Annotated in this window: 50 protein-coding genes (2 of these 50 running past the window's edge); 18 read left to right on the plus strand and 32 right to left on the minus strand. The window is 49.5% G+C overall.

Annotated elements, in window-relative coordinates; genetic code table 11:
- The 10 genes from HP552_RS18020 to HP552_RS18065 form a co-directional block, all read right to left on the minus strand.
- On the minus strand, positions 1–87 hold the beginning of the coding sequence (locus HP552_RS18020; protein WP_175396793.1) for a nitric oxide synthase oxygenase. 1,122 nt of this gene lie to the left of the window's left edge; the window shows 87 of its 1,209 coding nt (coding positions 1–87); its start codon is at positions 85–87; its stop codon lies beyond the left edge, outside the window.
- A 127-nt stretch (positions 88–214) separates the two neighbouring features.
- Positions 215–694, minus strand: a complete 480-nt coding sequence (locus HP552_RS18025) for a Dps family protein (protein ID WP_175396794.1) — start codon at positions 692–694, stop codon at positions 215–217.
- Positions 695–1,037: 343 nt separating this feature from the next.
- The gene (locus HP552_RS18030) at positions 1,038–1,778 is read right to left on the minus strand and encodes an HAD family hydrolase (protein ID WP_175396795.1); all 741 of its coding nucleotides are present in this window, start codon (positions 1,776–1,778) and stop codon (positions 1,038–1,040) included.
- A gap of 135 nt (positions 1,779–1,913) precedes the next feature.
- Complete coding sequence (locus HP552_RS18035; protein ID WP_175396796.1) at positions 1,914–3,659, minus strand: adenine deaminase; 1,746 nt, start codon at positions 3,657–3,659, stop codon at positions 1,914–1,916.
- 100 nt (positions 3,660–3,759) lie between these two features.
- Entirely contained in the window at positions 3,760–4,818 is a 1,059-nt protein-coding gene (locus HP552_RS18040) for an ABC transporter ATP-binding protein (protein WP_175396797.1), read from the minus strand.
- 18 nt (positions 4,819–4,836) lie between these two features.
- Positions 4,837–5,628 (minus strand): ABC transporter permease, encoded by a 792-nt coding sequence (locus HP552_RS18045; protein WP_024632851.1) that lies wholly within the window; start codon positions 5,626–5,628, stop codon positions 4,837–4,839.
- A gap of 4 nt (positions 5,629–5,632) precedes the next feature.
- Positions 5,633–6,454: an ABC transporter permease gene (locus tag HP552_RS18050; protein ID WP_095290986.1), complete on the minus strand. Its 822-nt coding sequence runs from the start codon at positions 6,452–6,454 to the stop codon at positions 5,633–5,635.
- A 259-nt stretch (positions 6,455–6,713) separates the two neighbouring features.
- Positions 6,714–7,652, minus strand: coding sequence for a nucleoside hydrolase (locus HP552_RS18055; protein ID WP_175396798.1), 939 nt, complete (start codon positions 7,650–7,652; stop codon positions 6,714–6,716).
- 102 nt (positions 7,653–7,754) lie between these two features.
- On the minus strand, positions 7,755–8,825 hold the full coding sequence (locus HP552_RS18060; RefSeq protein WP_175397066.1) for an ABC transporter substrate-binding protein: 1,071 nt from the start codon (positions 8,823–8,825) through the stop codon (positions 7,755–7,757).
- 236 nt (positions 8,826–9,061) lie between these two features.
- Positions 9,062–9,406 (minus strand): Na-translocating system protein MpsC family protein, encoded by a 345-nt coding sequence (locus tag HP552_RS18065; protein WP_095290982.1) that lies wholly within the window; start codon positions 9,404–9,406, stop codon positions 9,062–9,064.
- Positions 9,407–9,881: 475 nt separating this feature from the next.
- On the opposite strand from HP552_RS18065, the gene HP552_RS18070 reads away from it, so the two are divergent.
- Together HP552_RS18070 and HP552_RS18075 are read left to right on the plus strand one after the other, a co-directional pair.
- Positions 9,882–10,793, plus strand: a complete 912-nt coding sequence (locus HP552_RS18070) for an MFS transporter (protein WP_175396799.1) — start codon at positions 9,882–9,884, stop codon at positions 10,791–10,793.
- 260 nt (positions 10,794–11,053) lie between these two features.
- Positions 11,054–11,797, plus strand: a complete 744-nt coding sequence (locus HP552_RS18075; protein WP_175396800.1) for a DUF3105 domain-containing protein — start codon at positions 11,054–11,056, stop codon at positions 11,795–11,797.
- 134 nt (positions 11,798–11,931) lie between these two features.
- Here the strand turns inward: HP552_RS18075 and HP552_RS18080 are convergent, their stop codons facing one another.
- A complete protein-coding gene (locus tag HP552_RS18080) occupies positions 11,932–12,885 on the minus strand; it encodes a nucleoside hydrolase (RefSeq protein ID WP_175396801.1) in 954 nt (317 codons plus the stop codon).
- A gap of 233 nt (positions 12,886–13,118) precedes the next feature.
- Positions 13,119–15,350 carry an MMPL family transporter gene (locus tag HP552_RS18085; protein ID WP_175396802.1) on the minus strand — a complete coding sequence of 744 codons (2,232 nt, stop codon included), beginning with the start codon at positions 15,348–15,350 and terminating at the stop codon, positions 13,119–13,121.
- A 174-nt stretch (positions 15,351–15,524) separates the two neighbouring features.
- On the opposite strand from HP552_RS18085, the gene HP552_RS18090 reads away from it, so the two are divergent.
- Positions 15,525–16,148: a TetR/AcrR family transcriptional regulator gene (locus HP552_RS18090; protein WP_175396803.1), complete on the plus strand. Its 624-nt coding sequence runs from the start codon at positions 15,525–15,527 to the stop codon at positions 16,146–16,148.
- Positions 16,149–16,270: 122 nt separating this feature from the next.
- Positions 16,271–16,846, plus strand: a complete 576-nt coding sequence (locus HP552_RS18095; RefSeq protein WP_175396804.1) for a GNAT family N-acetyltransferase — start codon at positions 16,271–16,273, stop codon at positions 16,844–16,846.
- A 59-nt stretch (positions 16,847–16,905) separates the two neighbouring features.
- On the opposite strand, the gene HP552_RS18100 is transcribed toward HP552_RS18095, so the two are convergent.
- Complete coding sequence (locus HP552_RS18100) at positions 16,906–17,802, minus strand: diacylglycerol/lipid kinase family protein (RefSeq protein WP_175396805.1); 897 nt, start codon at positions 17,800–17,802, stop codon at positions 16,906–16,908.
- A gap of 102 nt (positions 17,803–17,904) precedes the next feature.
- The gene (locus tag HP552_RS18105; protein ID WP_175396806.1) at positions 17,905–19,119 is read right to left on the minus strand and encodes a serpin family protein; all 1,215 of its coding nucleotides are present in this window, start codon (positions 19,117–19,119) and stop codon (positions 17,905–17,907) included.
- Between the two features lie 278 nt (positions 19,120–19,397).
- Between HP552_RS18105 and HP552_RS18110 the strand changes: the two genes are divergently transcribed.
- The gene (locus HP552_RS18110) at positions 19,398–20,012 is read left to right on the plus strand and encodes a hypothetical protein (protein ID WP_175396807.1); all 615 of its coding nucleotides are present in this window, start codon (positions 19,398–19,400) and stop codon (positions 20,010–20,012) included.
- Positions 20,013–20,078: 66 nt separating this feature from the next.
- Here the strand turns inward: HP552_RS18110 and HP552_RS18115 are convergent, their stop codons facing one another.
- The 4 genes from HP552_RS18115 to uxaC form a co-directional block, all read right to left on the minus strand.
- Positions 20,079–21,965, minus strand: coding sequence for an ABC transporter ATP-binding protein (locus HP552_RS18115; protein WP_281366081.1), 1,887 nt, complete (start codon positions 21,963–21,965; stop codon positions 20,079–20,081).
- Positions 21,962–23,689, minus strand: coding sequence for an ABC transporter ATP-binding protein (locus HP552_RS18120; RefSeq protein WP_175396808.1), 1,728 nt, complete (start codon positions 23,687–23,689; stop codon positions 21,962–21,964). Before HP552_RS18120 ends, HP552_RS18115 begins: the two co-directional genes overlap by 4 nt.
- Positions 23,686–24,228, minus strand: a complete 543-nt coding sequence (locus tag HP552_RS18125) for a MarR family winged helix-turn-helix transcriptional regulator (protein ID WP_175396809.1) — start codon at positions 24,226–24,228, stop codon at positions 23,686–23,688. Before HP552_RS18125 ends, HP552_RS18120 begins: the two co-directional genes overlap by 4 nt.
- Positions 24,229–24,427: 199 nt before the next feature.
- The gene (gene uxaC, locus HP552_RS18130; RefSeq protein ID WP_175396810.1) at positions 24,428–25,870 is read right to left on the minus strand and encodes a glucuronate isomerase; all 1,443 of its coding nucleotides are present in this window, start codon (positions 25,868–25,870) and stop codon (positions 24,428–24,430) included.
- A gap of 204 nt (positions 25,871–26,074) precedes the next feature.
- On the opposite strand from uxaC, the gene HP552_RS18135 reads away from it, so the two are divergent.
- Complete coding sequence (locus tag HP552_RS18135) at positions 26,075–26,821, plus strand: MBL fold metallo-hydrolase (RefSeq protein WP_175396811.1); 747 nt, start codon at positions 26,075–26,077, stop codon at positions 26,819–26,821.
- A gap of 84 nt (positions 26,822–26,905) precedes the next feature.
- Here HP552_RS18135 and HP552_RS18140 read toward each other — a convergent pair whose 3' ends face one another.
- Both HP552_RS18140 and HP552_RS18145 read right to left on the minus strand, forming a co-directional pair.
- The gene (locus tag HP552_RS18140; protein WP_175396812.1) at positions 26,906–28,378 is read right to left on the minus strand and encodes an alpha-amylase; all 1,473 of its coding nucleotides are present in this window, start codon (positions 28,376–28,378) and stop codon (positions 26,906–26,908) included.
- Between the two features lie 128 nt (positions 28,379–28,506).
- The gene (locus HP552_RS18145; protein WP_175396813.1) at positions 28,507–30,834 is read right to left on the minus strand and encodes an ATP-dependent DNA helicase; all 2,328 of its coding nucleotides are present in this window, start codon (positions 30,832–30,834) and stop codon (positions 28,507–28,509) included.
- Between the two features lie 135 nt (positions 30,835–30,969).
- Between HP552_RS18145 and HP552_RS35410 the strand changes: the two genes are divergently transcribed.
- Together HP552_RS35410 and HP552_RS18155 are read left to right on the plus strand one after the other, a co-directional pair.
- Positions 30,970–31,467: an antibiotic biosynthesis monooxygenase family protein gene (locus HP552_RS35410; RefSeq protein WP_175396814.1), complete on the plus strand. Its 498-nt coding sequence runs from the start codon at positions 30,970–30,972 to the stop codon at positions 31,465–31,467.
- Between the two features lie 159 nt (positions 31,468–31,626).
- Positions 31,627–33,609, plus strand: coding sequence for an LTA synthase family protein (locus HP552_RS18155; protein ID WP_376768965.1), 1,983 nt, complete (start codon positions 31,627–31,629; stop codon positions 33,607–33,609).
- Between the two features lie 129 nt (positions 33,610–33,738).
- Here HP552_RS18155 and HP552_RS18160 read toward each other — a convergent pair whose 3' ends face one another.
- The 4 genes from HP552_RS18160 to cidR form a co-directional block, all read right to left on the minus strand.
- The gene (locus HP552_RS18160) at positions 33,739–34,410 is read right to left on the minus strand and encodes a GNAT family protein (RefSeq protein WP_175396815.1); all 672 of its coding nucleotides are present in this window, start codon (positions 34,408–34,410) and stop codon (positions 33,739–33,741) included.
- A 31-nt stretch (positions 34,411–34,441) separates the two neighbouring features.
- Positions 34,442–35,119, minus strand: a complete 678-nt coding sequence (locus tag HP552_RS18165; protein ID WP_175396816.1) for a GNAT family N-acetyltransferase — start codon at positions 35,117–35,119, stop codon at positions 34,442–34,444.
- 70 nt (positions 35,120–35,189) lie between these two features.
- A complete protein-coding gene (locus HP552_RS18170; RefSeq protein WP_175396817.1) occupies positions 35,190–36,047 on the minus strand; it encodes a carbon-nitrogen hydrolase family protein in 858 nt (285 codons plus the stop codon).
- A 57-nt stretch (positions 36,048–36,104) separates the two neighbouring features.
- The gene (gene cidR / locus HP552_RS18175) at positions 36,105–36,998 is read right to left on the minus strand and encodes a cidABC operon transcriptional activator CidR (RefSeq protein WP_175396818.1); all 894 of its coding nucleotides are present in this window, start codon (positions 36,996–36,998) and stop codon (positions 36,105–36,107) included.
- A 164-nt stretch (positions 36,999–37,162) separates the two neighbouring features.
- Between cidR and HP552_RS18180 the strand changes: the two genes are divergently transcribed.
- The 3 genes from HP552_RS18180 (at position 37,163) to HP552_RS18190 (ending at position 38,835) form a co-directional block, all read left to right on the plus strand.
- Positions 37,163–37,534, plus strand: a complete 372-nt coding sequence (locus HP552_RS18180) for a CidA/LrgA family protein (protein ID WP_175396819.1) — start codon at positions 37,163–37,165, stop codon at positions 37,532–37,534.
- A complete protein-coding gene (locus HP552_RS18185; RefSeq protein ID WP_175396820.1) occupies positions 37,531–38,211 on the plus strand; it encodes a CidB/LrgB family autolysis modulator in 681 nt (226 codons plus the stop codon). The genes HP552_RS18180 and HP552_RS18185 overlap by 4 nt, the downstream gene beginning before the upstream one ends.
- Before the next feature lie 105 nt (positions 38,212–38,316).
- Complete coding sequence (locus HP552_RS18190) at positions 38,317–38,835, plus strand: AbrB/MazE/SpoVT family DNA-binding domain-containing protein (protein ID WP_175396821.1); 519 nt, start codon at positions 38,317–38,319, stop codon at positions 38,833–38,835.
- Positions 38,836–39,065: 230 nt separating this feature from the next.
- Here HP552_RS18190 and HP552_RS18195 read toward each other — a convergent pair whose 3' ends face one another.
- Positions 39,066–39,440 carry a DoxX family protein gene (locus HP552_RS18195; protein WP_175396822.1) on the minus strand — a complete coding sequence of 125 codons (375 nt, stop codon included), beginning with the start codon at positions 39,438–39,440 and terminating at the stop codon, positions 39,066–39,068.
- Between the two features lie 578 nt (positions 39,441–40,018).
- On the opposite strand from HP552_RS18195, the gene HP552_RS18200 reads away from it, so the two are divergent.
- Positions 40,019–40,291 carry a winged helix-turn-helix transcriptional regulator gene (locus HP552_RS18200; protein ID WP_175397069.1) on the plus strand — a complete coding sequence of 91 codons (273 nt, stop codon included), beginning with the start codon at positions 40,019–40,021 and terminating at the stop codon, positions 40,289–40,291.
- A 95-nt stretch (positions 40,292–40,386) separates the two neighbouring features.
- Here the strand turns inward: HP552_RS18200 and HP552_RS18205 are convergent, their stop codons facing one another.
- From HP552_RS18205 to HP552_RS18225, 5 genes are all read right to left on the minus strand, one after another.
- Complete coding sequence (locus tag HP552_RS18205) at positions 40,387–41,391, minus strand: Gfo/Idh/MocA family protein (protein WP_175396823.1); 1,005 nt, start codon at positions 41,389–41,391, stop codon at positions 40,387–40,389.
- Positions 41,392–41,459: 68 nt separating this feature from the next.
- The gene (locus HP552_RS18210) at positions 41,460–43,118 is read right to left on the minus strand and encodes a glycerol-3-phosphate dehydrogenase/oxidase (RefSeq protein ID WP_175396824.1); all 1,659 of its coding nucleotides are present in this window, start codon (positions 43,116–43,118) and stop codon (positions 41,460–41,462) included.
- Between the two features lie 401 nt (positions 43,119–43,519).
- Positions 43,520–45,007 carry a glycerol kinase GlpK gene (gene glpK / locus HP552_RS18215; protein ID WP_175396825.1) on the minus strand — a complete coding sequence of 496 codons (1,488 nt, stop codon included), beginning with the start codon at positions 45,005–45,007 and terminating at the stop codon, positions 43,520–43,522.
- An 81-nt stretch (positions 45,008–45,088) separates the two neighbouring features.
- Positions 45,089–45,667 carry a glycerol-3-phosphate responsive antiterminator gene (locus HP552_RS18220; RefSeq protein ID WP_175396826.1) on the minus strand — a complete coding sequence of 193 codons (579 nt, stop codon included), beginning with the start codon at positions 45,665–45,667 and terminating at the stop codon, positions 45,089–45,091.
- 237 nt (positions 45,668–45,904) lie between these two features.
- Positions 45,905–46,669, minus strand: a complete 765-nt coding sequence (locus HP552_RS18225; RefSeq protein WP_175396827.1) for a GTP cyclohydrolase II — start codon at positions 46,667–46,669, stop codon at positions 45,905–45,907.
- 324 nt (positions 46,670–46,993) lie between these two features.
- Between HP552_RS18225 and HP552_RS18230 the strand changes: the two genes are divergently transcribed.
- From HP552_RS18230 to HP552_RS18255, 6 genes are all read left to right on the plus strand, one after another.
- Positions 46,994–48,268, plus strand: a complete 1,275-nt coding sequence (locus tag HP552_RS18230) for an ABC transporter substrate-binding protein (RefSeq protein WP_175396828.1) — start codon at positions 46,994–46,996, stop codon at positions 48,266–48,268.
- A gap of 44 nt (positions 48,269–48,312) precedes the next feature.
- Positions 48,313–49,263, plus strand: coding sequence for a carbohydrate ABC transporter permease (locus HP552_RS18235; RefSeq protein ID WP_246310947.1), 951 nt, complete (start codon positions 48,313–48,315; stop codon positions 49,261–49,263).
- 21 nt (positions 49,264–49,284) lie between these two features.
- On the plus strand, positions 49,285–50,112 hold the full coding sequence (locus tag HP552_RS18240) for a carbohydrate ABC transporter permease (RefSeq protein ID WP_175396829.1): 828 nt from the start codon (positions 49,285–49,287) through the stop codon (positions 50,110–50,112).
- Positions 50,113–50,389: 277 nt separating this feature from the next.
- Positions 50,390–51,943: a gluconokinase gene (gene gntK / locus HP552_RS18245; RefSeq protein WP_175396830.1), complete on the plus strand. Its 1,554-nt coding sequence runs from the start codon at positions 50,390–50,392 to the stop codon at positions 51,941–51,943.
- 469 nt (positions 51,944–52,412) lie between these two features.
- Positions 52,413–53,228: a hypothetical protein gene (locus tag HP552_RS18250; protein ID WP_175397071.1), complete on the plus strand. Its 816-nt coding sequence runs from the start codon at positions 52,413–52,415 to the stop codon at positions 53,226–53,228.
- Between the two features lie 119 nt (positions 53,229–53,347).
- Positions 53,348–54,307, plus strand: coding sequence for an MraY family glycosyltransferase (locus tag HP552_RS18255; protein WP_175397072.1), 960 nt, complete (start codon positions 53,348–53,350; stop codon positions 54,305–54,307).
- Positions 54,308–54,479: 172 nt separating this feature from the next.
- On the opposite strand, the gene cydC is transcribed toward HP552_RS18255, so the two are convergent.
- The gene (gene cydC / locus HP552_RS18260) at positions 54,480–56,384 is read right to left on the minus strand and encodes a thiol reductant ABC exporter subunit CydC (protein WP_175396831.1); all 1,905 of its coding nucleotides are present in this window, start codon (positions 56,382–56,384) and stop codon (positions 54,480–54,482) included.
- A 1-nt stretch (position 56,385) separates the two neighbouring features.
- A protein-coding gene (cydD, locus tag HP552_RS18265) for a thiol reductant ABC exporter subunit CydD (protein WP_175396832.1) crosses the window boundary here: on the minus strand, positions 56,386–57,671 show its 3' portion. It continues 589 nt past the right edge of the window; 1,286 of the gene's 1,875 nt are visible here — the last part of the coding sequence; the start codon falls outside the window, past its right edge — the gene reads right to left on this strand; its stop codon occupies positions 56,386–56,388.

A 57,671-nucleotide genomic window follows, 5' to 3' on the forward strand; every position in this document is an offset into this window, starting at 1 on the left:
GTCTTCACGCGAATGGCCCAGCTCGTCATAACATGTATATATAAACCGTTCAGCTTCCTCCTGCAATTGTTCCAGGTCTGCCCGCATCGTTCATTCCACCAATCTATACATCTTGAATGCCATCATTATACGGCAAGCACACCGGATTTGTAAGCGAACGGGGACTTTGTTCACGGACTCTACATATCGTTGTAAGGATGCAGGTTAACTTTGCTTATTTGCCCAGAAATGCGTTTAACATCCAGATTTCTTTATCCAGCACTGCTGTGAATCCAATCAGCATATCCTCCGTAGCGTTATCCTCTGCTTCACCTGCTGCATGAATGCCTTCTTTAATGACTTCCACCATCGTGCGCAGATCGGCAACTACAGACTCAACCATACGCTCAGCAGACCATTTTCCCTGTGCCTCTTGAATTGGAGACAAACGCAGCTGTTCAGACATGGTGGCTACCGGACGGCCACCAATCGCAAGCAGGCGTTCTGCGGCTTCATCCATGTTCGCAGTAGCCAGATTGTACAGTTCTTCGAATTTGGCGTGCAGCGTGAAGAAATGTGGTCCTTGAACATACCAGTGGAAATGGTGCAGTTTCGTATACAGTACGGACCAGCCTGCAATCTGGCGGTTCAGAACTTCGTGCAGTGCAGCGGCATGGTTAGCAAAAGTGTTGGTTTTCGTTTGAATTGTGCTCATGGATAATTATCCCCTCTCGAATGTGATATCATTTGATTTTTTAATCATCATATAAGTTAATTTACACTTCTTTAATTTAGACTTAATCTAAATCTTGTTTTAATTATAACACCACCTTTCTACTTTGTGAAGACATGAGCCCATTCAATCCAATGAAGATTCCATGAAGTTAAGCTTCATCTTTGGTCCATCACCAGAACCCGGAGCCATCCAGCTTACACACAGCATTTATACCTTAGATAGGAATAATACACAGCGATCATCCTCACATATCAAAACAAAACAAAAAACAGCCCTTCACCTCAGTGAGATGACAGGACTGAATGAAAGAACGTATGACTCTTTATTTATGAACAAACTCGGATGTAAGAATGCGAGCTACTTCACTATACGTGCGTGCCACATGATGCGGCTGATGATCCGATTCCGGCTTGGCATCACGGTGGTTGAACCAGATGACTTTCCATCCGGCGTTGACTGCACCCACTACATCGTTACGCCACGAATCTCCAATGTAATAGCTGGAACGGGCATCTGTCCCTGTCTGCTTACTTACATGTTCAAACAACCTGGAATCCGGTTTAGCATAACCGATGGTGCCTGAGATGAAGATTTGCTCCTCGGGAACGAGGCCAAACACATCCAGTGCTTCGAGTTTCCGCTTCTGATGTCCTCCCTCACCATTGGTAATGAGCCCTACGGTATGTCCGTCTGCCATAAGCTTTCTCATCAGGTCATATGCACCTTCAAAAGGCTGGATCTGAAACTGTCTGTTCAGATATTGTGCTTGCAGTTCTTCAGCATGACCCTTTAGCAAAGCTATGTCGAACTCCTTCATCGTCAGTTCAAACCTTTGCCGCCGCATCCGTTCCACCGCTTCTGGCTCAGGAACAGCAGAGAGGTCCTCCTGATCAGACAACCAGTCACTATAATAGCGGAAGCGATGGTAAGCCTCTGCATATGGAAAATCATCAGGAAGTCCGAGAACTTCCTGCAAAGCTCCACGGAGCGGCTGCAAGTGGTCGTACAGGGTATCATCTACATCAAAAAATATGGCTTTTGTGTTATTTGTTCTTTCCGTCATTACTGATCTTTCCTCCTAACCATTGCTCCACATACTCCTTCTTAGTATACATGCTAAACTAGAAGCGCCCCATTTCATAGCATACTGCTTGAAATGGGGCACTTCTATAATCACTTTACTGTAATATCTAAATACTCATTGCTGCTCTACAATCAACGGTACAACTTTGCCTGCATTTACATCAATCAGGCCGTGATCCGTAATTTTCAATGCAGGACTCACCGCGAGGGAATGAGTGCTGATGGACATGATCGGGTTATAGTGCACATAACCAAGAGACAGCATTGCTGCCCGCAATTCCTTCACCTGATGAGAAACTACGGCGAGCGGCTCTTCCGTTAAAATGCCTCCCACAGGGAGCTCCAAGTGAGACAGCACCTTGCCATCCTCTACCACACAGAATCCGCCCTGGCTCGAAATAACGGTGTTAGCTGCCAGAATCATATCTTCACGGTTGCGTCCAACGACCAGGAGGTTGTGGTTGTCATGTGAATACGTCGTTGCAATAGCCCCCCGTTTAATCGTATCTCCACCGATCAAACCATGTGCCCGATTGCCATTGACACCATAACGCTCAAAGGTAGCAATCTGTCCGTATCCGCTGTCTTCCCACTGGAGTTCACCATTGGCAGCCTGAACCTGAGCGATATGCTCTTCCACAAAGGTGGACCCATCTTTCACCATCATGACGCGGCAGTTGTATGGTCCTTCATCCGTCTGATTGGCCGTACCCACAACTTTCGGATCGCTCAATTGAATAGCGAAATCTTCTGCTGCCAACTTGTCCAGCTGTACACTCTTATAAAAATGGGACGGGAACTGTCCGGTCATCCGTTCCTGCTTATACGGTTCGTAGTCGTCATAAGCTTTCCGGCCATTTTTATACACCTGGTCAATCGCCAATTTCTCCAGATCGGATAACAGAACATAATCCGCCACTTTACCTGGGGCGATGCTGCCACGGTCGGTCATTTTCATCCGGGATGCAGGGGTAGACGTGGCTGCGTAAATCGCATCTTCGGGACGCATGCCCATGCGAATCGCTTTACGCACAATATGATCCAGATGACCGCGTTCTACAAGTGAATCCGGCATAACATCATCCGTCACAAAGCAGAAATGCTGAGCGACATCATGCTGAATCAGGTACTCCATCACTTCTGGCGTCATCGATTTCTCCTGAATTTCAATAAACATGCCTGCTGCAATTCGAGCCTGTAATCCCTCGATGCTCTGATGTGTATGATCGGAATCCACACCTGCATAGATCAGTCGATGCAGATCGAGTCCTAGCAGTTTTGGTGTATGACCTTCAATGACAAGATCCGGATAATGCTTGCGGATATGCTGCAAAATTTGATTGGTCTTACATTCCGGATCACGGATGACATCCACATAGTTCATGATTTCACCCAAACAGATGATCTCTCCGGTAGCCAGCAGCACATCCATGTCTTCAATCTCGATCGAGCCGCCTGTCGTTTCCATCGGCGTTGCCGGAACGGAGCTCGGGATGGCATAGAACATGTTGACCGTTGTCTCACGACTCGCAGCCATCATCTCCTGCACCCCTTCGAGCCCAAACACATTCGCCATCTCATGCGGTTCCGCTACAATGGACGTTACCCCGCAGCGAATCAGACCATGGGAAAAGGTGGCCGGCGTCACCATCGTACTCTCGATGTGCAGGTGGATATCGATAAGGCCCGGAATCATGTATCTTCCCCGTGCATCGATGACCTCATCTGCCTGAATCAGCTCAGGGCCGCCTGGTCCGACGTACATAAACCTGCCGTCCAGTACAGCGACGTTGTTCAATTCAAACCGTTTATAATAACTGTTATACACATTTACATTCACAATCAGTTGATCTGCACGCATGGGGCATAATCTCCTTCTTCTGAGCACGCTGCATATCCAATCATGCAGCATGCTGCCTTTGCTGCTTCTGCTTCCTGCTGCTATTTACGTTTTATTACTGCTATTCAACGAGGACGAGCTTGTCCTGCGGGAAAATCAGGCTGACGCGCTGCCCGCTGAGGTACGGCGTCTCCATTTCCTGGTTGGCTGTAAAGTCACCGAGTTCTGTCTCAATGACATACTGATAGCTGCGTCCCAGATACGTACTCACCTTCACGATCCCTGGCAGGGCATTTGCCAGATCCGCTGACGTATCCCCACTAACGATTAGATCATCCGGGCGAATCGCACCTTTGCGGGCGCCAGGGCGTGCCGTTCCGGGATGGGCTGTTGCGGTGAACAAACGTCCTCCCGCTTTCAACGAGATCTCATCTCCCGCATCACTGCGCTCAGCAAACTCAATAAAGTTATGGAATCCGATGAATTGGGCTACAAATTCCGTTGCCGGATATTTGAAGATGGTCTCCGGGCGGTCGAGCTGCTCGACAACGCCTTTGTTCATGATCGCTACCTGATCCGAGATGGAGAAACATTCCTCCTGGTCATGGGAGACATAAAGTGTCGTAATTCCCAGCTCCTGCTGAATCCGGCGAATCTCCACCCGCATGTTGAGCCGCAGGTTGGCATCCAGGTTACTGAGCGGTTCGTCAAACAGCAGCAGATCCGGTTCAATCACAAGTGCGCGGGCAATCGCCACACGCTGACGCTGTCCACCGGACAGCTCCTGCGGGAAACGTTTCTCGAAACCGTTCAGGTTCACCACTTCAAGAATACGCATGACGCGTGCCGAGATATCCTTGTCTTTCACCTTGCGCATCCGCAGCCCGAAGGCCACGTTGTCATACACAGACAGATGCGGAAATAACGCATAACTCTGAAATACAAATCCGAAGTTCCGCTTGTTCACTGGAACCTTCGTATAGTCCTTGCCGCCGAACATAAACTTGCCCTGTGTTGCTTCCAGGAATCCGGCGATGAGGCGCAGCGTAGTTGTTTTGCCGCAACCGCTCGGTCCGAGCAGGGAGAGCAGCTTACCTTTTTCCAGCTCCAATTGAAAATCCTTCAGGATCGTCTGGTTATCGTAAGCCACCGATACGCGATCCAATGTCAGCAATGCCATAGCGTTCTGCGCCTCCAATTAACGTTTAGTAAAATATGAAAATCCGCCCATGATCCGTTCGATCACGAACATTAAAAGTCCGGTCAGTACCATCAGCAGCACGGAAATGGCTGCAATGGTTGGGTCAAAATAATTCTCGACATACGTCAGCATTTGAATTGGTAATGTGCTTACCCCTGGTCCGGTCATGAACACGGAGATGTCCACGTTGTTGAACGACTCCAGAAAGGCAATCAGCACAGCCGCCAGAATCCCCGAGCGAATGTTGGGCAGCACGATCTGGAAGAACGTTCTGACACGCCCCGCACCGAGACTCAGCGCAGCTTCTTCCACTGCAAAGTCAAAACTCGACAGACTTGATGCAATGACGCGAATAATAAATGGAAGCATAATAATGGTGTGACCGATCAACAGTCCGAGATACATCGGCAGATGGTAGATTACGATCAGGTATTTCATCAATGTAAAACCGAGCACGATTCCCGGAATGAGTACCGGTGACAGGAACAATGCATTCAGCACGGACTTGCCTTTAAAATCGTAACGACTAAGTGCATACGCAGCCGGAACCCCGAGCAGCAGCGCCAGCAAATTCCCTAGCAGGGAAATGATGATGGACGTCTGGAACGTACGAAGGAAACCGCCTGTGTTGAAAATATTCTCGTACCAGCGGAGGGAGAAGCCCTCCGGCGGAAATTTGAGTACCGTTCCCGGTTCAAACGAAGTGACCGATATGATCAGAAGCGGGCCCAGCAGAAAGATAAAGACCAGCAGACTGAACAGGCCCAGCCCGATATGTTTCTCCCGCATATGTCTACCCCTTCGGATTTAAAGTTTTGGCCATTTTGTTCATGACACCGACCACGACAAATGTAATGACAATCATAATCGCGGCAACGACCGAGGCCAGATACCAGTCGTTGAGGGTCATGGCGTTTTGATACAGGAACGTGGCGATGACGCGCTGCTTGCCTCCAAGGAGCGCTGGCGTCGTATACGCCGTAAGGCTTCCAACAAACACGAGCACGGCTCCGATGACAAGTCCTGGCACAGCCAGCGGGAACACGACCCGGCGGAATGCTGTAATGCGGGATGCACCCAGACTTTGCGCTGCCTTGAGCAGGTCATTGTCGATGTTCTCAAGCACACCAACCAGAGAAATGATCATCAGTGGCAGGAACAAGTGAGTCAGACCGATCATCATGGCTGCCGGCGTGTACAAGATATCCAGCGGCTTGTCCACGATGCCCAAACCAACCAGAGCGTTATTGATCAGCCCTTTACGCCCAAGAATGATCATCCAGCTGAACGAGCGCACGACCGGGCTTGTCAGCAGCGGGAAGATGGCCAATGCCAGCAGAATACCTTTGCGGCGCGGCGCTTTCTGCGAAATATAATAAGCTGTCGGAAATCCGAGCACCACACAGACGAGGGTGGTGACCACGCTGACCTGCAGCGTCGTAAGCAATATTTTCAAAAAGTAAGGGTCTCTGAAAAAATGCATGTATCCTTCAAACGTGAAGGAGTTTTCCTGGAAAAACGTTGATCCGATCGTCAGGACAATCGGAATGATCATAAATGCCGCCAAAAACACAAACCCCGGCAGCAATAGCCAGTAGATTACTGATTTCTTCATCGCGGTACTCCTGACTTTTAAGATGGTTTTATTCACACGTTAAAATCACAACTTTACACTTCGACACTCCGTGCCAGAAGAATCTTCCGATCGCTGTTATCCCCAGATTTTTTTGATCCTTTATTAAAGGGATAAAATCCGGGGATAGCTTATGCTTCCGAAGCAGCTTTCTTTCAGAAAGCTTTTAGGCGAACGCTTCGCTTCTCCAGCTTTCTTCTGTCACTTCGTTCCCGTGTAAACAAGAATTTAACTATCATAGCTACGCATTTAACGCGTTGATAAACAATTCAAGGAATGCTTCGGCGTCTACGGTTTCGCAGACGAGGGTGTTGGGCTGCTGGCCCAAACGGTTTTGAAAGTCGCATACCATCTGGCCATCGCACAGGCGGCTGGCTGTCTCGACATCCACGTAATAGGATTTGCGTCCAACCAGTTCCGGGGCGAGGGCAACGCCAACGGCCAGCGGGTCATGCAGAGCGCAAGCCCGGATGCCATTCATTTGCTCATAACGATTGATATAGATTTCGGTACTTTGAGCCACGTACGAACGCAGTGCAGGATCTGTGAGACGCTCAATTGTTGCTTCATTCAGCAGCGTTTGACGTGTTACATCCAGACCTACTTGTGTAAGCTTCTCAATGCCTGCGTGCAATACAATGCGTGCAGCTTCCGGATCAGCGTACGTATTGTACTCTGCCGTCGGTGTAATATTGCCATGTCCGCGAACAACGCCACCCATAAAGATGACTTCCTTCAATAATGAAGGCAGTTCTGGACACTTCAGCAATGCGAGCGCGAGATTTGTTAGTGGCGCAGTCATAATGAGTGTCAGTTCACCCGGGTACAGTTTGGCTTGCTCCACAATGAACTCCGGTGCAAAGCCCTCTTCCGCCTTTTTGGACACTGCCGGATCAGGCAGTGCTCCGCCCAATCCGTCCTGTCCATGTACCCGATGTTCATAATGCGATTTGCGGGTGAGTGGTCCTGCTGCTCCGGCAATCACCGGGATTTCGGGCGCACCCGCCAGTTCAAGAATTTTGCATGTATTATCGGTTGCCTGCTGGAGCGATACGTTCCCACAGACCGTGGTAATGCCGAGAATGTCCAGCTTCCGGCTTTTGACGGCCAGCAAAATCGCCAGTGCATCATCAATACCCGTGTCTACATCCAGGATGATGCGATTTAACGCTTCACTCATACGTGCTCAACTCCTCTACCCTTAATCGTGCTTGCTGCAAAGTTTATTGCTTCCGAACCTTCGTTTATGCTGTCGTTCTTCTTAAGCTTTATTCCATGATGCTTATTGGGCAATCTCACGGTTCCAACGATCTGTCCATGCTTTCGCTTGTTGATTCACGAACTCCATATCCAGCTTGTTCAGCTTCTCAACCACGTCAGCACCATACGTTACGCCTTCTGCCTCTTCAGCAGTCAGTTCAACCTTGGTGTTTACCGGGGAATCCACTTTGGCTTTGGCAGATTTCGCTTGCACATCCTGGCTCAGCTGCCAGTTGATGAATTCTTCAGCAAGCTCTTTGTTTTTACTGCCCTTCACGACATTGATTGTGTTCATCACGGCATATGCACCTTCGCTAGGTGTAACAAACTTCGCATTAGGTACAGCTGCTTTCAGATCCTTGAAGTACATTTCCATGATCGGTCCGCCTGCAATCTCTTCCTGGGAGAACATGTTCACGTACTCGGACGTTTGGCTGTAGAATTTCACCACATTGCCGCTCAGTTTTTTCAGTTCAGCAAATGCCGCATCTTCATTGAACGTATCATTTCCGGCTACACGGGAAGCTGCATCCACCACCATTGGTCCTGCCGTTGCCGTAATATTCGGGATGGTCAGGTTACCCTCGAATGCCGGGTCCCACAGGTCACTCCAAGAAGTCACTTCTTTGGAAACGAGGTCAGGATTGTAGGCGATACCGAGCTGTCCAACCGTGTAGGCCGGGCCATAATCTTCACCAAGCGGTGCTTTTGCGATATCATAAATGTCATTTACATTTGGAATTTTGGAACGGTCAATTTTCTCAAACAGACCTTCATCAATGCCTTGTTGTGCATAGTAGTCAGACAGGTAGATGACATCGACATTCGACGTGCCCTGACGAATTTTGTTCAGACGTTCAGCGTTATTGCCGACTTCAAGCACGATGTCTACATTATGTTCTTTTTCAAATGGGCCAAATACTTCTTCATTGAAGAAATCTTCGGAGAAGCCCCAAGTGGAGATCACCAGTTTATTTGCTGCTTTTCCCCCACTGCCTGATTCGCCTGTCGCATCATCCGTGCTGCTGCCACACCCTGCAAGTAATACCGATGTCATTGCAACTGCTGCCAAACCGCTAATCCACTTTTTCATCATGATCCTGAATTCCTCCTGAAATGTGTGATGTGTATAAAAAAAACAAAAAGAAAAGCATTCTTGTAAGAACAAGAACACTTTTCTTCGTAAACAAAGGAAAGCGACACCCGCTGCCGGTACATCATTGGTTTCTGCTTCAGAATCAATCCGAAGACAAACGCCATCATATGAAATTGTCAGGGACGATATAAACGGAACGTGCGCATGACCTGTATCGAACCAGTCGATCCACGTTATGCCTGTTCCAGGATGATATTCGTAATGGCCCACTGCGTGGACGCATCATAATCCCGTAATACAGCTTCGATTGGCAAACCCATGTGCTGCTCTAGCTTCTCCCGGAATTTCTTCTTATATAAGACAGACATGCGGAAGTCCACTTCCAGCTTTAAGCCGGGGGCCTCCCCTTCCAGGGCGTCAGAGCGTGGCGAACGACGGTGCTTGGCAAAGAAGGTCACAATATTCTGATCGACGGTCACTCTCAGGAGAGTGGTACCGAAGCCGAATAGTTCCTTCGAAATTTCGTTGTAATACTGGCACATCTTTTTCTTGCTTTCATTACTGTCCAGCAGTTCCATGAATTCACCTTCATCATTTACTACCGTACATTCGACGTGTTAACACGTTTGATTATACATAAATATGCGGTAAGAGGCAACCCAAAAGATATACTTAACATGCAAATAACACATAAAAGCGAACGATAGCCAAAAATACACTGAATTTCATATGCCAATTCTGCCGTAAACAAAACCTCGCTGCCTCAAGACTTCATATAATATTGTGGCTTAGAAATCCATTTTTGATACGCCACCTTACTCGAAGCCCCACCTTTCTCTGCTTACGCCCCGGTATGAATCAGACTGGCTGACCATACGATAGAAGTATATATCAACCATTACAATACTTGTTTCTCGCTTATAAGACCTCTCTAGCATTTGGGAAATAACGGATATTAATTCTACTGGAAACATAGACAAACTTCGGCACCACCCGTTAAAATGAGACAAAATGTCTATGTTACTTTAATTTATGAAATTGGAGGCTCATGCCATGAAATGCCCAGTATGTAATCATGAAAATGGAAATGCGCATTATTGCGAGAGGTGTGGTACAGATCTGACTCAGTCACCCTCTTCTTCTACCACTCCCCGCGACCACGAATCAGCAGCAGCTGCCGAATCGGAATATACGCGTTGGTCCAGTACGCAAGCAGCGCCTTCTACATCCGTTTCTTCCCGTACTCCCTCTGCAACACCGATTGAACAGACATATGACAATTCCGGTCCAAATAACCATTCATCGGATGGAGACAGTAACACGAATCAGTGGAGCAATGTCATGCAAAATGAGAAAATTCAGCAAGCCAAAGAAGTCAGCAAACAGTATTTATCCTATTTTCTTAGCGTACTAGCTCGTCCTTATCAGACCATGAAAACCGTTGGCGAACAACATGCACTGAACGGGTTGATTACGATGGCTCTTATCGCGATTCTGTCGTCTACATACTTTTTAATTACCTTCAGCCGCTTGGATATGGAAGGGGTATTTATAGCCGGGTTTATTCGCCCGCTGTTATTTACCGCCGTCATCCTGATCGTGGCTGTTATCCTGATCTACGCTGTATTGAAAATTGAAAAAGTCACGTTCCGTCCGAAGACGCTCGCAGCCCAATATGGTACGTTACTCGTTCCGGCTGTGCCATCGCTCATTCTGGCGAATCTGTTTATTTTCATCTCTTTCCGTGTCTCCATATTCTTTCTGGTTGTGTCCTATGTCATTCTATTTGCAGGCATGAACACGGTGCTGTTCCAGTATCCGCTCAATCGCATCAAATCAGCCTTCGATAGCATGTATGCTGTACTTATTGCCAACGTTGTTTTGCTCTATATATTGTACCGTTTTCTCACAAGCACCATTATTGGTATTCTGGGCATGATGCTTTCGCCTTTTGGGCGTTTGTAATCAGCATTTCATATTATTAATTTTCATCTCAGAGAGACCCTTCTGCATCGTTCAGAAGGGTCTCTTTTCGTTTCCCAATCCATGATTGCACTGGCATCTTCGATACACTATAATGTGTAGTGCAAACCTTATGTTTGTATTTACGTACCGAGGTATTTCATTTTTTTCCTGAAGACGGGTTCTCATCGCAGTTCAACACTACGTAATGTAGTGAAATAATGCTATTTCCATTTTAAAAAAAGAAAGAAGAGGATCAACCGATGAATCACGATATGAATCACATGCAAATGAACCACGAGGCAGGCACATCCTATCTGTGGCTCATTGTGGGTGCAGTTCTGCTGCTGCTTTCCATTGCAGCTTATATCCTTGCGTCACGCACACAGGGCAAAGTACTGAGTCATATGAAAAAAGATGAACGAGCCACAATCAAAAAGAAAAGTCGATCCATCCGGCTGGCTGCACACTCCTTGCTCGGGGTGTCGATCATTGTCCTTGTTCTTTTCTTCATGCAAGGTGCATTTACCAAGTATAATGTGGCTGATCTTAATGCGAACGCTACGATTGATGTAACAGATGACCCCTACTATGGTGCAGAACACACGGAGGAACCTATTGATTACGAGATGACGATCCCCACTTCAGGGCCTCATAATCCGCATGATATCAAATTTGGTTTTTACACCGATTTCCCGGGTTATCCTTATCTTGTCCACAATCTGGAACATGGAGATATCATCATTTATTACCGTGAGAATGCAAGCGATGACCTGAAAGAGCACCTGAAATATCTCACCAAGTTCCGGGAGGCAGGAGCCGGTATCCTCGCTGTCCCGAACAAGGATATTCCAGAGGGTAGTGAAGTCGTGGTGACCGCCTGGACCAAAACGATGAAGCTGGACCAATTTGATGATGCAAAAGTCGGCACATTTATTAACCAATATATTAACCAAGGACCGGAAAAAATCCCTGCCTCCATTCGCCAGGGCGGCGGCACCATGTAATCACTACCGACCTTACAACCTTTAATTGCATAAAAACATAAAAAGCCGCACGGCGGAAACCAGGGAAAATCCTTGGCTGTCCACCTGCGGCTTTATTGTATTGTAATAACAGTACAACCCTGAAGTTGTCTGAATTAATAGCGCTGCGGAGCAGCTTTTTTACCCAGATCCGTCATATACGTGAAGAACGCCTCTGGATCGGTATCGTATACCAGTTCTACTGGACGTCCGTCAGCTTGCTCTACCGTGCGGCCCTGGCTTGGACCATCCGGAATCACGATGCAATTCACGGTTTTCTTTTTCACGATGTCTTCGCGTCCAACGGAAGCCGTTGTCAGCACGTCCCACAGATAATATGTGGAGTTCGTCTCACTGTAAACCAGTGGCGGGCATCCTGCATAGCAGTTCCCCAGGAAATCAACACCTTCGTAGCGGCGCTCAGCTGCCCAGCGATTACGCACAGCAGGTGTAAGAGGTACTTTGTTTGTACTCTCCAGTGCAACCAGGTCAATCTGAATACCGCTTTCCCATACACGGTAAGCTGCTTCCGGATCCCAGAATACGTTCCATTCCGCTGTGCCGTCATGCTCAGGCTCTTCCACGTTCCCTCTTTCGAACGTACCGCCCATCCATACCAGCTTATCGATTTTCTCTTCGATGTCCGGTGCTTCGTCGAGTGCACGCGCGAGGTCTGTCAGTGGGCCTGTGAACAGAAGCAGCGTTTTGCCTTCCGTGCTGCGCACTTTCTCAATCAGGTGCTGGTGAGCCGGAACGGATGACAATGGGGCTTCCATTTTGCCAGACTCGTTCAGGATAGGTAGTGCATCTACATAAAAGGAGTGCAATCTCCAAGCCGCAGGAAACGGATTTTTACCTCTGGAGTTGGATTTGGATACTTCTACGGAATATGTACCGAAGCGATCAATAATTTTACGGCTGGCATCTGTGGCTGGCTCCAGATATCCATCTGCCGGAATAACCGATACACCTGTAACTTTTACATTGTCCATCTGCAGAAGCATGAACAGCGATACGAGGTCATCCACGCCGCCGTCATGGTTAAAGTACACATTAAGTTGGTTCGTCATTGCTTGCTTTCATCCTTCCCCTGGTTGTCCCTATGATGTTATTCCATCCGTCAGCCCAAGACCAACGTTCCTTCTATTATGTCCCAAAACCCTGTTATACGTAAACCTTCCCCACGGACTCGCCATAAAAATGCGGACAGTGCCGTTGTTCGCACTGTCCGCATCTCTACATCCATGACGCGCTCATTTTGAGCGAAGTCTTGGTTCGGTTCGTCCTGAATCCCCACTATGGATTACATGGAGGATGTTTGCTTCTCGCCCGATTCCTCAGCGATCGGCTTGTATTTGCCAGGCCAGAATGCCCATTTGCCCAATAAGGTGGTGATGGCAGGCACCATGAACGGGCGAACAAGGAACGTATCGAGCAGCACACCTGCTGCCGTAATAATACCGAACTGCACCAATACCTGAATCGGCAGTGTTGCCAGTACGGCAAACGTTCCCGCGAGAATCAGTCCGGCTGAAGTAATGACCGACCCGGTCTCGCCAACACCTTCCTTGATCGCTTGGCGAAGGGGCATCGTTTTACGTTTCTGCCAGATGCTTGAGATCATGAAGATGTTATAGTCCTCACCAAGTGCTACCAGGAATACAAAGGAATACAGTGGAATCGCACCCTGAATAGCATCTGCACCAAGTCCATAATGGATGATGAGCCATCCGAGTCCAAGGGCCGAGAAGTAGGAGAGCACCACGGTGGCAATCAGATATGCCGTTGCGACCACAGAGCGCAGATATAACAAGAGCAGCAGGGTGATCATCCCGATGACAACCGGAATAATGATGCTCGCATCCCGTTCTCCGGTAACTTCAATGTCGTACTGCTCAGCAGTCTGACCATCGATCCAGACATGACTGTCAACACTCGTCACTCCTGCGTCGGTCAATGCCTGTTCAGCCGTTGCACGCAGATCCGGAATATGCTGCATCGCCTCCATGGAGTATGGATTCAGATTGAACTCGACATCATAGGCAGTGATGTTGGCATTCTCTGCACCCTGCTGGGCATCACCCACCTTGCTAACATAATCCAATGCTTCAAGACGCTGCTTCAGATCTGTTTCCTTGCCCTCGGCATCAATAATCACCGTGGCTGGGGCCAATTCGCCCTCGGAGAATTGTTCCCCAATAACGGTAAACCCTTCACGGGAAGGTACATCTTCCGGGAAGGAAGACAGCAGGTCATACGTGAATTTGATCTGACTTGAGAAGGCAGCAAGTCCACCGAGCAGTATCAGCGTAATGGCCAGAACGGTCCATGGCTTGGTGATGACTGTGCGGCCAATCCAGCTTTCCTTGATTTTGCGTGGAGCTGGAGCCGGTTTACCTTTTTTCTTGGCACGCTCCACTTCCATATCGTGCGTACGAGGTACGAACGGGTAGAATGATCCCCGACCGAAAATTGCAAGCAGTGCCGGAACCAGCGTCAAACTGGCAATAAACATGATGAAGATGGACAAACTGAATGGAACGGCAAAACGGTGATACGCACCGTACTCAGCAAGCAGCAATACCAGCAGGGCTGCAACGACGGTGAATCCACTCATGGCGATCGCGCCGGATGATCCGGTTATTGCCTGGAAGAGTGCCTTCTTTTTGTCCGGCTCATGATAGAGAATCTGGCGGAATCTGGAGATCATGAACAGGCAGTAATCCGTTCCTGCTCCGAACAACAATACGGTCATAATGGAGATGGACTGTGCATCAACTGTAATCCAGCCCTGATCCGCCATAAATCCAAGAATCGGACTCGTGACCATGTAGGCGAAACCAACCGCAATAATTGGAATGATTGCCAGTACCGGTGAACGGTAGATCAAGAGCAGCAGTACCAACACAAGCACAACCGTCGCAATCAACAGAGACACGTCGGCCGATGAGAAAAGCCCGCTCGCATCAATAGAGATACCTACAGGTCCGGTGACCCGTGCACTTAATGTATTAGCATCATCAATGGCAGCATCAAACGGGTTGGAGCCAAAAATGTCTTCCGTTTTTTGTTCAACTGCCTCGATGCCTTCCTTGAGCTGCTCCGAATCGGCACCCTCATTGAAGAAGAGCGGCATAACCAGCGTACTTCCATCCTCCGACAGTTGACCCTTCAGCGCCTGTGGCGGCATTTGATACAAAGGTACAACCGCTTGCTGCTGCTCCACTGGATCCTGATCCAGCCGCTCTGTCAGCGCCTGAATCTGTTCGATCTGCTGATCTGTCAGCCCACCGGCTTGACGCCAAACGATTAATGCAGGCAGCCCTTCCCCACCGGGAAATTCTCTTTGGGCAACCGCAGCCGCCTCTACCGATGGTTTGGAATCACTCAGGTCCTGCGCATTATTCGTTTCACGCTCGCCTACGGCTGGCCACACCATACCGAGCACAACCGCAATGATAATCCATACCAACAGCGTAATCCATTTGCTTCGTTTGCCGGCAACCCAGCGACCGTAGCCTGATCCTTCTTGCATCGTCTCTTCATCTCCTGTTCTGTTTCTATGAAGCCCTATTGTATATGAATTGTAGAAATGAACCACGGGTCATAGTATAATCGAGTTAATTATATATACCGGAAGGTTAATTATGCAATACTAATTTTATGAACACTTTATGCCAAGATAATTTTATGTAAAGAGGTATGCCGCATGAATAAAAAAACAACGCCACCCCGCTCGCCGGGAAGACCCAAAACAGGTGCCGATCAAACATCGGTCCAGTCCAAAATACTGATGACTGCTTCGCAGTTATTTATGGAATATGGTTATGAACCCGTCTCTCTCCAGCAGATTGCTTCGCAATGCCATGTGACCAAAGCATCCATCTATTACCACTTCTCCAGCAAACCGGAGCTGTTCACTGTTGCCATTACGCGAATGATGGCCATGGGCATGCAGCAGACTGCGCTTCGACTGGAGGAGCCGGGTACATTGCAGCAGCGACTGGAGAATGTTGCAGCAGCAAAAATGCAGCAGTCCCACGTGGATACCGAGACCATGATGCGTGAAGCGGAGACCTACCTGAATGCCGATCAGCTCACCCAGATCCGTGAAGCCGAGATGCGAATCTTTGATGTTCTCGCTGCACACTTCAAGCAGGAGATGGATAGCGGTTATCTGCGACCCGCCAATTCCATGCTGCTCGCTCATGCGTTTACGTCCCTGCTTATGCTGGCCAATCGTGAAGATGTACGCACTATGCATGGAAGCATTGAAGAGCTGGCTCATGAGCTGGTTGCTTTGTTTTTGGATGGAGCTGTTCAGAAAAAGTGAAGTGTACAGCATTGGAATATACCCATGTCAGTATCCTTGGTCGATGAATTTACATTCCGTAGAGGCATAGCATATGTTATTTGTGATGTCTACGCATTTAAATCTTTTAGGAGGAATTACTCATGTCCCAACAAACACCAGCCCCACGTGTTCCCCGTCTGCTTCAGACAGAACGGATCTATCTGCGTCCATTTGAGACGACGGATGTGGATGCCTATTTCCCCGGACTGTTTGACGCGGAGATGCGCAGGCTTACTGGAACACAGAACAGTTTTACCCGCACGCAAGTTGGAAAATTTATTGAGAATGCAGGTCAGGATGATTCACGACTCATGCTGCTGATTGCCTTGCAGGACAATGATCAGATTATTGGCGAAGTTGCCCTGATGGACATGCATGCCAAGAATCGAAGTGCTCACGTCCGAATCGGCATCGATCGTGCGGAGCACCAGGGCAAGGGCTATGGCAGCGAAGCGCTGCTGCTGATGCTGGATTACGGTTTTGGCATCTGCAATCTGCACCGAATTGAGCTTGAAGTGTACGCCTTCAACGAGCGGGCCATTCGAGCGTATGAGAAGCTGGGCTTCCAGCGCGAAGGTACACGAAGAGATGCACTGTACTATAACCATCGATATCATGATGCCATTCTGATGAGTATGCTGGAGCATGAGTTCCGGGAAAGACATACCGCAGGATAATTTACAGAGCGAACTCGACAAGATTGAAGTTTAATGTTTGAAAAAAGAAAAAACGGAGACTAATACCCATCCCCGGTCAGAAAAGTCAGATGACCCGCCAGCACCGACAGCTCGGCGGGTGTCTTCATATATAATTCGCCATCCGTATCGGCTGACATAGGTGCATCCGTCCGCAGCTTCAAAGTCGAAGCCTTCAAGTAACTGATACTTTCGTTCTGGGGCTGCCAATCTCCCTCCGGTTTGTGCGAAAGGATCTCTCGCAGCAGAGGGATGCCCGTCTCATGAATAACAAGGACATCGAGCTCGCCGTCCTGAAGCGCATCCGGGGCAAACGGCAGCGAATTGGTTCCCAGAAACCGCCCGTTAGCCGCATAGATCATGACGGCTTCGCCTTCCATTGTTTTGCCATCCGCCTCCATCTCGTAATGAAAAGGCTTGGTATTGTTAATGGTTTGCAAGGTACTGATGAAATAACTGAGCTTGCCCAGCGTACCTTTCAGATTGGAGTTAATATTCTGCGATGTATCACTGATTAATCCGATGCCAAAAAAGTTTGTGAACACCCGGTCATTAGCCCGCCCAATGTCGATGGATACAGCGTGCCCCTCAAGCATCTGGCGTGCCGCGGTCTCCACATCCGGTGATAGTCCGAGAGAACGCGCAAAATCATTACAGGTGCCGCCAGGCAACACCCCGATCAGCGGTGGATTCTGCAAATCAGCCAGTCCATTCACACATTCATGCACCGTACCGTCTCCACCCAAAATAAACACAACATCAAATTGCTCTCCACGTTCCCGGCACAATGCTTCGCCCTCTCCAGATTCATCTGTGCGAACAATGACGAGTTCACGAACGGCAGGCGCAAGTACCCCGGCGGCAGTGCCCACAGCATCCACGCGACTCGCTTTTCCGGCATGGTTGTGATGAATTAACAACGCTTTGTTAAATGTCATCGCTCTCTTCCTCCGTTCCAATGCTTGTTTACCCTATAACCGCTAGGGTTGAAGCAGTAACAGCCTTAAACCTTAAGCCACTTTCAAAATTCGGGCAACAAGTCACTGGGAAGCCTGCTGTTCGGGGTGGTGAATGGCTCCGGCAAAGACCCATGCTCCGGTTGCCCCATCCACCACTGCAACCATGAATGGACGGTTAACCTCCATCTTGACCGGGTCTGTGGGGGGAGCACTCCCAGCCCGCATCTCCACCAATGTTGAGGCAGCCGCTACGGTCCCTTGCTCATTCACTTCCATTACCGCTCGATGAATAACTTGACCGATATATGCTTGCCAGTCTGGTCCCCGCGGGATCATTTTCGTAAAATCGGCATCATACGGGTCAAAGGCCTTTTCCATACCAAGCTGCTGTAAAGCTTTTTTTAGATTGATTCCATACTCGGCGCGAAAACGCGGCAAAGACAAGTCCACCAGCTTAAATTCAGCTTCTTCTTCTTCCAACCTTTTGGGATGTTCCTCCAGCTGTTGCTGGACTTCTTCCAATGTACGATCCTCCCTTGGTAGCACAACAAGCAGATGCATTTGTCCGTTCCCATAGGGCAGCCGAATTGCCTGCCAATCCTCATTTTCCGTGTAATGAAATTGCTTCGACTGTTGCATCATCGGCACAGACACAATGCTTCCATCTGCAAGCAGGAATTCGTCACGTTTTGTATGCTCAGGTTCAAATTCATTCATCCAATTGCCGTTAAATGCTATGGCATTCACTAGAATCATTAGTGTTTCCGGTACAGGCGGTTCCTGCATCATCTGAAGAATCTTGCCACGGGTATGCTGTTCCACCCATTGATTAATTTCGTCTTTGGCCCGTTCCGGTTGTGTGTGTAATGGCGAGATTTCGGCTTCAAATGTCTGCTGTAATGATGCTTTATACACTTCTTCTACCGTAATTCCTTCCTTAATCCACATGGCATTGGCAATCTCGATCTGTATGCCGGCACCTGGATGCGTCAAGAACTGATGCATTGCTGCTTGGGCAGTACTCAGCTGCTCTTTATTCCATTCCGACCAACCCATCACTTCTGCCATTTCTCGCCGTGTTTCTCCATTACTCCCATAGTATGCCATGCCCATCCCCGCTGCGATACTATACGGAGAGATCAGCAGGTTTTCTCCAATCGATGCCTCCTGAGTCCCAAGCTGCCTGATCAGTTGCAGACCCAACCTGTTCATTGCCTGGATCTGTTCCGGATGGATCTCTTTCAGAAGAGCTCTTCGTTCATCAGCAGATAATTCCTGAATCGGTTTGGTTTCCATTCTGCTCTGGTCCTCCTGTTCTGAACAACTTGTAATCAACAGCCAACAAACACAACATAATAACAGGTGTAAACATAACCGGGCATGCATCATAATCCCCCCATATCCGTAATACTAGATAGCGGTCACGGCAAATGGTTATTTCCCTTTTTTTACTAAACGCAAGATTGAGATGAAAGGTTACTCCGCACCCTATATTCCATCCTACTTGAGAAAGCACCATTCAAAACAAGTTAAATCGGTTATATCTATACCATATACGAATGGAGGGATTCCCTATGATTCCGGCAACGTTGGAACAATTGGAGCAAGTTCGCAAGGAATGCCGTACGATGGTCCGCAAAAGAGCTACCGCTTCCGCGGGTACCACTCTCGTCCCTTTACCTGGCACAGACGTACTGGCCGATGTGGGGATGCTTATGCAGCTATTGCCTGCCATTAACAATAAATTTGGATTGTCGCAAAAACAACTCGATGGCATGGACCCCGAGACCAAGTCCATGATTTACGGATTCGTAATGTCCATCGGAAGCAAAGTGATCGGGCGCATGGTAACGAAGGAACTTGTTGTACATGTACTCAAACGGGTCGGGGTACGTGTAGCCACCAAATCCGTTGCCAAGTTCGTCCCGCTTGCAGGCCAAGGTCTCGCCGCAGCTCTCAGTTTCACAGCCATGCGCTATGTGGGGAATAAACATGTCGATGACTGTTATGAGGTTGTGAAACGCATGATCGAACAGCGTGAGCGGATTCCGGGCGAACCCGCGCCTGCTGCGCTTGATGAAGCGAATACGAACGAGAAGCTGGAGGAGAAAACGGATGCCCATGATTCTGAAGACAAACCTGTGGCGGAGTCCAAAGAACAGAGATTAACTTCACGGCAGAAACAATGATGCGCAACACAAATAGCCGGGACACCCCTCAGGGCAGTCCCGGCTATTCATTTATATCGAATGCAATCAGATTGCCTGTGGCTGCTGCTCTGCAAACTGGCTGTTGTACAGATCCGCATAGAATCCTTGCTGTGCCATCAATTCCTCATGATTACCCTGTTCGATTACATTACCGTGATCCATGACGAGGATGAGGTCCGCGCCACGAATGGTAGACAAACGGTGAGCAATCACGAAGCTGGTGCGATCCTTCATGAGGTCATTCATCGCTTTCTGGATAAAGATCTCGGTCCGTGTATCCACACTGCTCGTGGCTTCATCCAGAATAAGAATGGATGGGTTCGCCAAAATGGCTCTAGCAATTGTCAGCAGCTGTTTTTGTCCCTGAGAGATATTCGATGCTTCTTCATTCAGCACTGTATCATAACCATCAGGCAATGTACGGATAAAGTGATCGGCATGCGCCGCATCGGCTGCCTTAACAATTTCCGCTTCTGATGCACCTTCACGTCCATAGGCGATGTTATCCCGAATGGTTCCATTGAACAGCCATGTGTCCTGAAGGACCATTCCGAACAGGCTGCGCAGTTTACCGCGTTCCATGTCCCGGATATCAACACCATCAATCGTGATCCGGCCATCCTGAATTTCGTAGAAACGCATCAACAGGTTGATCAAGGTTGTTTTACCGGCTCCAGTTGGTCCCACAATGGCTACGGTCTGACCCGGTTTAACATCGATGTTCATATTTTTGATAAGAAGTTCATCCGGTTTATATCCAAAGTTAACACCCTGGAACGCAACCGCACCTTTAGGCTGCTGTAATTGCACGGGTTGGTTGGACTCAGCCACTTCTTCCTCTTCATCCAGCAATTCAAATACCCGCTCCGCCGAAGCGATGGTGGATTGAATGATATTAGAAATGTTCGCAATTTGGTTAATCGGCTGTGTGAATTGACGAGAGTACTGCGTGAAGGCCAGAATATCCCCGATCGAGATGGCTCCGCGTGTAACAAAGATCCCGCCGACCACACAGATCAGGACATAACCCAGGTTACCGACAAAGCTCATGAGCGGCATGATGATCCCTGAGATAAATTGGGCTTTCCAACCGGATTCATACAGCTCTTCATTGACCTTCTCGAATTGCTCTACCGATTGTTCTTCGCGTCCAAATGCTTTTACGACCTTATGTCCAGTGTACATTTCCTCGACATGTCCGTTCAGCTCGCCAAGTGATTTCTGCTGACCAGCAAAATGTTTTTGCGAACGGGATGCCACCAGCATCACAACGATTACGCTTAATGGCAGTGTCAAAATGGTAATCAGTGTCATCCAAGGACTAATCGTCAGCATCATGATGATTACCCCAACAATCGTTACGACAGAAGTAATAAACTGTGCCAAACTCTGCTGAAGCGTATTACTGATATTGTCCACATCATTGGTCGCCCGGCTGAGCGTCTCCCCATGGGTGCGGGAGTCAAAGTATTTCAGAGGCAGCCGGCCAACTTTGGCACTGATCTGCTCACGCATGTCATATACAACACGCTGGGCAACGCCAGCCATCAGGTATTGCTGAATATACATAAATGCTGCACTGAACAGATACAATCCCAAGAGCAGATACAACACTTTCATTAATGCAGGAAAATCAATACCTGCCCCCTGAATGCCCTGCAGAATGGCAATGGCGCCTTGACTCAATATATCGGTTCCTTCAGCCATGACCTTCGGACTGATAATGCTGAACACGGTACTCAGAATCGCTGCAACCAGTACACCGAGCAGGCGGTAACGGTGTGGCTGGAGGTAATGAATCAGCCGCCGCAGAGTACCTTTAAAATCCTTCGGCTTCTCACCCGGTGGACGCATGCCCATACCGCCTCCCGGATGTCCTGGTCCGCCAGAGGAACGAGGTGATTTGCTTTTTTGTCCGGTACGTTCACTCATGCGATCTCCTCCTCTGTCAGCTGGGATGATACAATTTCACGGTACACTTCATTATTCGCCAGCAGCTCTTTATGTGTGCCGGAACCGACAATGCGTCCTTCATCCATCACCAGGATCCGATCTGCATCCATAACTGTGCTTACTCGCTGTGCAACAATGAGTACTGCCGCTTCAGTCGTTTCGGATTTCAGCGCAGCACGAAGTTTGGCATCTGTTTTGAAGTCCAGAGCGGAGAAGCTGTCGTCAAAAATATAAACTTCCGGGCGGCGAACAAGTGCGCGTGCAATGGACAAACGCTGTTTCTGTCCGCCAGACACGTTATTACCACCTTGAGCAATAAGGCTGTCATACCCGTCTTTCATCTCAGAGATGAAGTTCTCCGCCTGAGCGGTCCGAGCCGCATGGATGACTTCCTCCATCGTGGCATCATCCTTGCCGTGGCGAATATTCTCCGCAATCGTGCCCGTGAAGAGGACTGCCTTTTGCGGCACAAAGCCAATTTTCGCTCGCAAATCCTCCTGACTAAGTTCACGTACATCCGTACCGTTTACCCGTACGCTGCCTTCCGTTACATCATAGAAACGAGGAATAAGGCTGAGCAGTGTGGACTTCCCTGATCCCGTACCGCCAATAATGGCTGTTGTCTCACCAGGACGGGCTGTAAACGAAATGCCTGACAGTGCAGCATTCTCTGCTCCCGGATAACGGAATGTAACATTGTCGAATTCAATGGTGCCCTGCAGGGATTTCATGCTGCGAGGCTGCTCGGGATCACTGAGGTCTGGCTGCATATCCAGCACTTCGTTGATCCGTTCTGCGGAAGCAGAAGCTCTTGGAATCATGACAAAGATAATGGAAACCATAATCAGCGAGAACATGATCTGCATCGCATACTGGATAAACGCAATCAGGGAACCGATATCCATATTTCCACTGTCTATGCGCTGTCCACCGAAATAGAGAATGGCAATCATCGAGAAGTTCATGACCAGCATCATAACCGGCATTAATGTCGCCATCAGCACGTTGACCTTGATGGAAGCATCTCTCAGATCCGTGTTCGCCCCGTTGAAACGAACGCGCTCATGTTCTCCCCGATTGAAGGAACGAACCACCCGAATGCCTGTTAATTGTTCACGCAAAACCAGATTGAGCCGATCCAGCTTCTTCTGGATTTGTTTGAACAAGGGGAGACCTTTAGCACCAATCAGTGCAATGGCTCCAGCCAGTACAGGCAGGACTACGAGAAAAATGGTGGATAATTTGGCGTCCTGGGATACGGCCATAAAGATACCACCGATACACATCATCGGAGCCATAATCATCATGCGCAGCATCATCGTTAATACGTTTTGAACCTGTGTAATGTCATTCGTTGTACGTGTAATTAGTGAAGCTGTGCCGAGTTTATCAAACTCCTGCAGCGAGAAATTTTCCACATGGCGAAATACCCGGCTGCGCAATTGTTTGGCAAATCCACCTGCTGTACGGGATGAGAGGTAACTGGCTATCACGGAACAAGCCGTTCCCGCGATGGCGATCACCAGCATCCAGCCACCAATCTGCCAGATGTACGGGACATCTCCTTTGACGATACCAAAATTGACGATATCGGCCATCAAGGTTGGCAGGTACAGCTCGGCGAGCGATTGCAGCAATACCAGACCCAAAATGAATATAATGGGGATTCGATATGGCTTGAGCATGCGAAACAGTTTCATCATGGCGTATCATCTCCTTCTGTCGATTGCTCCTTTTGCAGGGAAGCGAGTGTATCAAAAAAGGTATATACCTTCGTCAGCAGCTCAGCTAGCTGAGTGCTGTCTTCCTTTCCCAGATGCTCAACCAGTCTGTTGAATATTTGCATGCGCTCTTCGTGAGCAGCCCGTATAATGTCACGGCCCGCTTCCGTAATTGTAATGCGCACGGCACGGCGATCCTCCGGATCCATCGTTCGTTTAACCAATCCCTCGTCTTCAAGGCCACGAATTACAGGGGTAATCGTAGGCGATTTCACTCGCAGCAACGCACTGATTTCCGATACCTTCAGTCCCTGTTGATTTTCATTCAACTCTCCCTCGAAATCGGGAGGATTATCTCTCCAATCCAGACGTTCTCCCGGATGTGAACCGTGGAGCAAACACGCCAACACCATAATTTCATTATGGTTACGCCCATGGGGTTTATGGTGTCTCCATTTACCCTTATTAAACTGCATGATGGAATACAGCAGCTTCTGGGCTACCGGATCCAGATCCGTCATGTATGGTTCCTCCTCCTTTTTAACATTCTCAGTACATTCTCAATTAATATAGGGTTACTATTAAATAGTTAATCAATTAAATAGTATATCAATTAATTAGGTCTACTAATTATATTTCCATCAACGGTGAAAGTCAAATGACTAAATTACACCAAAAAAACCGTGGCAGACCGCCACGGTTTTGAATGAATTTAGCTAATCATGACTGCGAAGCAGAAACGGTTTTGAGCGCAGAGGAGAACGGGAAATACTCCTTGGCATTGTTGTAGGCAATACCCTGAACAATCTGACCAAGCAGATCCATGTCATGCGGCGCTTCTCCTTGTTCCACCCATTCCCCGATCAGGTTGCAGACCAGACGGCGGAAATATTCATGCCTTGTGTAGGAGAGGAAACTGCGAGAATCTGTCAACATGCCCACAAAGCGGCTGAGCAGACCCACATTCGCCAGTGCCTTCATCTGAGCGAGCATGCCGTCCTTGGTATCGTTGAACCACCATGCTGCGCCAAGCTGAATTTTACCCGGAATGCCACCACCCTGGAAGCTGCCGATAATGGCTGCAAGCACCTCATTATCCCGTGGATTCAAGGAGTAGAGGATTGTTTTTGGCAGTGCCTGCTCTTGCTCCAATGCATCCAGCAGACCGATCATCGCTGAGGACAGCGGCGTATCATTCACGGCATCGTATCCGGTATCCGGTCCAAGCTGAGCGAACATCCGGCTGTTATTGTTGCGGGCCGCATTGATGTGGAACTGCATCACCCATCCTCGCTGTGCATACAGTTTGCCCAGGAAGGTCAGCGTGACGGTCTTATATTTGTCCTCTTCCTCCCGGCTCACTTGATGACCTGCAAGTGCTTTGGCAAAAATGGCCGCCGCTTCTTCCCCTGTTGCCTTGCCATATGGCACATAATCAAGCGCATGGTCGGACACTCTGCCTCCTACGGAATGGAAGAACTCCACCCGGGATTCCAGCGCTGAGAGGAATGAATCATAATCGGAGATGGCTGTACCTGAAGCCTGAGAGAGCTTGCCCACCCATTCGATGAAGGTATCCCGGTTCAGTTCAAGTCCTTTGTCCGGACGGAAAGAAGGCAGCACCGCAGTATCAAAGCCTTCGATCTCCTGAATCTTCAGATGATACTCCAGGGAATCACAGGGATCATCGGTAGTACACACAACAGTGACATTGGATTTCGTAATCAGGTCACGTGCGCCAAATCCCTCACTGTTCAGCTTGGCATTTACTTTTTCCCAGATCACTGGAGCACTGTCTGCGTTCAACACTTCATACACCCCGAAGTAACGCTGCAGCTCCAGATGAGACCAGGCATATAACGGGTTGCCAATCATCATCGGTACCGTTTTGGCATAAGCCAGGAAGCGATCATAGTCGGTCACTCCTTCGCCGCCGGTAATGTATCGTTCTTCTATTCCGTTCGCTCGCATCAAGCGCCATTTGTAGTGGTCCCCGTATAACCAGGCTTCTGTAATATTGCCAAATGTTTTGTTCTCGTAGATCTCCTGTGGACTGAGATGGCAGTGATAGTCAATAATCGGCATGTCCTTGGCATAATCCTCATATAACTTGACAGCCGTCTCATTGTGCAGCAAAAATTGTTCATCCAAAAAAGACTTCATTCGCTTCGCACGCTCCCTTTAGGTGAGTTTACGTTCATATGGGTACACATCCCAAGCTTTACGCTACACTGTTTCCTCTCAAAGTTCAATAAAAAATGATAGCGTATTCAAAAAAGGTTGATTTAGGCATATGTCCTGCAACAATGTATACTGATTTTAGTGGTATATATGCTGATCTGAAGATGATAGAAGGAGATGAAATCGATGAAAATTACATTTCTGGGTACAGGGGATATGTTCAGTGTGGAGCAGTACCACAACAGCATGCTGGCCGAATTTGGAGGAACCCATTTGGTTATTGATTTTCCGGAATCGAATGCCAAAGCCCTTAAAGAGTATGGGTTTCCTATGACCGATATCCATAATGTATTTATCACCCATTTGCATGAAGATCACATTAATGGAGTACAGATGCTCGGATATTACGCACAAATTGTGGGTGACCGCAAACCACGCCTGTTTATCCACGAACAGCTAGTTGAGCCGTTATGGAGTATTCTTTCCCCAGGCATGCGCTACACAACGGATGGCGAGCGTACGATGAGTGATTATTATGATATCGTACCCTTGCCGGATGGAGGCACATTTGAATTGGGCGGCGTGACGTTTGAGACCTTCCGCACACAGCACGTTCCGGGCATGGTCAGCAATGGCATTCTTGCAAAGCCCTACTTCTACTATAGTGCAGATAGCACGCTGGATCAGGAACGAGTGGAGCAAGCTGCCCCTGATGTGCAGCTGATTTTCCATGAATGTCATATGCATGATCTGGTGATCAAATCACATACCTCATTGAAGGACCTGGAACAGCTGCCTGCGGAAGTAAGGCAAAAGACTGTCTTAATGCATTATCATGACGAATATGCAGATGTGAGTAACCGGGAACGGTTCAACCGCGAGCATGACCTGCGTATGGTCGGCACATTGGAATCCTTTGAGCTGGATATGTAAATATGCACAAAAAACCACCTGTTGGCATACCATCGCCGTCTCAGGTGGTTTTAACCGTTTATATCTTCTTATTTCAAAAATATCTTACTCTGTTGCACTTTCCTCGCCAGGCAAAGCCCATACGGATAAACCTCCGCCACACACATGGAAAGTAGCCCATCCGTCTTTCTCGATGGTGATGCTATCTTCACAACTATGTGTCAGATCCGTCCACACTTCTCCCGCGCGGTGCTCGCCGACAAACATTCGTTTCTCGCCATCATCCCCATTGGAGATTACTACCGCACAACCGGAACCCGGCAAATCCTTCACGCCACGGCGTACCCACCCAATCGTATTGGGATGATCGAAGTAATCCTCCTGCTCCCCATAAGCTATGTTATAGCGGGCAGACAGCAGAATGTCCAAAATCTCCTTCTTGCCCTCAACGGGCTCCGGACCGCCAATTCCATAGTAATCCCCGTAAAAGACAACCGGGTACCCGTCACGACGCAGCAGGGTCAGTGCGTACGCGCTGGGTTTAAACCAGTCATCAATCCACGATTCCAGCGCTTCATGCGGCTGGGAATCATGATTATCGACAAACGTTACGGCATGCGTTGGATGCGTCTGAACCAGCGTGTCATCGAAAATTTTGGACAAATCGAAGTCCCTTCCTGCCAGTGATGCCTCATGCAGCTTGTAGTGAAGAGATACATCGAACAGGTCAATCTGATAGTCCACCGTATCCAGGAATTCACGGCATGCGTCAAGATTGGAATTCCAGAACTCGCCTACGATGTAGAAATCCTGCCCCCGCTTGCGGAGCATCTCTGCTGCGAATTCCTTGATAAATTCGTGGTTGATATGTTTGATCGCATCCAGCCTGAAACCGCTGCACTGCAGCGTATCGATCAGCCATTTTCCCCATTGGAGCATCTCCTTGCGGACCTCGGGGTGATTGTAATCGATGTTAGCGAACATCAGGTAGTCATAGTTGCCGAACTCATCATCGACATTCTGATTCCAGTTCTTGTTCTCACCTGCGATGCGGAATATGCCATTGCGTTCTTTCCTTGCATCAAAGTCCGTACCGTTAAAGTGTTCGGAGCTCCACTTGAAGGAAGAATACTGGTTCCCACGGCCCGGGAACGTGAATTTGGTCCAGCCCTCAATTTCGAATGGTTTGGAAATTTCCTTCAACCGGTCATTGGGATCCACTTCAATCACTTTGATAACTTCTTTCTCGTCCGCACCTGCCTTGTGATTCATCACCAGGTCGACATAAACGGCCACGCCGTTTTTCTGACACTCGGCAATGGCCTCCACCAGTTCCTGTTTGGTTCCGTACTTCGTTCGTACGCTGCCTTTCTGGTCGAACTCACCCAGATCGTACAGATCGTAAACACCATAGCCGGTATCTTCCGGGGTAATGGCCTTGGTCACAGGGGGCACCCATACCGAATCAATGCCGTTGGCTTTCAGCTCCGGAGCCATTTGGGCCAGTCGTTTCCAATGCTTACCGTCTGCAGCCAAATGCCATTCAAAAAACTGCATCATCGTATGATTTCTCTTCATCAAAAACCGACCTCCTTGATTGCTTTCGAAGCGGACGTTGGAACGGATATGTATTCGCCCTTGTTCGTTCGTTTGCTATCCAAGTAATACCCTTTTTGACCCATGCTTCAATCACTTAAACCGAGAAGTTATCCGGACGACGGCGAAATGCGCTTGTAGTCCTGCCACTCCTCCGGCAGAAGGGAACGATATGGTTCCTGGGTGAAACGATCATCCACCAGCACAAGCACACCGGTATCTTCTTCCGTCCGAATTAATCTGCCGCCTGCCTGCAGCACTTTATTCATACCGGGAAAAACATAGGCATAATTGAAGCCATTGCGCCCTGAACGGTCAAAATAATCACGAAGTACGTTGTTTTCGAGCCCAATCTGAGGAAGTCCAGCACCCACGACGACAACGCCGTTTAGACGGTCGCCCGGCAGATCCACCCCTTCCGAAAACACGCCCCCCATCACCGCAAATACCAATCGCGTTCGTTCCGGATGGGGCTGGAATGCATTCAAAAACTGCTCCCGTTCCAGATCATTCATGCCTTGCTCCTGCATAACCGTATCAGCCTCTGCGGGGAACTGCATGTAGGTTTCATAAACTTCACGCATATAAGGATATGATGGGAAAAAGACAAGCAGGTTGCTGCGCGGCCACTCGGCTACCAGCTGGCGCAGCATGTTTGCAATCGGCTGTCTGGAACGTTCACGGTCCTTGTAGCGGATGGATAACGGCAGCAGCCTTACATCCAATTGTTCCCGCTGGAAGGGGGAAGGAATACGCAGGGTATAATCCTCTTCTTCCGCACCAAGCATGTCCCGGTAATAACGCAGCGGCGACAAGGTTGCCGAGAAATGAATGATGGAGCGGAATCCCTTCGCCGTCTGACGCAGAAGCACGGATGGATCGAGACAGAACAGCTTCACCCTCACTTCACTTCGCACACATTCGGCATAGGTGACGAATCGTTCATCATACAGCTTGGCAATACGCAGGAAATTCTGTGCCGTGAAGTAGGCATCCAGCAGCAGCTGATCTGTTTCGGCATTTCCTGAACCGCCTTCAACAAGGTTCTGCTCTGCAACCATGACAAACGGCTCCAGCAATTCGATCAGTTCTTCCGGCGCCTCTTGCTGCAGCAGCTTGCCCTCGTCACCTCCGTTTTTGCGAAGGGTAATCAGGTATTTATCAATGGCCCTGGCATGATCAGTAATGGCCTTCGCGGCTGTCACACCGTTGCCCAGCGCTTGAAACTCCCTTTTGACATCCAGAAAAACAGCCTTCTCCAGCTCTGCCGAGAACATCATTCGGCCGCGATCGACCAGATTGTGTGCCTCGTCGACCAGCAGCACGGTTTTGCGTTTTTGCTCCTCCAGCATGCGTTTCAGAGATATACGCGGATCAAAAATGTAGTTATAGTCGCAGATGACAGCATCGGCAGCGTACGCTGCATCGAGCGAAAATTCGAATGGACATACCCGATGCTTGCGTGCGTACTGTTCAATAACCGGGCGAGTCATTAACGTCTCATGTTCCAGCATATCCAGCACGGCCCCATTAATACGATCATAATACCCTTCACACATGCCACACTGTCCGGCATCACATGCTTCCTCTTCCTTGAAACAGATCTTGTCCTTTGCAGTCAAACTGATGACATGCATGTTCAGCCCTTCTGCCTGCATCCTTGCAAAAGCTTCTTCTGCTGCAACCCGTGTCGTGGTTCTCGCCGTCAGATAGAACAATCGACTGGCTTCACCTTCACCAATGGCCTTGACGGTAGGAAACAATACAGACATCGTTTTGCCAATTCCGGTAGGCGCCTTCGCCATTAATCCTTTGCCTTCACGAATGGTCTGATACACCGCTCCTGCCAGCTTGCGTTGCCCTTCCCGATATTTTCGAAACGGAAACGGAAGTTCTTTTACCGTGATATCACGCTTCTCTTCGTAAGCAGCGATCATCTCGGCATACGGAGCATATCCAGCGATGACGTCTGCGGCAAATTGTTCTAGCTCCTGACGTTCCAGCATGCGGCGGAATCTTCTCTCCTGGTTGGTCACGGTCTGAATATACGTGAGCTGCACTTGCATTCGGGGCTCATCATGCTGAACAGCATACATATATGCATACATGATGGCCTGCGCCCAGTGGACCGGAAGTCCGTCACCCAAATCGTCCAGGCTGCTGGCCGTTGATTTGATCTCATCCACTGTGAGCTGACCCTCCAGACGAATCAGGCCGTCACAACGTCCTTCCACTACATAGATCAAATCCCCATGCTGGATTTCAGCTTCGAGCACGACTTCTTTCAGATCTTCTTCCGTATAATCCTTCTGCACCCGCTGATGAATCCGTGTTCCTTCCTGCATCGATGCATTGGAGCGGAATCCGGGACGAATGCTGCCGCTGCGATATACATATTCAACCAAAGGCCTGACTGATATTCGAATGGTATTTAACATGCGATCACCCGTTCTGTTTTAGTCTTCCTACTTTATCATGAAAAGACCTGACCAAACCAGCCATTCCGCAGATTGGACTCGTCCCTCCCCATATGCTATGTTGAGGGGGAACGTACATTTAAGGAGGCAGCTTCCATGTATATATATTTGGTTCCTTCCCCGATTCCGGACGTGCTCGCTGCATATCCGCATCTGACCCTGCGGAGCGAGGAGCAGGTTCGCCTTGCCATTGAAACGACAGAACGTCTGATGAATATTGAGCCGAATGACAGCGTAGCCGCATATGAGGCATTTGATGCCGCAGGCTCCTGGACAGGCGGAAGCTTTGCTGTTTTGAATAATATCCCTGTTACGGAAGACGGCCGTGTCGACTTCGAGGAACGGTTCAAAAACCGTGCGCGCAAAGTGGAGGACGAGCCTGGCTTTGTCGGTATCCGTGTGCTCCGACCCCTGAAGGATGATACGTATGTTGTACTTACCCTCTGGGAGTCAGAGAATCACTTCAAAGACTGGCAGCAGTCTCAGGCATACAACCACGCTCACCGCAACCGCAGTACGAGCGAAGGGCTGACCGCGCAGAAACCAGCCATGTTCCCTAGAGCTTCTTTTGTTACGACATACACGATAGAATAATTGATAAATTCATGAACCCCAAGTTTCCGAACAGTCTATGTAGTGGATCGTATGGCCTCTTCCTGAATGGGAGGGGCTTTTCTATTTCGTATTTTTGACACAACATACCATGAGGTAGCATAATACTTGTTAAATGAAACTTCGGAAGGGAAGGCGGTTATGTTGTCACGCAGTTCACTCACCCGGTTTCTAAGCGGACCGTTTATATTGTTCACCGTTATTATGATTATCAAAAGCTCCCTGGCCTGGATCGTCATCTTTGATGATATTCCGGTCTGGAAACCATTGCTTACCGAGCTGCCGCTCATCTGGATCTGCTTCTGTCTCATTGAGTGGTTCGCAGGCAAAAGGCGGATGTGGGCCTATCTTGCACTGAATCTGGTGCTGTCAGGCATTTTCTTCGCTGCCATTATGTATTACAAATATTATGGAGTTATCGTCAATTATCACGCCCTCGCGCAGGTTAATCAGGTGACTTCGGTTAAGAGCAGCATGTTCTCCTTGCTGGACCCGTATTACTTGTTTATTTTTGCGGATATCCTCATTATTAGTGGCATATTGATCCGACGTCGGATCAAGCTTGGCGCTGCCGAACGTCCGGAAAAAGCACCTCTGGATCGCAGAAGCAGACGACGGGTTGCCTCTGTAATTCTCATCATGTCCCTGGTAATCTGCATGCTCAATATATATCCGAACCGTGCAAGCATGAGCGAGATTACACAAGCGGAACAAATGGGGATTCTCGGTTACGAAGCGTATACCATTCTGGCGGATCGACCTGACAAGCCTGTGCCCCTGGATACAATCGATCAGGATTACATTGATCAGATTAAACAAACGACCGAGATCGACGCCGTTGTGGATGCGGGAGCAGCCAAGGGCCGGAATGTGATTGTCCTCCAACTCGAATCATTTCAGAATTTCCTGATCGGACTTAAGGTGGATGGACAGGAAGTCACACCAAATATCAACCGTCTTGCAGAGGAGAGTCTCTACTTCCCCAATTTCTATCAACAGGTAGGCCAGGGTAATACATCGGATGCCGAATTCGTTGTGAACACGTCCTTCTATATCCCGCCAAACGGAGCTGCATCTACGGTCTATGCCGATAAGGCTCTGCCAAGTCTGCCCAAACTGATGTCCGCGGACGGTTATCAGACAGCCACTTTTCATACCAATGATGTTCGTTTCTGGAATCGTGATCAGCTTTATCAGGCACTGGGTTTTGACCAATATTATGATATCAATTATTTCGGCACAGAAGATTCCATTGCCTTCTCGGCATCGGATGAGGTGCTGTATACGAAGACACTCGACAAGCTTGAAGAGATGCAGGCAGCAGGTTCTCCATTCTATGCACAGATTATTTCCATGTCTGCGCATCACCCTTACCATTTGCCGGAGAGCAAGGTAAGCCTGACACTGCCAGAGCGGTACAAGGACACATTGCCTGGCGATTATCTGGTATCCCAGCATTATGCCGATCAGGCAGTGGGACAATTAATTGAAGGTTTAAAACAACGCGGACTATGGGATAACAGCCTGCTGGTGGTATACGGAGATCATCTCGGTCTGCCTATCTACTCCCTGGATCGGGATGACAAAGAACTAATGAAGGAAATCTATGGCCGGGAATATACATCCGCGGACATGATTAATATCCCGCTTATCGTTACCGCACCCGGCATTACGCCTGCTAAACAGCTCGAACAGATTGGCGGACAGGTGGACATTCTGCCAACGATAGCCGGGCTGACCGGAGCTTCTCTCCAAAACCAGCTGCATTTTGGGCAGGATCTGCTGCGAGAGTCAGGCAATCTGCTGCCGGAACGCTACTATCTTCCATCCGGTTCAGTGCTTAACGATGCTTCACTGTTCATTCCGGAAACAGGGTATGGCGACGGAACCCATTACTCACTTGCCAAAGCCGGAAGGCAGGATATACAACAGGTGGAGAACAATGGGGATCAGGAAGCTGACCCATCGGAAGAGAACGCTGTTCCAGCAACAACCACTCCCGATGAGGGCTCTTCGTCCTCTGAACGTTATATTACGAAGGATGAGTATGAACGGGCTCTGGATCTCATGCATTTGTCTAACAGTTATTTGATTCAGCTGCCTGATGGAAATACGGAAGAGTAATTCCCAAGCCATCATTCAACATTATAAAACAATCACGAAAAGCCCTTGGAACAGGATTGAATCCTGCTTCATGGGCTTTATTCATTTCACAGCTATAGTAGGCTGAGCGTTATTCTAAGCTTTATAGTATCACAATGGCAGCAGCGGAACCGTAGTTCTAGCACGCAATTGGTCTACCATGGCAAGCCATTCCTGCGGCTTATTCGGCAGGACGGCATAATAGCGATTCAGGAAATCGGCCACCAGGCTGGCTGGCAATTCTCCCTGCTCCTCATGGCTTGGCATGAAGCACAGATCTAGACCCCCAACCGCTTCCCCATCACCTTGCCAGGAAGGATGAACATACGGGAAATCCAGTCGTTGATATCCGAGATGGGACAGCACTTCACGGCGCACATATGGGTCCATTGGTTTGATGCCGCCAAATTCATGATCCTGGCTCAGATATGGATTATAGATTTCGGCAAACATGCCGAACAACTCCTTGCCGTTCGCGGATGCAAGCTGCTGCAGGTCACGTTTACGATGATTGGCAAGGAAACTGCCGATCCCTAGTCCTTCGCGGCCGATGATCGTAAAATCGGTCATGGCTACATTCCAGTCTTCGTAATAGCGGTATTCTGTCGCACCCACCACGTTTCCTTCGTGTACAGCCACAAATACGCGAATGCCCGGGTCTTCCAGCGGTTCCTGCCACAGCGGAAAGTCCAGTACTTCCTCTGGCGGGAAAATCTCCTGCATCAGCTTGTGCATCTGGGCAAACAGGGGATCATTAATCGATGTTATACGAGTAAATTCCATGGATTCATCTACCTCCTTAATATGCGTTCCATTATGACTTGAACGGATTGCGCCATTCCATGAGGGCTGCATAGTTGCAGGACTCCTCGTCATCCAGATAATCGGCCGTCACACCTACGGGCATCCGTCCGCAACGCAGCAGGAACGAGATCACCGGATCACGGATCTCGCCGGATACGACCTGCTCCAGATACGCCTGAGCTGTCATCTCGTCTGCAACCAGATGGTATCCCGGCATTCTTCCGGCACCGAGCAGCCGGTCCATTCCCTCGGCAATCACCAGATGATACATGGCCTGCATCATGAGCTGCGCCAGTCCCCACTTGCGGTACTTCGGACGTACACAGAGATCGACAATATAGAGCGTATTGCCATCCGGCTGATGATTGCGGATGTATCCGTCATCCGTCACTTCTGTCCAGGTATGGCTCATCGGATGTGAAGGGTCCCAATGTATTCGCAGCGAAGTCATTGACCCCGCCAGCTCTCCTTCCACTTCAATGCAGATGGCGCCGTCCGCGTAATTTGCGATGTGACTGGCAAGCTGCTCATGATTCCAGAGCAGCTCTTCCGGATAGGGCGGAGGGAAGCTCTCGGCCTGGATGCGAATCAGTTCATCGAAGTCACCCGTCTGGTATGGACGAATGATAGCCTTAACGGGCTTACCGTTTCGATCCGGACCGGTAATCAACATTTCTTTTTGATACATGCTGTTCCTCTCCTCCTCTCAGCAGATAACGCAATTACTGTTCATACCTCAGTATCGGCGGATCAGCAAACTACTCCCAATCTGTATACAGATCAGTGCGGCGGTCACGCCAGGTCGTTACGGATCCGCGCTCACGCACTTCGTAGAGCAAGTCCAGATCCAGATCGGCCGTTACAATCATATCGTCGTTAATTTCGCCTTCAGCCAGAATACCGCGCGGGGGGAACGGGACATCATTCGGTGTAATGATCGCTGCTTGCCCGTAGTTCGCCCGCATGAAGTCCACTGTCGGCAGGTTGCCTACCGTACCGGTCAATACAACATAAACCTGGTTCTCCACTGCGCGGGCATGACTCGTATAGCGCACCCGGTAGAATCCGTGGCGGTCATCCGTACAGGAAGGACAGAAAATGACGTCAGCCCCTTTGGCTTTTGCCATACGGACGATCTCCGGGAATTCGATATCGTAGCAAGTCAACATCGCAATTCTGCCTTTATCTGTATCAAACACTTCCAATCCATCACCCGGTGCCATGTTCCATTCCTGCACTTCGGTTGGAGTGATATGAATCTTGGCCTGGCGTGCAATACGTCCATCCGGATAGAACATATGGGCAGTATTATACAGCTTGCCTTCGCGTCTGATGACGTGGGTTCCCCCGATCAGATGCATGTTGTATTTGGCAGCCAGCGATGTGAACAGCTGCTCGTACTGCTCCGTAAAGTCTGGCAAATCCTCAATTGTCAGCGCATTGCCCTGACTGTCTCCGATAGACATTAACTGAGTCGTAAAAAATTCGGGAAACAGCACAAATTCGGTTCCGAATTCGTCAGCTGTCCGTATATAATGCTCGGCTTGTGCAGCGAACTGCTCAAAGGAGCTGATGGTTTGCAATTGATACTGTACAGCGGATACCCGCAGTTTCATCTTCCTCCACCTCCACCATTATTCTGCTCTCATTGTAACAACGAAATGAAGTAATTTCTATTTCCTTTGTTCGCTCAACATCGCCTTTGTAAACCCGATCCACTCCCGGGTGGCAAAAGAAAGATATCGGTCCTTGCGCCAGATCATGCCGAGCTGCCAGGGAATCACGGGTTCCACAACGGGCATAATGCGTACACGCATATGATCCACCTCACGGCAGATCGTTTCCGGCAGTAACGCCACACCCAGATTGGCAGCGACCATTGCACTGAGCAGATCCCATTGTGAGCTTTCATAGACGACCCTTGGCTGAAATCCTACATGCTGACAGGCAGCAATAATTCGATCATGCAGGGCAAAATCCTCCCTGAACAGCACGAATGCATCATGCTCCAATTCACGTAAAGCAACCGACTCTTTTCCCGCAAGCGGATGCGAAGGGTGCACGAGCAGATTCAGCTTTTCCTCCACAAAAACAAAATGATCGACGAGCTCATCCACCGTCGGAAGCACAGCAACACCAATATCCAGTGCACCGCTGATGACATCAGCCTCGACCTTCTTGGCACCATCCTCAAACAGTTGAATGCTCACTTGCGGGTAGGCCTTATGAAATTCACCAATGATCATGGGGAAAAAGCTGGAACCCACCATTGGAGGCAGACCGATACGCAGATGGCCTTTCTTCAGGTTCATCAGATCATCGAGTTCGGACGACAAACTTCGGAACGACTTCTCGATCTCCAGTGCCTGCCTGAAGAAGACATGCCCCGCATCGGTCAATTCGACTTTCTTCCCATACCGATCCAGCAGGGTAACGCCAAGCTCATCTTCAAGGCTTTTGACGGTTTTGCTAATCGTCGGTTGGGTGATAAACAGAACTTCAGCCGCCTTGGTAAAGCTCTGCTGCCGGGCGACTTCCAGAAAATATTGCAAATGGCGGATATCCATCGTCTGATTCCAGCCTCTCATAGATAAATGGAATAGAAAACATTCTTAATATGCATTTTACTCATGAAAGAATGCGATGTAAAATTTGTAACAACAAAGTATGTTTCCATTCATTTTCATAAACAATCAAATCATTCACGTTGATGATATAAGGAGGAATTAAAGTGAAAAAATGGGGACTTGGTGTGCTGCAGGTTGCTCTCCTCATGGTCTTTTCACTGCTTATGGACCAGCTGGCCCGTTTTCTCCATTTGCCTGTGCCGGGTTCCATACTCGGTATGGTCGTGCTGTTCATTTTGCTTCAGACACGGGTCGTGAAGCTGCGCTGGATTGAAGTCGGAGCCGCCTGGCTGCTAGGTGAACTGCTGTTGTTCTTCATTCCTTCTGCGGTGGGCATCATGAACTACATGCCTATGCTGGAGCATGACGGATTGCAAATTCTGTTCATTGTCCTGCTAAGTACATTTCTGGTTATGGCCTGCACGGGCCTGGTTGCCACACGAATTGCGAAAAGAAAGGGGCGTCACACCGGATGATTGGATTTCTCTGCCTGTTATTAACCGTCGGTATCTACTTGATCGCCAAACGCATGTATCGTCAACTGCCCAAGGTTTATCTGTCTCCACTGCTGATTACGCCCCTGCTTGTCGTTGGCGTTCTGCTCGCAACCGGGACAGATTATGAGGCTTACAGCAGTGGTGGCAAATGGCTGAGCCTTCTGCTGCAACCGGCTACGGTAGCTTTTGCCGTACCGTTATATACGTTCTTTCATGTACTCAAAAAGCATATATCCGAGATCGTCTTCAGCGTGATGACCGGATCGGTGGTTGCCGTGCTGTCTTCCGCCCTGCTTGCCAAATGGCTGCAGCTGGATTCCGGGCTGATCCATAGCCTGATTCCGCGTTCCATTACCACACCGATTGCCATGAACGTTTCGGCTACCATTGGGGGCATCCCCGCAGTTACAGCGGTTTTTGTCATCATGACAGGTTTGCTGGGTGCAATTATGGGCCCTTCCATCGTAAAAGTGCTCCGCATTGACGGAGAGATTGCCCGCGGAACCCTGCTGGGAACGGGCGCGCATGGAACAGGAACCTCGAAGGCATTTGAGCTCAGTTCCCTGACAGGAACCATCTCCAGTATCTCCATGGTACTTGCTGCATTGTTCACTTTGGCGGTTGCACCCGTTCTTTCCAAACTTATTTTCCCATAATAGATGGAATTATCCCTTTTATTTGAAATATTATTGTTGTATTAAAGCCCTTTCTTCCTTACAATAAGGACAGGTTTTATAAGCGAATATTGCGGGGGAGATGCGATGAAAAGAACCGGAATGAAGAGATCTCTGGACCGCCTTGGACGAATTGTCCTTCCCAAAGAGATGCGGGATACGATGGAAATCCATATCGGCGATCCGCTTGAGTTTTTCATTGAAGGGAAAGAGTTGATTTTGAGAAAGTACAAATCAACATTGTGTGTGTTTTGCGGTGATATGGATACGGATATGTATTTCAAAGAGCAATTCATCTGCCGGACGTGTGCTGTTCAATTAAAACACCCGGATGACTCTCCCGAATGGTTCGTTCCTCAGAACAAACAGGCTCCTGCAGCCGTGGAGCGTCCTGCTTCTGATTCCGCCAAAGTCTCTTCTCCCACTTGGGATGAAGGAACTGTACCTGCCAGCACTGAATACCCTGACCTGCGGCCCAAGACGGCGCGCATGCTGCAACAGATGAAAGAAATTGTTGAACAGAATCCTGGTTTGGCTCAGCAGCAGATTGCGGAAAAGCTTGGTATAAGCCAAGGACGCGTCTCCCAATTAAAGAAATTGCTATAGTACGATTTCAATTCATTATTTATAATCAGGAGATTTTCCTCTATAGGAAGTCCTACTGCAAGAGAACCCTTTGTGATGTGTGGGTTCTTCTTTTTTTTTAATAAGGACAGTCTTTGACTTCTTCAGCACCAGAGAATAAGTACGGACCAGGAAAAGCATAACAAAAGAGGACTGCTGTTTATGACAGCAGTCCTCTTGTACTAATTTAATCTATACTGTTTGATCTGCTGTTACGCCTGAATGACTTCCAGGATCGATTCTTCTTCCTCCAGCTTGCGCATACCGATCACCAGAACGACAATAGTGGCAACCAGCAGTGCTGCCGGAAGAGCTATGGCCCCGTATTGCCCGTAGATCAGATGACTGCCGAGCGCACCAATCAGAATAAACGTCAGCACCCCTGCTGCCAACATGCGGGTACGCGGGATCAGCAGCCCTACTGCGCTGAGCAGCTCTACCGCTCCCAGCAGATACATCGTCCATTTCGGATACGAAAAGCTTTCGAAGGTCTGCACCATCATCTCCGCACCCATCACTTTGTTAAGCCCCGTCATCACAAATACACCCGCTAAAACAACCAGTACAATATATCCAATAACTTTCATTATGTATGTTCCTCCTGTAACGAATCTAATGGTTAGACAAAAAGAAAAGCTTGAGCATCTTGCCTGCTGCGCATTCCGATTCCAGTCCAATCTGCAAGATGCTATCTATGTAAAAGCTGTCTTGCGACAACTCGGTTTTCATGCTGGCATGTGAACCGACAAAACAGTCCGTTTCCATATGATAGGTATTAATGAATACCAACTTACTTTTATGAAGTGAGTATATAATAATAAGATTATTTATTCAAGTAATTTTTTGATAAATAGTGTATAATACATACAAAAGGGTTGCTGCATGGGTTGTTGTCGTGACTTTTTGGATTGAATGTTTTCTTATTTTTCGTCAGAGTGGCATTAAGCCAGACACTTTTATATACAAACATTTAGCATAAATCCAGTGAGCGACTTCCAACCGGCAAGATATGATCGAAATGACCTTTTCGTTTATATCTTGTACCCGGGAGTGATTGGAATCGAATTATGCAAAATGAGATACAAGCATCGTTATGTGAATCGAGGTGAACACGTTGAAGCTGAGAAAAGCAAAATCGCCAAGTCCCTGTTTGATCACTCAGGCCATGGACATCATCGGTAAGAAGTGGGTCCTGTTAATCATGTACCAGCTGTTGTCCGGACCCAAGCGTTTCACGGAACTGGAAGCGGAAATGGCCATTAGCGGTCGTTTGTTATCCGAACGTTTGAAGGAAATGGAGATGGAAGGAATCGTAACCCGCCATATGTATCCTGAAATTCCGCCCCGGGTTGAATACGAGCTGACTCCCAAAGGCAAAGCTATTGAGCCGGTCATCGATCAGATTTATGGCTGGTCATCCGACTGGCTGAAACGATAGTAAGGTAATCGCTTATATGTAACACCAAAAAAGCCTGAACAGGGCTGATCTCCTCAGATCAGTTTCCCATTCAGGCTTTTTAATAATGAAATGAATTAGTGAGAGAGATTCTTGGCAGGCTTAAGCTGCACCGGCAATCCCGAATCGGCAGACACCAACGCAGCCGTTGTAATCTCCTGTGTACGGCAGGCATCTGCATAGTCAGACAGAATCCGTGTACGGTCACCGGTACGAAGGGCATGAATAAACGCCTCATTTTCCCGTTCATACGGGTTATGTCCTGCCGGAATCTCCTGACCTGCCATCGCATGGGCAGCAGCACTCGGCAGCAATAGACGGTCCGGTGTCCAATCCCATACGCCAGCATCGGTATAGAACTGAAGTCCGGCCCCGCCTTCCCCATCCGGCAGCAGGCATGTATTGGCAATGCTCGCGATGGCTCCACTCTCCAGCTTGAGCGTAACATTCGCCACATCCGCCACCGTAACATGGTCATGTTTCTCATGCATCACACGCTGAGCTGCCACGGCGTACACCTCAGTTACTTCTCCCGCACAATACCGAAGCAGATCCACAATATGTGTTGTCTGCTCGACAAACTGTCCGCCAGACCCATCCTGACGCCGCCACCAGGCAACTCCTGGCATACCACCCATCCAACGTCCGAGTGCCATGCCTACCGTCTGATCCTTCATTGCTCCCCGCAGGACTTGAGCCGCTTCCTGATAGCGGAAGTGATAACCTACAGAAGTAAGCAATCCTTTATCCTTCACCTGCTCCAATATCTGGCGCGGGATGTCCATCCCTGTGCTCAGCGGTTTCTCCACGAGGAACGGGATGCCGCGGCGAATCAGTTCCGCTTCAATTGAACCGTGGGACATCGGTGGAACACAGATGTAGACCGCATCCAGCTTTTCTCCATCCAGCATCTGTTCAAGCTCACTGTAACCCACTGCATCATATACGGAAGCCATCGCCTCAGCCTTCTCCAGCGTAGTCCCTAGCACACCTGCCACCCGAACACCTTCCATTCGTGCCAAAATATCTGCATGAACCTTGCTGAACCAGCCTGTTCCAATAATGCCGATCTGTAACGTCATGGATGTAATCCCCTCTCTTTGTTACGCGCTTACATGTTCCATTCGACCCCCGGAATCGAAATCCTGCATTACCTTTTGCCGGATGCCTCCAATATCAGCGGGTCCAGCTCCTGTTCGTACAATTTCTTTTGCTCATCCGTCCAGCATAACCGCTCACCCATGTACTGAATAACGGCCGACTTATACTTGCGTACCTCATGGATTCGAAAAAATAAATCCCCTGTCCGTCGCACCAAGAAGTCAGCCGGAGTTACAGCCATCTCTTCTTCAATAGCATAATCAAGCATGAGCAGCAGTTCCTGTGGCATGCCATGCCGTTCAGCCTTGGCACGCGGATCAGGCATGCGCTCGTATAGTGCTTCCACATTGGAGCCATAGGTACGGGCCAGCCGTTCCGCTGCAGACCGATCCAGCCCCAGAGCAACTCCGTCCTTAATTTTGCGCTCTGAATAGGAAGCAAATCCGGCTGAACCACCGACGTCTCCGCCGGAGATAGGCATCTTCTTCGTGATGCTGGGACCTATGGATCTCCCCGTCTCCTGTTCCAGCTGGCGGGCAGCCAGATCAACAACCATTTCAGCCATTTTGCGATACCCGGTCAACTTGCCTCCTGCAATCGTGATCAGCCCGGACGGCGATACCCAAACTTCGTCCTTGCGTGATATTTCGGAAGGCCCCTTGCCTTCCTCGTGGATCAGCGGACGCACGCCGGCCCACCCCGACTCCACATCTTCGGCACAAATTTGAACTTCTGGAAACATGCCGTTCACCGCATCAATGACATAATCCCGATCTGCTTCGGAAATGAGCGGATGGGCCGGGTCATCTTTGAAGACGGTATCTGTCGTCCCCACGTATGTTTTGCCATCTCGCGGGACCGCGAAGACCATTCTTCCATCCGGGGTATCGAAATAAACAGCCTGTCGAAGCGGAAACCTGGACCCGTCAAACACCAAATGAATCCCCTTCGTCATCTGCAGCGTTTTGCCCTGGCGTGAACCGTCCACCTTGCGCAGCTCATCAACCCACGGACCCGAAGCATTGATGATCTTGCTCGCCCTTAGTTGAACATGCTGGCCTGTTATCTGATCTGTAGCCTGAATGCCGATGATCTTGCCTTGTTCCTTCACGAAACCGTCTGCTTTTACATAGTTCACAGCTTGTGCCCCGCGGCGCACAGCTTCTTTCATCACTTCAAGGGTGAGCCTTGCATCATCCGTCCGATATTCCACATATAGCCCACCGCCCAGCAGTCCCTCTCGGCGCAGCAAAGGTTCACGATCCGAGACGGCTCCGGCGTTCAACATTGCACGACGTTCACTGCGCTTTACGCCAGCGAGCCGGTCATACACCATCAAACCAATGGACGTGCTGAAGCGGCCAAATGTACCTCCCGTATAAATGGGTAACAGCATCGGTTCCGGTGTTGTCACGTGGGGTCCATTTTCATACACTATTGCCCGTTCACGCCCTACCTCAGCCACCATTTTCACTTCAAACTGTTTGAGATATCTTAAGCCGCCATGTACCAGTTTGGTAGAACGGCTGGACGTACCCGCCGCAAAGTCCTGCATCTCAACCAGCCCGGTCTTAAGTCCGCGGGACGCTGCATCAAGTGCAATGCCTGCCCCGGTAATCCCTCCGCCTATCACCAATATGTCAAAATGTGCATTCGCCATCGATTGAAGATACTCACTGCGTAGTCCTGCTGAGAAAGCTGCTGCCATCGGTATGCCTCCCATTCATTGACTTTATTTTCTTTACAAATTCTCCGTAAAAGAACAAAAAAAGACCACGTCATTCGCTACAGCAATTGCTGAGCGGTACGTGGTCTCTCCCGATCTCCAGACATCATTTTTTAACTTGTGCCTTAATCCTATCACACATTTTGAGCGGCGTGAAGGCCTGAAATGACACATTATTCAAAAAAATTTCAAAAAGATGTTCTGCCTAAGGATGTAATTTCAAACTGACCCACTAACCTTTTTAATTTCCTTTTAATGGGCATATACATTTCCCCATCCAGGAAAATAAACCCTGTAAGTTATGCATCATTTTCCACCAATAAATATCAACTATTGAATTTGTTTAATGAAAAAGTACAAATGCCCATATTAAATTAGCACACTCACTTGAAGGCCATCGCAGCTTTTACCGCACGCTGCCAGCCGGCGTACAAGTCGTTCCTTGTTTCCTCCGCCATTACCGGATTGAACACACGCTCCGTGTTCTCATGATCTGCAAGTTCCTCGGTGCTCTCCCAGTATCCTACGGCGAGACCTGCCAAATAGGCCGCCCCCAGAGCGGTTGTCTCGTTTACCAAAGGGCGTTCAACCGCAACCCCCAAAATATCGCTCTGAAATTGCATCAAAAAGTCATTCGCCGCTGCACCGCCATCAACCCGTAAAGAATCGACAGCGATGCCCGAGTCGGATTCCATGGCAGCCAGCACATCTCTGGTCTGATAGGCTAATGCCTCCAGCGCAGCACGGATAAAGTGTTCCTTGGTTGTCCCGCGTGTCAGGCCGAATACAGCCCCCTTAACCTCGCTGTCCCAATACGGACTGCCCAGCCCCACAAAGGCCGGCACCATATACACCCCATCTGTGGATGGCACCCTTGCGGCATAATCCTCACTATCCTTTGAGGTGCGCAGCATTCTTAACCCGTCGCGCAGCCACTGAATTGCGGAGCCCGCAACAAAGATACTGCCTTCCAGTGCATACTCCACCTTACCGTTCACGCCCCAGGCAATCGTTGTAATAAGTCCATGATCGGACTGCACCGGATCTTCCCCGGTATTCATGAGCATGAAGCACCCGGTACCGTATGTGTTTTTCATACTGCCCTTGGTATAACATCCCTGCCCGAACAGGGCGGCTTGCTGATCGCCTGCTGCTCCCGCGATCGGAACCCGGTGACCGAAAAAGTGATAATCCATCGTATGTGCGTACACCTCAGAGGAACCCCGTACTTCTGGGAGCATCGCTTTTGGAATGTCGAGAATGCCCAGCAGTTCATCATCCCACTGCAGATCATAGATGTTATACATTAATGTGCGGGAGGCATTGGATACGTCCGTCACATGTGTACCTCCACTCAGCTTCCAGATGAGCCAGCTGTCGATCGTACCAAACAGCAGCTCCCCTTGCACAGCACGTTCCCGCGCTCCTGGCACATGGTCCAGAATCCACTTGACTTTCGTACCGGAAAAATAGGGATCAATGAGCAGACCCGTTTTCTGACGAAAAAGGTCAGCGAGCCCCTTTGATTTCAGCTCCTCACATATCTCAGCGGTCTGTCTCGATTGCCAAACTACAGCATTATAAATAGGCCGGCCCGTTTCTTTGTCCCACACCACGACCGTCTCACGCTGATTCGTAATCCCGATTCCGGCAATCTGGACGGGCTTGATTCCGCTCTCTGCCAAGCATGAAGCCATCACTGCAAGAATGGAACTCCAGATTTCATTCGCATTCTGCTCGACCCAACCCGGTTTGGGAAAATACTGCGGAAATTCCTGCTGCGCAATATGTATGATCTCCCCATCCCGGTTAAACAAGATGGCCCGGGAACTTGTAGTCCCCTGATCCAGAGCCATAATATACTTTTCCATATAGACAACCTCCTGTGTAAGCATATGGCACCATTCGATTCCAACTGAGCTGCCTGAATTGATGCAATGCGTTGAGTTATGCTACTGCTTCGATCTTGTAAGCGATTCCCCAAAGTGTCGGATCAGGTCAAAATTGGACGTCGTTACTGCTGTTGCTCCAGCCTCCAGCGCCAATTCGACTTCTTGGGCGGATCGGATCAGCCCACCGGCAATAATGGGGATTCCTGTCCGCTCTGCCACCTCCGTAATAATATGCGGAATGACGCCGGGAAGCACCTCAATATAATCCGGCTTTGTTTTCGCCAGCAACTGATAACTTTTCTCCAAGGCATTCGTATCCAGCAGAAACACACGCTGAATGGCGGTAATCCCCTTTTGTTTCGCTTTTTGAATCACGGTCGCCCGCGTTGAAATCAATCCTGCCGGACGAATATGCTGACACAGATATTCTGCCGCGTACTCGTCATTCTTCAGCCCTTGTACCAGATCGGCATGGAGCAGTATCTTCTTGCTGCGGCGCCGAGCCTCATCCAGCAAACTCTCCAACTGAGCAATATGGGTATCCAGCAGAACCCCATACGTATAAGGGCCCTCAATAATCGCTTCGAACTGCTTCATGCTCTTGGCAGCCGGTAACATGCTCTGTCCCTCAAATGGCACAATCGTTCCTCCTGCATCATTCAGATTGCCTATATTGTATAATCCGCATGGTAGATCGGCAAGCAGAGCCAAGCGTAACAACTTAAATCCAATAGAACGCAGTGCTCCGTACTAAACACAAAAAAAGCCGTTGTTGCACACCTCTGAAGAAGTGAACAACAACAGCCAGCCTGTCGGTTATACAACAGGACATGTTCCACCGAAATCATGCTGTGTTTAACGCATACGGACTATACGTTAAGCCTGTGCATGCGGAAGCAGCACTTCATTAGCCCAGCCATCATTCTCTGCCAAGTGACCGGAACGGCTTACTTTGGTCTGTAAATATTTCTCATTGAAAGCCGAGCGATCTCCCCACAAAGGAACACGTCCGCCCACATTCAGTCCCGCTTCCTGCAATGCAGCCAGCTTCCGCGGGTTGTTGGTGATCAATGTAACTGGTGCGGAACGCAGTGCACGCAATACGGCAATGGCATCATCATAGTTACGGGCATCGTCCGTAAATCCGAGTTGAAGGTTGGCATCAACGGTATCCAAACCTTCCTCTTGCAGAATGTAAGCCATTGCTTTGCTGAACAGACCAATACCGCGGCCTTCATGGTTCGCCAGATAGAACAATGCACCCGCTCCATGGGCTGCGATCATTTTCATGGACTGCTCCAGCTGGAAGCCGCAATCACAGCGTTTGCTGCCAAAAATATCGCCGGTATGACAGATGCTGTGCATGCGGATCAGCGCTTCCTGTGCTTCAGCAAAATCCCCGTACACCAGTACGCTCGATTGCTGACGCTCTGCCAGTTCTGCAGTCGCCAGTGATTCAATCAGTTCGCCGCTGTCCATCACCTTATCCGATTTCAGCCAGCTGTACCACTGGAATGTGCGTGTCTCTCCATCCAAATTGACCGGCAGTTTGATCGGTCCAACCAGATATATAAATTCTTTTCCACTCGGAAAAGTCTGGATTTTGGGGGCAAGTAGTTGAATAATATGTGAATTAATCATAATGATAAGTTCCTCCTGTTAAGCCATTTTATATGCTGGTTGAGCCGCATCTAGACCGAAAAAAGATCATCGGACGGATATGGTACGTATCTATATTATTGTCATCATCATTAGTTACTTTATGTAAGCAAGTTTAAAATAAAAATTATATTGTGTCAAGTAACTTTTGTTTTTAAAGTAACTAATAAAATTATGATATGGAACCGTCACAAATTTGTGTTTCATTTTTAGAATATTGGGTATGAGTTTATAAACTGCTCATAGAATGATGTTGTAGTCCAAAGTACTTCATGCCTCGAACTTAACGATGAGGGGGTTGTGCACATGATCCGCGGGAAAAAAACTTGCTGGACAGCCATCATGATGGTCTGCGTCCTGCTTATAAGCGGATGCTCCATCTGGCCAGGACAAAACGATTCTGCGAACAACAAAAAGGTAGCGCTTACACTTTGGTACTGGAACCGTTCCATTGATGATAAGCTGATTGCCAAGGCCAGGGAAAAGTTCCCGAATATTGAGCTGACCGCACAAAAGATCGGCGGTGATTTTAAGGCAAAGCTCAAAACAACGTTGGCAGCCAAATCAGGTGAGCCGGATATTGTGGCCTTAAATGACTGGATCATGGAGCTCTTCCCCAGTGAGGACCGTTTTTATAATCTTTATGATCTCGGTGCAGGGGATATCGAAGACCAATATCTGGATTGGAAATGGAAACAAGGTGTAACACCAAGCGGACAGATGATCGGTTTTCCGATGGATACGGGACCGACAGCACTCTTTTACCGTGCAGACCTGTTTAAGGAAGCTGGACTTCCATCCGAGCCGGAAGATGTTTCCCGTCAGCTGAACAGCTGGGAGGCGTATGCTGCTGCCGGAGAACAGATCAAGGAGAAATTTGGAGGAAAGGTTTATCTGACCGACAACATTGGAAGCGTTTACAACCAAGTGTTATCCCAAGGAGCTGAGCGTTACTTCCGTCCGGATGGTTCGTTTATCGGCATGGACTCTCCTCTCGTACGAACAAGCTGGGATACATCCATTGATTTTAAACAAAAAGGACTGCTTGCCAATGCGGACGGCTGGACTCCAGGCTGGAATGCAGCGATGAACAATGGGGAAATTGCATCCTTCGTAGGTGCTGTCTGGATGAAACAGGTACTGCAGGAAGCTGCGCCGGATACATCCGGTAAGTGGCGGGTAGCCCGCGCTCCTGGAGGAGATGGTAATAATGGCGGTTCGTTCCTGTCCATTCTGAAATCCAGTGAGCATCCTCAGGAAGCATTCGAGCTGGTTCGCTGGCTGCAGAGTCCGGAAAACCAGCTGGAACAATATCAAACATTGAACCTTTTCCCTTCCGCACCAGGCGTGTTTGATTCACCTGCAATGAAAGAAGAAGAGCCCTTCTTCGGCGGACAGGCGACAGGACCAGTGTTTGCCGAATCAGCCCAGCAGGTTCCAGATGCTTTTTTTGGTGAACGATACCCATCGGTGCACAACATTATTACCCGGCGGCTGAATGATGTCGCGAAGCAAAATGCCGATCCCGGACAGGTCTGGACCGATACCGTACACCGCGTCGAGCGGGAACTGCAGCGTTAACCTGAAGAACGTGTGTGTTCGATATCCGCAAAGGAGGAATTCATATGGCTGTCACCGAACCTCGCCTCACACCCGAACCCGGAGCCGTGCGTCCGGACCTGGATCGGAAGAAATCTCTCCTGTCCCAGATTTGGGAGCATCGTGCTCTATACGCAGCAATCTCACCGTTCTATATTCTGTTTGCCGTGTTTGGCCTGTTTCCCATCGGTTTCTCGTTGTATCTGGCGTTCCACAAGTGGGACGGCATCGGAATAATGACCTACAACGGGCTGAACAATTTCAAATACATGCTGACCGATGCCGAGTTCTGGCAGGCTGTGGGCAATACGTTCATGATCTGGATTTACTCCACCATACCCATGCTGTTTTTCGCCCTGATCGTGGCCTTTTTGCTGCATGCGCCATTCGTGAAGTTCCGTACGCTGTTTCGGGTCGGTTACTTCCTGCCGAACGTCACCTCCATCGTGGCCGTGGCGATCATTTTCGGCGCGCTGTTTGCCAACAATTATGGCTTCCTCAACTACCTGCTGCAGTCGGTCGGGCTTCCGGTCGTTGAATGGCTTAATGCGCCTTGGGGTATTAAGGTGGCCATCTCCTCCATGGTGGTCTGGCGCTGGACGGGTTACAACGCGGTCATTTACCTGGCCGGACTTCAGAGCATTCCGCAAACCTTGTATGAAGCAGCCAAAATTGACGGCGCATCCGGGATACAGTCCTTTTTCCGAATTACGATTCCGATGCTGCGACCTGTCATTCTGTTCACGGTAATTACATCAACGATTGGTGGCATGCAGCTGTTTACCGAACCCCAGATTCTCGTAGGCAACGATGGCGGCGCAGGTGCGGCCGGGATGACCATCGTTCTGTACCTTTACCGGGAATCGTTTATCAACAATTACTTCGGCTATGGTGCAGCGGTCGGTTGGGGCATGTTCCTCATTATTGCCCTGTTCTCCATCGTGAACTGGAAGCTCGTTCAAGGCAAATCATCCTGATGTGACAAGGGGGGAGCGCTCATGACGTCCAAACACCTCAAATCGCTGGTGTTGTATACCGGTCTTATCGGGGGCATGCTCATTTCCATGTTCCCGTTCTATTGGCTAATTGTAATGTCCACCCGGACGACGTCCGACATTTACGCCTTTCCACCCCAGCTCTGGTTCGGGGGAGAACTATGGAATAATATCAGCCGGGTGCTGGAGCAAATTGACTTCTGGGGCGCATTTGTCAATACATTGTTTGTATCCGGCATGGTGACGGTGTTGGTGTTGTTCTTTGATTCACTGGCGGGTTTTGCGTTTGCGAAGTTTGAATTCCCGGGCAAAAAGTGGCTCTTCGTCCTGCTGCTCGCCACCATGATGGTGCCTTCCCAGCTGTCGCTGGTACCTTCCTTCGTACTCATGGCGACGTTCGGTTGGGTTGGTTCCTTCAAGGCCCTCATCATTCCGGGCATGGTGAACGCCTTTGGCATCTTCTGGATTCGCCAGTATGCCACCGAGTCCATACCCAATGACCTGCTCGATGCGGGCCGGATTGACGGCTGTAATTTCTTCCGGCTCTACTGGAATGTGGCGCTGCCAATCCTGCGACCTGCGTTTGCGTTTCTCGGAGCGTTTACCTTTATCGGTGTGTGGAATGACTACCTGTGGCCGCTTATTGTCCTGACAGATGAGCGAAAATACACGCTGCAGATTGCCCTCTCGCAATTAAACGGACTGTACAATACGGACTACGCCATGGTCATTGCCGGGACACTGCTCGCGGTTATTCCGCTCATCATCATGTTCCTGTTCATCAGCCGCCAGTTCATTTCAGACATTGCTGCAGGGGCTGTGAAGGACTAAGACATCGGCAATTTTGATCCATCCCTCAAGTCTGATATTCTTATCTATAGATAAATACCAGATGCCATATAAGTTGGATGAATAGCGACACGTAAACGGAGGGGACAGAAAGGACCTGAGGAAGTGCAACGTTCGCGTTTATAACCAAATTTCTTCCTTTGAAGAGGAGAACCAAGAAATTTGGGAATAACAGCGATCAGAAGGCTTTCTGTACCCGGAGTGTTAACGTGCAGCAGCATTCATTTAACTTATATGTTAGAGAAAGAGGGATGACAAAATGGCTTCTTCACCCTATATGATCGGCGTAGATATCGGTACCACCTCCACCAAAGCTGTGCTGTTTGAACAGAACGGCTCCATCGTGGCTCAGGGCGGTGCCGATTATCCGCTGTACACTCCTACTCCTGCGATTGCAGAACAGGATGCGGACGATATTTTCCAAGCTGTCGTGGAATCCGTTAAACAGGCCACGTCCAAGGCGGGTGTCAAACCTGACGAAATCCTGTTTGTATCGTTCAGCTCCGCCATGCACAGCATCCTGCCTGTCGATGAACACGGCAAACCGCTGATGCGGGCCATGACGTGGGCAGACAATCGCAGTGCCGAGTGGACCGAAGCACTCAAAAACGAGATGAACGGCCACGAAATCTACCTGAGAACAGGTACGCCGATCCATCCAATGTCACCTATTACCAAAATCATGTGGCTGACCCGGGAACGGCCGGAACTGTTTAAGCAGACCCATAAATTCATCTCCATGAAAGAATACGTGTTCTTCAAGCTGTTTAATGAATACGTGATCGACCACTCCATGGCATCTGCTACAGGAATGATGAATCTCGAAAAACTGGACTGGGACGAGGAAGCCCTGCATGTGGCAGGGATTACGCCAGACCATTTGTCCCGGCTTGTACCGACCACTCATGTACTCAAGGAGGGGTTGAACCCGGAATACGCGAAGGAAATGGGCATTGCAGACAAAACACCATTTGTCATCGGGGCCAGTGACGGCGTGCTCTCCAATCTCGGCGTGAACGCCATTGATCCTGGCGTTGTGGCCGTGACCATCGGTACCAGCGGCGCGATTCGCACGGTAGTGGACAAACCGGTTACCGATCCAAAAGGCCGCTTCTTCTGTTACGCGCTCACTGAGGATGCGTGGGTAATCGGTGGTCCAGTGAACAACGGCGGGGTCATTTTCCGCTGGATTCGGGACGAGTTTGCGGCTTCCGAGGTAGAGACGGCAAAGCGACTGGGCATCGATCCTTATGAAGTGCTGACTCGTGTCGCGGAAAATGTACCACCAGGATCGGAAGGTCTGCTCTTCCATCCCTATATGACAGGTGAGCGGGCTCCGCTCTGGAATCCGAATGCTCGCGGCTCCTTCTTCGGTCTGACGCTTCATCATAAGAAGGAGCACATGATCCGCGCGGCTTTGGAAGGCGTGCTGTTCAATCTGTATACCGTCATGCTTGCTATTGAGGAGAAGATCGGCCGTCCCACCAAAATTCAAGCAACAGGCGGCTTTGCCCGCTCCGAACTGTGGCGGCAGATGATGGCGGATATATTTGACCAGGATGTGATCATTCCTGAAAGTATTGAGAGCTCCTGCCTGGGCGCAGCAGTGCTGGGTCTCTACGCTCTTGGCCGCATTGATTCCCTGAGTGCCGTCTCCGGCATGATCGGATCAACGCATCGTCATCAGCCTGACCCAGACAGCGTCCGCATCTACCGGGAATTGCTGCCAATCTTCATCCGGATCTCTCGCAAGTTTGAAGAGGAGTATGCGGATATCGCCGCTTTTCAAAATAAAACGATGCATCAGAAGTAAGCTTGCCACGCTAGCGAATCGCAGGCACCTTATGTTGAGGTTAAACCTTGGCATGTTGAAGCTAAAAAACTTCAGCCACGTTATTTCGGCAGGAGTTTGCGCTGGAACCGATAATGTAGCCAAATAAAGTGCCTGGGATTCGTTAGAGCACCGCTTCTGCTAAAATTCACCGAATAGCGTGTCTCCAGTTCATTAGAAGGAATATGAATTGCTGCACGTTCAAGAGGGTCATCCCGTCATGTTTATGACATATGGGATGGCCCTTCTTCATGTACATTTCTTTTGTACAAAAATATTCTGAATGATGAATCCCTACTCCTCCGAACTCGAGGTTCAGACTCAAAACTATCGCACCTTAGAACCTGGAAAGAGATAGTCCAATATGCTACGTTCATAGAGTTGAACTGAACAGCCGATTTCCCGGTCTAGTGGAATGAATATGGAATACGACAGGAGGCTAATTGCATTGTTGGACAAAAAAGCGGCAAAAATACTGCTGAATACATTCTGGGGAGGTGGCGGCTGGAAGACTGCTCCTGCACCCTTCTCTGGTGATGAATTTGAATATGCCAAAAGCAAACATGTGATGTTCGATCCGCTGACCATCACCCATGACGAGATCGTTGATCGTCTGCACCAGCTTCACCAGGACACCACCATGAAGGAAAGAGTTGTTTCGGCTTTTGTGCACAGCCTGTCCACCAAAAAAGTATATTTACGCAGTGCGCTCTCAAGCTGGGCATTAACCTCACAGTTGCCTCTGCACACCTATGGGGAGCGGCCCGCACTGCATGCCAATACCAGTTCATGCGGGGATTGCAATTACCTGCGACTACAGTCGGACAGGGAATATGTAAACGTCGATCTGAACGTTCTGAATTTTGAGCGGATCAAATGGGGCGGTGTTCGTCATAACTGGCTGCTCTACTGCCTGATGGACCTGGAATTGCTGCGTCTCGACAATGAATCAAGCTACGAGGTAACCCCTGAAGATATAACCATACTTGAACACCTTCTCGCAGCCTCTCAGACAGGCGATCCCAGAGATAGTGCCCGCTCGCTTGAGAAGCTATGGAAAGGTCTGTTCCCTTCGAGCAAACAGGAACGGGATGCCCTGCTTGAGATTTGGGCGGCCTCGGGTCTGCTTGTTCCCGGAGATAAGCCCAGAAAAGGCAAGGGTGGCTCCAGTGATTTTATATTTGCCGCTACCTGGCAAGGAGATGACGGTTATAATGCAGAGGCCGCGAACCACTACTTTGGCTCTTATCTTCAACAAACGTTCTAATATGCTAGTGTTCTGTTGCATGTTTAGTCGTGCTGGTTACAATAATGACATCGACAGATTTCCGCTTTAGCTCGTATAATAGGGGGAAAATGGTAGATGGGAGTGAATCAAGCAATTTTATGGTATACATAATGGCATTTTTGCTGTCTTTTATTGTCGTGCTTCTGCTCATTCCTCCGCTTAGCCGATTGGCTCACCGCCTCGATTTTGTGGACAAGCCTCGGGAGGATGTAGAGCGCAAGCTGCACAGGCAGCCGATTCCACTGACGGCGAGTTACGCGATATTTACTGGATTCTTCCTGACATACATTGCATTTACGAAGCAGCTATCCATGGAAACGGCCGCACTGGTTGCAGGTGGCATGCTTCTGTTAACGATTGGTACCATTGACGACTGGTACAAAACAAAAGGCAAAGACTTCCCCGCCTTGCCTAAGATGATCATTCAGATCTCTGCAGCGGTGCTCGTATTTGCCTCCGGAATTGCATTCACCGGGTTTGTTAACCCGCTGACTTCGGAATACGTCATGCTTCCATTCTGGCTGCAATTCCTTCTGACGATCCTGTGGATTTTCGGTGTAACCACTGTTATCAACTTCTCGGACGGCATGGATGGGCTCGCTGGCGGATTATCAGCGATCTCGGCAGTCACGCTGTTTGTCGTCGCCCTGGCTAAAGGCCAAAGCGATTCAGCACTCATGTCCATCGTACTAGTGGGTGTAACGCTTGGTTATCTGAAATACAACAAACCTCCGGCCAAGGTATTCATGGGCGATGCCGGTGCTACATTCCTAGGTTTCATCCTGGCTGTCATTGCCCTTGATGGTGCATTCAAACAAGCAACCATGCTTTCGCTGTTCATCCCGATTTTGGCCCTTGGTGTACCGATCTTCGACAATATCTTTGTCGTGATCAAACGTTTCATTCAGGGAAAAGCCATCTATCAGGCAGATGCAAGCCAAGCCCACTATCGCCTTCTGCGTGCAGGGCTGAACCACAAGCAGGTGGTTGGCGTCTTGTATCTCATCAGTACCTGTCTCTGCCTTTCTTCCATTATTCTAATGCTGGTGGAGATGTAGGGGACTGGCGGCGTACGTTACAACATACAGGTATTAAAAGAGACGAGCCCATGATTTCATGGGCTCGTCTCTTTTGGCTGATGTGCTTCATCAACGATATAATTCCGAGAATAGCAGCACATTTGTCATGCCACCTGCATTATCCTGCCGCCTACGACATGCTTGATCACGCTTACCTGGAAGCTGCGGGTGGCAGAGGCATATCCGTCTTCTGCCAGTCTGCCCAGCCCGGTCGATCGAGTTCAACAAGACGACGGTAGCGCTCTTCCCGAGCCAGCAGCTGTTCGTGTGAACCCTGCATGGCAATTTGTCCATTTTCCATAAAAATAAGCTCATCCATCTGTTCCGCACCAATGAGGTGATGGGTAACCCAGATCATCGTTTTGCCCTGCATGCTGTCCAAAATGGTACGCATAAGTGCGCGTTCCGTCACCGGATCAAGTCCGACTGTTGGTTCATCGAAGATGACAACAGGCGTTTCCCGCAGCAGTACCCGGGCCAGCGCAATCCGCTGCCGTTCTCCACCCGAAAATCGAATGCCCGTCTCCAGCATCGGGGTATTGTACCCCTGTGGCAGAGACTCAATAAGGCTGGCTAGACCCACTTGGGCGGCCACACGCCTAATCTCCTCATCGGTTGCATGAGGACGGCCAATCCGCAGATTGTTTGCTACTGTCGTGTCGAAGAGGTGCGGATTCTGGTTCAGCACGGCAATGACATCAGGTACATTCTCCCCCAGCGTTTGCACAGGCTGATCGTTGATTAACACGGCCCCGGCCGACGACGGTAGCAGCGCACCTTGAATCAGCTTCAGAAGTGTAGATTTCCCGCCGCCACTGCGTCCAAGAATAGCTAACCGCTTGCCCTGGGGAAGATGAAGAGATACATCCTGCACAGCATAGGAATCTTCTGAATCATACCAGTAACTTACGCGGTCGATCCGAATATCCGCTCTCAGCTTCGGAGGGATCCGCAGGCGGATTCGCTGATCTCGTGAATTCCTCGTCATGTCCGCGGACATGGATAAAGCTTCTGGCACCTGCCCAGTGTCAGTCCCGACTGATGGGGCACCATGAATGTTCCCCTCACCCTCCAGATGCTGCAATCGCTCCAGCGATTCTCGGTATTGTGGGAGTCGCTCCACTGCATCTGAAACTGGCAGCAAGGCTTCCGTGAGTGGAAACAGTACCAGTACAAACGCCGCAATCATGACCGCCGGCAGCTGCCCGGCAAAAACCTCACTTCCTGCCCATAATGTCACGGACACTACCATCAATCCAATGACACACTGGGCAATCAGATCACGCCACCGTGTCCAGCTTCGCAGGCTGCACCGAACCGAGTCTGCCTGCGCTTCTCCCTCTTCCTGGAGGCGGACAAATTCCGCCGCTCGTCCACTTGCCATCCAATCCCCCAGGCCAAGCACGCCGTCTGTCAGCCGGGTGTATAGCTGACTGTTCTTCCTTTTCAGCTGCACCCTCCGACTCCACGTCACCTTTAAAGTGATGGCAGGCAAGAGAGCAACAAGAAATAACATGTAGAGACCCACCCATAATGCAAATCCCAGATCCACGGTTCCAAAAGAAATGACCGCTGCACCATACAGAATTAGCGCCGTGACGGCCGGAAAGACGGTACGCAGATAAATGTCCTGCAATCGCTCCACATCCTCCGCGAGTGCTCCGAGTACATCGCCGGTCTGCATGCGGGAGCGCAGAAACAGAGCCTGCGGCTCCAATATCCGGTACAGCTTCACCCGCTGATCTGCGAGCACACGCAGCACGGCATCATGACCCGCCAACCGTTCGACATATCGGAACACAGCCCGGAAAATCCCGAAGGCACGCACGCCTACAATCGGTACGTATACCATCAATATATTTTCAGGACGGAGCGCGGACTTGGAGATCAGAAATCCGGAAGTGAAGAGCAGCAGAACTGCACAACATGCAGCGCATGTTCCGAGTGCAAGGACTCCGGCAAATCTCCAGCGGTACTGTGCGACGTAAGGAGCAATCCAGTTATTCTTTTTACTCCCGTTTCGAGCCGTTTCGGTCTGCTCATATCCGGCTTTCATCTCATACCGCCTCCATTTGGGCCTGAATCATCTGGTAGTATACGCCCTGTTTTGCCAACAGCTTTTCATGCGTTCCTGTCTCCGCTATCGTCCCGCCATCCATAACGATGATGCAATCCATATGCGGCATCCAGTGCAGACGATGCGTAGCCAGAAACACCAGCTTGCCTTCAAATATAGGCAGCATGGTCTGTTTCAGTTCATACTCGGTTTCCACATCCAGATGTGCGGTCGGCTCATCCAGCAGCAGGACAGGTCGTGCACTTAGCAAGGCCCTGGCCAGGGCCACCCGCTGCTCCTGTCCACCGCTGAGCTGCCTGCCGCCAGCTCCAATCGGCTCATAGAGCCCCTTCGGCAAGGAAGTTACCAACTTGTTCAACCCGGCAGCGGCAATCGCACCAGCAACCTCCGCATCCGATGCTTCCGGCATATAGAAGCGAACGTTATCAGCCAGACTTCCACTGAATATATAAGGATGCTGAGGTATGGCTGCCGTTTGCGTTCTCCAGGAGTCCATCATCTCTGGAGATACGGGCTGACTGTTCACTAATACCTGGCCTGAAGTGGGCAGTTGAAAACCCGCCAGCACGTCAATCAAAGTTGATTTCCCTGAACCACTGGCACCAATGATACCCACTTTGGCGAGACCCGAGATTTGGAATGTAACATCCTCCAACGAGCAGGGCCCCTCCTCTTCATGCCGCACTTGCACATCCGTAAGCGCCAGTCGGCTGCCCGCATTCCATAAAAGCTTCGATGAAGGGGCATAGACAGGGTCACGGGTGCTCTCCTCACGCAGTACAACACGTATCGTTGAAGAGAGTAAACTTCTGGTGCCGGAAGAAGGCTGATGCACAACTCCTGCTCCATCCGTCTCTACTTCTGCTTGAAAAACAGTATTGGCGTACGCCTCCCGCTGTCTCTCTTCTGCAGCTTTCCCCCGCTCAATCATCTGTTCAATCGCTGCTCCGGCCTCTTTACCATCCAATGTCGCATGATAATCGGCACCCACCATCCGTACAGGCAGGAAATATTCCGGTGCCAGAATAAGTACCGTGAGTGCTGGACCGAGAAGCATCTGTCCTTCCGTTAGCCGCAGACCCAGACCTACCGCGACAGAGGCAACCGACAGCATCGTGAAGAAATCCAGGGCGAAGGAAGACAAAAAAGCCATGCGCAGCGTAGACAGCGTCGCTTTACGGTAACGCTGACTGACCCGAACAATCGTATTCGCGTGCTTGCCGCTCTGCCCCAGCGTTTTCAGCGTCTCCAATCCGCGAAGCGTAT

The sequence above is a fragment of the Paenibacillus xylanilyticus genome (assembly GCF_013359935.1).
GTDB classification, from domain to species: domain Bacteria; phylum Bacillota; class Bacilli; order Paenibacillales; family Paenibacillaceae; genus Paenibacillus; species Paenibacillus xylanilyticus.

Bases quoted from the DNA above. Each gene is read 5' to 3' on its own strand.
- HP552_RS18025 (WP_175396794.1), bottom strand. From the start codon at position 694: ATGAGCACAATTCAAACGAAAACCAACACTTTTGCTAACCATGCCGCT.
- HP552_RS18030 (WP_175396795.1), bottom strand. From the start codon at position 1,778: ATGACGGAAAGAACAAATAACACAAAAGCCATATTTTTTGATGTAGAT.
- HP552_RS18035 (WP_175396796.1), bottom strand. From the start codon at position 3,659: ATGCGTGCAGATCAACTGATTGTGAATGTAAATGTGTATAACAGTTAT.
- HP552_RS18040 (WP_175396797.1), bottom strand. From the start codon at position 4,818: ATGGCATTGCTGACATTGGATCGCGTATCGGTGGCTTACGATAACCAG.
- HP552_RS18045 (WP_024632851.1), bottom strand. From the start codon at position 5,628: ATGCGGGAGAAACATATCGGGCTGGGCCTGTTCAGTCTGCTGGTCTTT.
- HP552_RS18050 (WP_095290986.1), bottom strand. From the start codon at position 6,454: ATGAAGAAATCAGTAATCTACTGGCTATTGCTGCCGGGGTTTGTGTTT.
- HP552_RS18055 (WP_175396798.1), bottom strand. From the start codon at position 7,652: ATGAGTGAAGCGTTAAATCGCATCATCCTGGATGTAGACACGGGTATT.
- HP552_RS18060 (WP_175397066.1), bottom strand. From the start codon at position 8,825: ATGAAAAAGTGGATTAGCGGTTTGGCAGCAGTTGCAATGACATCGGTA.
- HP552_RS18065 (WP_095290982.1), bottom strand. From the start codon at position 9,406: ATGGAACTGCTGGACAGTAATGAAAGCAAGAAAAAGATGTGCCAGTAT.
- HP552_RS18070 (WP_175396799.1), top strand. From the start codon at position 9,882: ATGAAATGCCCAGTATGTAATCATGAAAATGGAAATGCGCATTATTGC.
- HP552_RS18075 (WP_175396800.1), top strand. From the start codon at position 11,054: ATGAATCACGATATGAATCACATGCAAATGAACCACGAGGCAGGCACA.
- HP552_RS18080 (WP_175396801.1), bottom strand. From the start codon at position 12,885: ATGACGAACCAACTTAATGTGTACTTTAACCATGACGGCGGCGTGGAT.
- HP552_RS18085 (WP_175396802.1), bottom strand. From the start codon at position 15,350: ATGCAAGAAGGATCAGGCTACGGTCGCTGGGTTGCCGGCAAACGAAGC.
- HP552_RS18090 (WP_175396803.1), top strand. From the start codon at position 15,525: ATGAATAAAAAAACAACGCCACCCCGCTCGCCGGGAAGACCCAAAACA.
- HP552_RS18095 (WP_175396804.1), top strand. From the start codon at position 16,271: ATGTCCCAACAAACACCAGCCCCACGTGTTCCCCGTCTGCTTCAGACA.
- HP552_RS18100 (WP_175396805.1), bottom strand. From the start codon at position 17,802: ATGACATTTAACAAAGCGTTGTTAATTCATCACAACCATGCCGGAAAA.
- HP552_RS18105 (WP_175396806.1), bottom strand. From the start codon at position 19,119: ATGGAAACCAAACCGATTCAGGAATTATCTGCTGATGAACGAAGAGCT.
- HP552_RS18110 (WP_175396807.1), top strand. From the start codon at position 19,398: ATGATTCCGGCAACGTTGGAACAATTGGAGCAAGTTCGCAAGGAATGC.
- HP552_RS18115 (WP_281366081.1), bottom strand. From the start codon at position 21,965: ATGAGTGAACGTACCGGACAAAAAAGCAAATCACCTCGTTCCTCTGGC.
- HP552_RS18120 (WP_175396808.1), bottom strand. From the start codon at position 23,689: ATGATGAAACTGTTTCGCATGCTCAAGCCATATCGAATCCCCATTATA.
- HP552_RS18125 (WP_175396809.1), bottom strand. From the start codon at position 24,228: ATGACGGATCTGGATCCGGTAGCCCAGAAGCTGCTGTATTCCATCATG.
- uxaC (WP_175396810.1), bottom strand. From the start codon at position 25,870: ATGAAGTCTTTTTTGGATGAACAATTTTTGCTGCACAATGAGACGGCT.
- HP552_RS18135 (WP_175396811.1), top strand. From the start codon at position 26,075: ATGAAAATTACATTTCTGGGTACAGGGGATATGTTCAGTGTGGAGCAG.
- HP552_RS18140 (WP_175396812.1), bottom strand. From the start codon at position 28,378: ATGAAGAGAAATCATACGATGATGCAGTTTTTTGAATGGCATTTGGCT.
- HP552_RS18145 (WP_175396813.1), bottom strand. From the start codon at position 30,834: ATGTTAAATACCATTCGAATATCAGTCAGGCCTTTGGTTGAATATGTA.
- HP552_RS35410 (WP_175396814.1), top strand. From the start codon at position 30,970: ATGTATATATATTTGGTTCCTTCCCCGATTCCGGACGTGCTCGCTGCA.
- HP552_RS18155 (WP_376768965.1), top strand. From the start codon at position 31,627: ATGTTGTCACGCAGTTCACTCACCCGGTTTCTAAGCGGACCGTTTATA.
- HP552_RS18160 (WP_175396815.1), bottom strand. From the start codon at position 34,410: ATGGAATTTACTCGTATAACATCGATTAATGATCCCCTGTTTGCCCAG.
- HP552_RS18165 (WP_175396816.1), bottom strand. From the start codon at position 35,119: ATGTATCAAAAAGAAATGTTGATTACCGGTCCGGATCGAAACGGTAAG.
- HP552_RS18170 (WP_175396817.1), bottom strand. From the start codon at position 36,047: ATGAAACTGCGGGTATCCGCTGTACAGTATCAATTGCAAACCATCAGC.
- cidR (WP_175396818.1), bottom strand. From the start codon at position 36,998: ATGGATATCCGCCATTTGCAATATTTTCTGGAAGTCGCCCGGCAGCAG.
- HP552_RS18185 (WP_175396820.1), top strand. From the start codon at position 37,531: ATGATTGGATTTCTCTGCCTGTTATTAACCGTCGGTATCTACTTGATC.
- HP552_RS18190 (WP_175396821.1), top strand. From the start codon at position 38,317: ATGAAAAGAACCGGAATGAAGAGATCTCTGGACCGCCTTGGACGAATT.
- HP552_RS18195 (WP_175396822.1), bottom strand. From the start codon at position 39,440: ATGAAAGTTATTGGATATATTGTACTGGTTGTTTTAGCGGGTGTATTT.
- HP552_RS18200 (WP_175397069.1), top strand. From the start codon at position 40,019: ATGGACATCATCGGTAAGAAGTGGGTCCTGTTAATCATGTACCAGCTG.
- HP552_RS18205 (WP_175396823.1), bottom strand. From the start codon at position 41,391: ATGACGTTACAGATCGGCATTATTGGAACAGGCTGGTTCAGCAAGGTT.
- HP552_RS18210 (WP_175396824.1), bottom strand. From the start codon at position 43,118: ATGGCAGCAGCTTTCTCAGCAGGACTACGCAGTGAGTATCTTCAATCG.
- glpK (WP_175396825.1), bottom strand. From the start codon at position 45,007: ATGGAAAAGTATATTATGGCTCTGGATCAGGGGACTACAAGTTCCCGG.
- HP552_RS18225 (WP_175396827.1), bottom strand. From the start codon at position 46,669: ATGATTAATTCACATATTATTCAACTACTTGCCCCCAAAATCCAGACT.
- HP552_RS18230 (WP_175396828.1), top strand. From the start codon at position 46,994: ATGATCCGCGGGAAAAAAACTTGCTGGACAGCCATCATGATGGTCTGC.
- HP552_RS18235 (WP_246310947.1), top strand. From the start codon at position 48,313: ATGGCTGTCACCGAACCTCGCCTCACACCCGAACCCGGAGCCGTGCGT.
- HP552_RS18240 (WP_175396829.1), top strand. From the start codon at position 49,285: ATGACGTCCAAACACCTCAAATCGCTGGTGTTGTATACCGGTCTTATC.
- gntK (WP_175396830.1), top strand. From the start codon at position 50,390: ATGGCTTCTTCACCCTATATGATCGGCGTAGATATCGGTACCACCTCC.
- HP552_RS18255 (WP_175397072.1), top strand. From the start codon at position 53,348: ATGGTATACATAATGGCATTTTTGCTGTCTTTTATTGTCGTGCTTCTG.
- cydC (WP_175396831.1), bottom strand. From the start codon at position 56,384: ATGAAAGCCGGATATGAGCAGACCGAAACGGCTCGAAACGGGAGTAAA.